The organism is Mesorhizobium sp. M1227 (assembly GCF_040318315.1).
Lineage (GTDB): Bacteria > Pseudomonadota > Alphaproteobacteria > Rhizobiales > Rhizobiaceae > Mesorhizobium.
Map to the genome: position 1 here is coordinate 1 of NZ_JAMYLZ010000037.1, position 56,529 is coordinate 56,529.

52 protein-coding genes and 1 pseudogene are annotated in these 56,529 nt (G+C 63.5%); 16 read left to right on the plus strand and 37 right to left on the minus strand.

The genetic code is table 11. The annotated features are described in order from the left end of the window. Positions 1-327 precede the first annotated feature (327 nt). A complete protein-coding gene (locus NKH28_RS28385) occupies positions 328-2,286 on the plus strand; it encodes a M23 family metallopeptidase (protein WP_352980938.1) in 1,959 nt (652 codons plus the stop codon). Between the two features lie 18 nt (positions 2,287-2,304). On the opposite strand, the gene NKH28_RS28390 is transcribed toward NKH28_RS28385, so the two are convergent. Continuing rightward, on the minus strand, positions 2,305-3,870 hold the full coding sequence (locus tag NKH28_RS28390) for an MFS transporter (RefSeq protein ID WP_352980939.1): 1,566 nt from the start codon (positions 3,868-3,870) through the stop codon (positions 2,305-2,307). Between the two features lie 168 nt (positions 3,871-4,038). Here NKH28_RS28390 and NKH28_RS28395 point away from each other — a divergent pair, with 168 nt between their 5' ends. Beyond that, positions 4,039-4,671, plus strand: a complete 633-nt coding sequence (locus NKH28_RS28395) for a TMEM175 family protein (RefSeq protein ID WP_352980940.1) — start codon at positions 4,039-4,041, stop codon at positions 4,669-4,671. A 21-nt stretch (positions 4,672-4,692) separates the two neighbouring features. On the opposite strand, the gene NKH28_RS28400 is transcribed toward NKH28_RS28395, so the two are convergent. From NKH28_RS28400 to NKH28_RS28445, 10 genes are all read right to left on the minus strand, one after another. Further along, entirely contained in the window at positions 4,693-6,162 is a 1,470-nt protein-coding gene (locus NKH28_RS28400) for a L,D-transpeptidase family protein (RefSeq protein WP_352816560.1), read from the minus strand. A gap of 238 nt (positions 6,163-6,400) precedes the next feature. Next, positions 6,401-6,766 (minus strand): MmcQ/YjbR family DNA-binding protein, encoded by a 366-nt coding sequence (locus NKH28_RS28405; RefSeq protein ID WP_352456638.1) that lies wholly within the window; start codon positions 6,764-6,766, stop codon positions 6,401-6,403. A 147-nt stretch (positions 6,767-6,913) separates the two neighbouring features. Then, positions 6,914-9,520 (minus strand): ATP-dependent chaperone ClpB, encoded by a 2,607-nt coding sequence (gene clpB / locus NKH28_RS28410; protein WP_352980941.1) that lies wholly within the window; start codon positions 9,518-9,520, stop codon positions 6,914-6,916. Positions 9,521-9,758: 238 nt separating this feature from the next. After that, positions 9,759-10,715: a DUF4167 domain-containing protein gene (locus tag NKH28_RS28415; RefSeq protein WP_352980942.1), complete on the minus strand. Its 957-nt coding sequence runs from the start codon at positions 10,713-10,715 to the stop codon at positions 9,759-9,761. Between the two features lie 331 nt (positions 10,716-11,046). Continuing rightward, the gene (gene prmC, locus NKH28_RS28420) at positions 11,047-11,925 is read right to left on the minus strand and encodes a peptide chain release factor N(5)-glutamine methyltransferase (protein WP_352816566.1); all 879 of its coding nucleotides are present in this window, start codon (positions 11,923-11,925) and stop codon (positions 11,047-11,049) included. Beyond that, entirely contained in the window at positions 11,918-12,997 is a 1,080-nt protein-coding gene (gene prfA, locus NKH28_RS28425) for a peptide chain release factor 1 (RefSeq protein WP_352491802.1), read from the minus strand. The genes prmC and prfA overlap by 8 nt, the downstream gene beginning before the upstream one ends. An 8-nt stretch (positions 12,998-13,005) precedes the next feature. Next, positions 13,006-15,276 (minus strand): phosphoenolpyruvate--protein phosphotransferase, encoded by a 2,271-nt coding sequence (gene ptsP, locus NKH28_RS28430; RefSeq protein ID WP_352471315.1) that lies wholly within the window; start codon positions 15,274-15,276, stop codon positions 13,006-13,008. 174 nt (positions 15,277-15,450) lie between these two features. Then, the gene (locus NKH28_RS28435; RefSeq protein ID WP_352471486.1) at positions 15,451-16,704 is read right to left on the minus strand and encodes an aspartate kinase; all 1,254 of its coding nucleotides are present in this window, start codon (positions 16,702-16,704) and stop codon (positions 15,451-15,453) included. 163 nt (positions 16,705-16,867) lie between these two features. Then, positions 16,868-19,099, minus strand: a complete 2,232-nt coding sequence (locus NKH28_RS28440; RefSeq protein ID WP_352471316.1) for a sensor domain-containing diguanylate cyclase — start codon at positions 19,097-19,099, stop codon at positions 16,868-16,870. Between the two features lie 122 nt (positions 19,100-19,221). Continuing rightward, complete coding sequence (locus NKH28_RS28445) at positions 19,222-19,791, minus strand: putative glycolipid-binding domain-containing protein (RefSeq protein WP_352682978.1); 570 nt, start codon at positions 19,789-19,791, stop codon at positions 19,222-19,224. Between the two features lie 214 nt (positions 19,792-20,005). Between NKH28_RS28445 and ubiG the strand changes: the two genes are divergently transcribed. Then, positions 20,006-20,755 carry a bifunctional 2-polyprenyl-6-hydroxyphenol methylase/3-demethylubiquinol 3-O-methyltransferase UbiG gene (gene ubiG / locus NKH28_RS28450; protein ID WP_352980943.1) on the plus strand — a complete coding sequence of 250 codons (750 nt, stop codon included), beginning with the start codon at positions 20,006-20,008 and terminating at the stop codon, positions 20,753-20,755. A gap of 19 nt (positions 20,756-20,774) precedes the next feature. Here ubiG and NKH28_RS28455 read toward each other — a convergent pair whose 3' ends face one another. Further along, positions 20,775-21,668, minus strand: coding sequence for a DMT family transporter (locus NKH28_RS28455; protein WP_352980944.1), 894 nt, complete (start codon positions 21,666-21,668; stop codon positions 20,775-20,777). Between the two features lie 101 nt (positions 21,669-21,769). Between NKH28_RS28455 and NKH28_RS28460 the strand changes: the two genes are divergently transcribed. Both NKH28_RS28460 and NKH28_RS28465 read left to right on the plus strand, forming a co-directional pair. After that, positions 21,770-22,255 (plus strand): MarR family winged helix-turn-helix transcriptional regulator, encoded by a 486-nt coding sequence (locus tag NKH28_RS28460; protein ID WP_352542481.1) that lies wholly within the window; start codon positions 21,770-21,772, stop codon positions 22,253-22,255. 68 nt (positions 22,256-22,323) lie between these two features. Further along, positions 22,324-23,817, plus strand: a complete 1,494-nt coding sequence (locus NKH28_RS28465) for an FAD-dependent monooxygenase (RefSeq protein WP_352980945.1) — start codon at positions 22,324-22,326, stop codon at positions 23,815-23,817. A 54-nt stretch (positions 23,818-23,871) separates the two neighbouring features. Here the strand turns inward: NKH28_RS28465 and NKH28_RS28470 are convergent, their stop codons facing one another. Continuing rightward, positions 23,872-24,525, minus strand: coding sequence for a Vgb family protein (locus NKH28_RS28470; RefSeq protein ID WP_352471321.1), 654 nt, complete (start codon positions 24,523-24,525; stop codon positions 23,872-23,874). 9 nt (positions 24,526-24,534) lie between these two features. Then, a complete protein-coding gene (locus NKH28_RS28475) occupies positions 24,535-25,755 on the minus strand; it encodes a helix-turn-helix domain-containing protein (protein ID WP_352980946.1) in 1,221 nt (406 codons plus the stop codon). A gap of 180 nt (positions 25,756-25,935) precedes the next feature. On the opposite strand from NKH28_RS28475, the gene NKH28_RS28480 reads away from it, so the two are divergent. Then, positions 25,936-26,736 (plus strand): SDR family NAD(P)-dependent oxidoreductase, encoded by an 801-nt coding sequence (locus NKH28_RS28480; RefSeq protein ID WP_352980947.1) that lies wholly within the window; start codon positions 25,936-25,938, stop codon positions 26,734-26,736. 77 nt (positions 26,737-26,813) lie between these two features. Here the strand turns inward: NKH28_RS28480 and NKH28_RS28485 are convergent, their stop codons facing one another. Genes NKH28_RS28485 through NKH28_RS28505 form a run of 5 tightly spaced genes read right to left on the minus strand, consistent with a single transcriptional unit; the run spans position 26,814 to position 29,915 of the window. After that, positions 26,814-27,509: a hypothetical protein gene (locus NKH28_RS28485; protein ID WP_352471324.1), complete on the minus strand. Its 696-nt coding sequence runs from the start codon at positions 27,507-27,509 to the stop codon at positions 26,814-26,816. An 8-nt stretch (positions 27,510-27,517) separates the two neighbouring features. Further along, positions 27,518-27,943: a DUF1178 family protein gene (locus tag NKH28_RS28490; RefSeq protein WP_352471325.1), complete on the minus strand. Its 426-nt coding sequence runs from the start codon at positions 27,941-27,943 to the stop codon at positions 27,518-27,520. Continuing rightward, the gene (locus NKH28_RS28495; RefSeq protein ID WP_352980948.1) at positions 27,940-28,806 is read right to left on the minus strand and encodes a carbon-nitrogen hydrolase family protein; all 867 of its coding nucleotides are present in this window, start codon (positions 28,804-28,806) and stop codon (positions 27,940-27,942) included. The genes NKH28_RS28490 and NKH28_RS28495 overlap by 4 nt, the downstream gene beginning before the upstream one ends. 10 nt (positions 28,807-28,816) lie before the next feature. Beyond that, positions 28,817-29,086: a glutaredoxin 3 gene (gene grxC, locus NKH28_RS28500; RefSeq protein WP_352980949.1), complete on the minus strand. Its 270-nt coding sequence runs from the start codon at positions 29,084-29,086 to the stop codon at positions 28,817-28,819. A 28-nt stretch (positions 29,087-29,114) separates the two neighbouring features. Beyond that, positions 29,115-29,915 (minus strand): ComF family protein, encoded by an 801-nt coding sequence (locus NKH28_RS28505; RefSeq protein WP_352471329.1) that lies wholly within the window; start codon positions 29,913-29,915, stop codon positions 29,115-29,117. A gap of 54 nt (positions 29,916-29,969) precedes the next feature. Between NKH28_RS28505 and NKH28_RS28510 the strand changes: the two genes are divergently transcribed. Next, positions 29,970-30,842, plus strand: a complete 873-nt coding sequence (locus tag NKH28_RS28510) for a methyltransferase domain-containing protein (RefSeq protein WP_352471330.1) — start codon at positions 29,970-29,972, stop codon at positions 30,840-30,842. A 50-nt stretch (positions 30,843-30,892) separates the two neighbouring features. On the opposite strand, the gene NKH28_RS28515 is transcribed toward NKH28_RS28510, so the two are convergent. The 7 genes and pseudogenes from NKH28_RS28515 to argJ form a co-directional block, all read right to left on the minus strand. After that, positions 30,893-31,072 (minus strand): Flp family type IVb pilin, encoded by a 180-nt coding sequence (locus NKH28_RS28515; protein WP_023677981.1) that lies wholly within the window; start codon positions 31,070-31,072, stop codon positions 30,893-30,895. A gap of 144 nt (positions 31,073-31,216) precedes the next feature. Then, positions 31,217-31,531, minus strand: a complete 315-nt coding sequence (locus NKH28_RS28520; protein ID WP_352471331.1) for a DUF6678 family protein — start codon at positions 31,529-31,531, stop codon at positions 31,217-31,219. Between the two features lie 11 nt (positions 31,532-31,542). Further along, a pseudogene (locus tag NKH28_RS28525) lies at positions 31,543-32,294 on the minus strand (IS5 family transposase). 113 nt (positions 32,295-32,407) lie between these two features. Next, the gene (locus NKH28_RS28530; RefSeq protein WP_023677980.1) at positions 32,408-32,713 is read right to left on the minus strand and encodes a hypothetical protein; all 306 of its coding nucleotides are present in this window, start codon (positions 32,711-32,713) and stop codon (positions 32,408-32,410) included. Between the two features lie 127 nt (positions 32,714-32,840). After that, entirely contained in the window at positions 32,841-33,263 is a 423-nt protein-coding gene (locus tag NKH28_RS28535; RefSeq protein WP_023677979.1) for a (deoxy)nucleoside triphosphate pyrophosphohydrolase, read from the minus strand. Continuing rightward, positions 33,260-34,039: a GNAT family N-acetyltransferase gene (locus tag NKH28_RS28540; protein WP_352471332.1), complete on the minus strand. Its 780-nt coding sequence runs from the start codon at positions 34,037-34,039 to the stop codon at positions 33,260-33,262. Before NKH28_RS28540 ends, NKH28_RS28535 begins: the two co-directional genes overlap by 4 nt. Beyond that, on the minus strand, positions 34,039-35,280 hold the full coding sequence (gene argJ / locus NKH28_RS28545; protein ID WP_352980950.1) for a bifunctional glutamate N-acetyltransferase/amino-acid acetyltransferase ArgJ: 1,242 nt from the start codon (positions 35,278-35,280) through the stop codon (positions 34,039-34,041). The genes NKH28_RS28540 and argJ overlap by 1 nt, the downstream gene beginning before the upstream one ends. 179 nt (positions 35,281-35,459) lie before the next feature. Here argJ and NKH28_RS28550 point away from each other — a divergent pair, with 179 nt between their 5' ends. Beyond that, the gene (locus NKH28_RS28550; RefSeq protein WP_352980951.1) at positions 35,460-36,686 is read left to right on the plus strand and encodes a caspase family protein; all 1,227 of its coding nucleotides are present in this window, start codon (positions 35,460-35,462) and stop codon (positions 36,684-36,686) included. Positions 36,687-36,689: 3 nt separating this feature from the next. Here NKH28_RS28550 and NKH28_RS28555 read toward each other — a convergent pair whose 3' ends face one another. Continuing rightward, entirely contained in the window at positions 36,690-36,926 is a 237-nt protein-coding gene (locus tag NKH28_RS28555) for a putative antibiotic biosynthesis monooxygenase (protein ID WP_352691013.1), read from the minus strand. Positions 36,927-37,034: 108 nt separating this feature from the next. Here NKH28_RS28555 and NKH28_RS28560 point away from each other — a divergent pair, with 108 nt between their 5' ends. Further along, a complete protein-coding gene (locus NKH28_RS28560; RefSeq protein WP_352980952.1) occupies positions 37,035-37,691 on the plus strand; it encodes a TetR/AcrR family transcriptional regulator in 657 nt (218 codons plus the stop codon). 43 nt (positions 37,692-37,734) lie between these two features. Here the strand turns inward: NKH28_RS28560 and NKH28_RS28565 are convergent, their stop codons facing one another. Then, positions 37,735-38,652, minus strand: coding sequence for a peptidylprolyl isomerase (locus NKH28_RS28565; RefSeq protein ID WP_352456658.1), 918 nt, complete (start codon positions 38,650-38,652; stop codon positions 37,735-37,737). Between the two features lie 252 nt (positions 38,653-38,904). Here NKH28_RS28565 and secA point away from each other — a divergent pair, with 252 nt between their 5' ends. Next, the gene (gene secA / locus NKH28_RS28570) at positions 38,905-41,637 is read left to right on the plus strand and encodes a preprotein translocase subunit SecA (protein ID WP_352503207.1); all 2,733 of its coding nucleotides are present in this window, start codon (positions 38,905-38,907) and stop codon (positions 41,635-41,637) included. Positions 41,638-41,789: 152 nt separating this feature from the next. Here secA and NKH28_RS28575 read toward each other — a convergent pair whose 3' ends face one another. Then, positions 41,790-44,387 (minus strand): helix-turn-helix transcriptional regulator, encoded by a 2,598-nt coding sequence (locus tag NKH28_RS28575; protein ID WP_352980953.1) that lies wholly within the window; start codon positions 44,385-44,387, stop codon positions 41,790-41,792. A gap of 199 nt (positions 44,388-44,586) precedes the next feature. On the opposite strand from NKH28_RS28575, the gene NKH28_RS28580 reads away from it, so the two are divergent. From NKH28_RS28580 to NKH28_RS28590, 3 genes are all read left to right on the plus strand, one after another. After that, positions 44,587-44,859 carry a DUF4242 domain-containing protein gene (locus NKH28_RS28580; RefSeq protein WP_023677971.1) on the plus strand — a complete coding sequence of 91 codons (273 nt, stop codon included), beginning with the start codon at positions 44,587-44,589 and terminating at the stop codon, positions 44,857-44,859. 67 nt (positions 44,860-44,926) lie between these two features. Beyond that, positions 44,927-45,148, plus strand: coding sequence for a hypothetical protein (locus NKH28_RS28585; protein WP_352832159.1), 222 nt, complete (start codon positions 44,927-44,929; stop codon positions 45,146-45,148). Positions 45,149-45,310: 162 nt separating this feature from the next. Beyond that, positions 45,311-45,811, plus strand: a complete 501-nt coding sequence (locus tag NKH28_RS28590) for a hypothetical protein (protein WP_352619584.1) — start codon at positions 45,311-45,313, stop codon at positions 45,809-45,811. Positions 45,812-46,185: 374 nt separating this feature from the next. On the opposite strand, the gene NKH28_RS28595 is transcribed toward NKH28_RS28590, so the two are convergent. From NKH28_RS28595 to NKH28_RS28610, 4 genes are read right to left on the minus strand one after another with little or no spacing between them, the layout of a single operon-like run. After that, entirely contained in the window at positions 46,186-47,262 is a 1,077-nt protein-coding gene (locus tag NKH28_RS28595) for a helix-turn-helix domain-containing protein (RefSeq protein WP_352743845.1), read from the minus strand. Positions 47,263-47,267: 5 nt separating this feature from the next. Next, complete coding sequence (locus NKH28_RS28600) at positions 47,268-47,894, minus strand: hypothetical protein (protein WP_352980954.1); 627 nt, start codon at positions 47,892-47,894, stop codon at positions 47,268-47,270. Positions 47,895-47,945: 51 nt separating this feature from the next. Then, a complete protein-coding gene (locus tag NKH28_RS28605; RefSeq protein ID WP_352683016.1) occupies positions 47,946-48,161 on the minus strand; it encodes an RNA-binding protein in 216 nt (71 codons plus the stop codon). A gap of 40 nt (positions 48,162-48,201) precedes the next feature. After that, positions 48,202-48,399, minus strand: coding sequence for a hypothetical protein (locus NKH28_RS28610; protein WP_023721050.1), 198 nt, complete (start codon positions 48,397-48,399; stop codon positions 48,202-48,204). A 259-nt stretch (positions 48,400-48,658) separates the two neighbouring features. Here NKH28_RS28610 and NKH28_RS28615 point away from each other — a divergent pair, with 259 nt between their 5' ends. The 3 genes from NKH28_RS28615 (at position 48,659) to NKH28_RS28625 (ending at position 52,158) form a co-directional block, all read left to right on the plus strand. Continuing rightward, the gene (locus NKH28_RS28615) at positions 48,659-50,059 is read left to right on the plus strand and encodes a lipopolysaccharide biosynthesis protein (RefSeq protein ID WP_352980955.1); all 1,401 of its coding nucleotides are present in this window, start codon (positions 48,659-48,661) and stop codon (positions 50,057-50,059) included. After that, positions 50,059-51,339 carry a GNAT family N-acetyltransferase gene (locus NKH28_RS28620; protein WP_352980956.1) on the plus strand — a complete coding sequence of 427 codons (1,281 nt, stop codon included), beginning with the start codon at positions 50,059-50,061 and terminating at the stop codon, positions 51,337-51,339. The genes NKH28_RS28615 and NKH28_RS28620 overlap by 1 nt, the downstream gene beginning before the upstream one ends. A gap of 210 nt (positions 51,340-51,549) precedes the next feature. After that, positions 51,550-52,158 (plus strand): hypothetical protein, encoded by a 609-nt coding sequence (locus NKH28_RS28625; protein ID WP_023677966.1) that lies wholly within the window; start codon positions 51,550-51,552, stop codon positions 52,156-52,158. Between the two features lie 268 nt (positions 52,159-52,426). On the opposite strand, the gene ssuD is transcribed toward NKH28_RS28625, so the two are convergent. From ssuD to tauA, 4 genes are all read right to left on the minus strand, one after another. Beyond that, positions 52,427-53,575, minus strand: coding sequence for an FMNH2-dependent alkanesulfonate monooxygenase (gene ssuD / locus NKH28_RS28630; RefSeq protein ID WP_352980957.1), 1,149 nt, complete (start codon positions 53,573-53,575; stop codon positions 52,427-52,429). Between the two features lie 42 nt (positions 53,576-53,617). Continuing rightward, entirely contained in the window at positions 53,618-54,466 is an 849-nt protein-coding gene (locus tag NKH28_RS28635) for an ABC transporter permease subunit (protein ID WP_352542466.1), read from the minus strand. Then, positions 54,463-55,257 (minus strand): taurine ABC transporter ATP-binding protein, encoded by a 795-nt coding sequence (locus NKH28_RS28640; RefSeq protein ID WP_352471351.1) that lies wholly within the window; start codon positions 55,255-55,257, stop codon positions 54,463-54,465. Before NKH28_RS28640 ends, NKH28_RS28635 begins: the two co-directional genes overlap by 4 nt. Before the next feature lie 69 nt (positions 55,258-55,326). After that, on the minus strand, positions 55,327-56,334 hold the full coding sequence (tauA, locus tag NKH28_RS28645) for a taurine ABC transporter substrate-binding protein (RefSeq protein ID WP_352542464.1): 1,008 nt from the start codon (positions 56,332-56,334) through the stop codon (positions 55,327-55,329). Positions 56,335-56,529 lie beyond the last annotated feature (195 nt).

A 56,529-nucleotide genomic window follows, 5' to 3' on the forward strand; every position in this document is an offset into this window, starting at 1 on the left:
ACCGTCATGTGTCCGCCGCTCCGCTAAACACGGGGGCTGCGCGGCGGACACGCCGATGTCACCGCAATGCCACGCCATTTTGCAGAACTTGACGCACACAACTCCGCGAAAGCGCCACCCGCGCAGGGCCTTCTATAAGAGACCAAACGGCGCCTCCCAGGCGCTTCCTATAAGAGACTAAAGAGAACCCATAGAGACAGACGTGTGATTGGGGATTTCGGCCGGGGCCAGGCGCTTCGTTGACTTCACCCGCCGTGACAGGCAAATGTCATGGCCACAACAAGAACGACAAGCCGTTCCGCCCCGGGGAAGAAGCAGCCTTTCTGGATGCCAGACACGGAAGATGTCATAGCCGACCTCGGCAACGAGCCGCCGCTGATCGCGGACGGCCGCAGCGGCCCTCCCGACCGGCGCGAGGTTTCGGCGCGCTGGCTGTCGGGCACCTTCCTTACCGGCGTGACCTCGAGCGTGCTGATGGGCGTGGCGCTGTTTGCAGCGCTTGACGGCCGCCAGCAGTTGGCGACGCCACCCGAGATCGCCGAACTGATCAGCCTTGCCAGTGGCGACGATTCCGGTGAGATCGCCAAGACGACACGGCTGGTCGCGCCGCGCCAGATCGCCAAGGCCAAGGATCGCCGGCGCATGGAAGTGTCGATGGTGACCAAGGTTGGCGACCGCGACGTCATCCACACCATGCCTTTCGTGCAGATCAAGATGGCGCTTGCCGCCGGTCACACGACCAGCCGGGCCTATCCGCCTTTCGACCCGATGCAGGTGTTTGGCAATGGCGACGACAATGCCGGCCAGCCGGCAGCCGCCGCCGCCAGCCAGATCTATGGCGCCAAGGTCGAAAGCGAGATGAGCTTGAAGACCGTCGATTTCCCGATCGAGACGGCGGCCTTCGACGAAAAGAGCGACCTTTCTGCCGACGAGGTGGAAAAGGTCGTGCGCCAGGCCGGCACCGATCTGAGCGACGGCGCTGTCCAGGTCGCTTCGCTGCATTATGTCGACCCACAGCGATTCGGTGACGGCTTCGCCGAAAGCATGGCCGGCTCCTATGACGTCAAGATCGTCCCGGAAAACGTCTCGGTGTCGCCGCGTGCCGCCATCGACGACCAGGCGCCGGCTTTCGCCGAGGAAATCATCCCCTTCACCAAGGATCTCGACATTGCCGAGGCCTTCGCTGATTCGGGCTATACCGGCGAGGATGCCACCGGAATGGCCGAGGCGATCGCCAAATTGCTGAATGCGACGGCCCTCAAGGCAGGAACCGTGCTGCGCGTTGGGCTTGAGGTCCATGGCGACGCCGCCAAGATCGTTCGCACCAGCGTGTACGACAGGACCCAGCACATCGTCACCATCGCACTCGACGACCACGACCAGTACGTGCCGGCGCAGGAGCCGGAGCCAAATCCCGAATTGCTGACGGCGTTCGACGATTCGCCTGCGCCCGTGGTGCGCGGCAATCTGCCGAACGTCTATGACGGCATCTACCGCACCGCCTATTCCTACGGCATGTCCAAGGCGATGACGCAGCGGCTGATCAAGTTGCTGGCGTCCGGTGTCGACTTCCAGTCGCGCCTCAATCCCACGGATCGTATCGAGGTGCTGTTCTCGCAGCCCGATGGCGACGACCAGGCGTCTGACGAATCCGAGCTGCTTTACGTCTCCGCGACTTTCGGCGGCACGACGCGAAATTTCTACCGTTTCCAGATGCAGGACGGCAGCACCGACTACTTCGACGAAAATGGTAGCAGCGCCGAGCAGTTTCTGCTGCGCAATCCGTTGCCCAATGGCCGATTTACGTCAGGGTTCGGTGCCAGGCGCCACCCCATTTTGGGGTATGTGAAAATGCATACCGGCACCGACTGGGCAGCTCCCGTGGGATCGCCGATCATTGCCGCGGGCAATGGCGTCGTCGAAAAAGCCGGCTGGGCCGGTGGCTATGGCAAGCAGATCATCTTGCGTCACGCCAATGGCTACGAGACGTCCTACAATCACCAGAGCGCCTTTGCCAAAGGCATCGAGCCGGGTGTTCGCGTTCGCCAGGGTCAGGTTATCGGCTATCTCGGCTCAACCGGCCTCTCCACCGGTCCGCATCTTCATTACGAACTGATCGTCAACGGCACAAAGGTCGATTCGATGCGCGTCCGCCTGCCGGTCGGCAAGACGCTCAAGGGCGACGACCTCGTCGCCTTCAAGCGCGAGCGCGAACGCATCGACGACCTGCTCAAGCAGGAAGACAGCAATCAGTTGAAGGTCGCGAGCGCCAAGATCGAAGGCTGAGCCGACGTTTTTTCGTCGTCAGCCGTGCTGATTCGCCGTGTCGCGCGCCCATGGCAGCCGCTCGCCGGAAACCGTCGTCCACGCGGCGATTGCCGAAAGCAGGCAAAGCACCGCGGTCACCGCGGCAACGGCGGCGAATGCCGCGTCGCTGGCGGCAAGTCGTGCCGCATCGAGGCCGGGCGCCAGGCCGGCTGGCGGCGGTTCGCCGAAGCCCGGAATGCCGGAGCCGGCAGCGGTGCCGAGCACGCCAGCATAGACCCAGGCCGCCAGCGATCCCATCGCCGCCACGGCAATCAGGCCGCCGATGCGCGAGACGGCGTTGTTGATGCCCGAGGCCGCACCCGTATCCTTGTCCTCGACCGCCGTCATGACGGCGGTCGCCAGCGGCGATACCACCAGCGCCATGCCGAACCCCATCAGAGCCATCAGCGGGAATACCCCGATCCAGAAATTGTGGATGCCCCAATAGGCCAGCAAGGCAAGTCCGGCAAAGGCAAGAGCCACAACCAGACTGCCGCTGGCGATCGGAAAGCGAGGCCCGATGCGGTCGGACCACTGGCCGACCGGTCCGGACAACACTGCGATCAATGCCGAAAGCGGCAGGAAGATGAAACCGACCTCGGCCGCGCTCAGCCCCCATCCGGCGATCATGAGCATCGGCAGATAGAAAAGATTGGCCGACAGCGCGAAATAAAGGAAGAAGGTCGCCACATTGGCGCCCGCGAACGCGCCGATCCGAAACAACGACAGATCGATCATCGGCTCGCGCCGCCGGCCCTCGAAGACGATGAACACGACGAGCAAAACCGCACCGGCGGCAATACTCGGGCCGGACATCAGCCCCTCCCCGTCGCCACTGATCGAGGTCAGACCGTAAGCGAGAGCTCCGAACGCCGATATGGCGAGTGCAGCGCCGCCGAGATCGAGGCTGCGGTTTTCCACCGGCGCGTCGGCAGGGACCTTGGCCAGCAGAAGATAGACCGAGATAAGGCCGAGCGGCAGATTGATGGCGAAGATCGCCCGCCAGATGCCGTCGCCGAACGCCGACAGCACGAAGCCGCCCAGCACCGGGCCGAGCGCCGTCGTCAGTGCTGATGCTGCGGCCCAGATGCCGATCGCCCGGCCGCGTTCCTTTTTCGGATAGGCTTTGGCGATAATGGCCAGGCTGCCCGGCACCATGATGGCCGCTCCGACACCCTGGATAGCCCGAAACGCAATAAGCACCGCCGGGTTAGGCGCCAGCGCGCAGGCAAGCGAGGCGGCAATGAACAGGACGATGCCGGCGACGAAGGAGTGGCGCAGGCCGAAGCGATCGCCGGCGGCGCCGCCGACGAGAATGAGGGCTGAGAGTGTCAATGCGTAGGCATTGGAAATCCATTGTGCCTCGGCGAGGCTGGCGCCGAGGTCGACGCGGATCGCCGGCGTCGCAATGGCCAGGACCGACCCGTCGATGAAGCCGAGCGCAGAAGCCAGGATCGCGGCGATCAGCACGAACCGCCGCTGCGCCTGCGGACAGAACGTATCGGCGGGAAGTGAGCCGGTCAGGGGAACGGCGCCGCTACCGACTTTGGTTGGCGTGTGCATGCCGCCTTACCTAGATCGCCGGCGCGCCGGCGACAACCGGCCAGCAGACTGTTCTCGTTGAAACCAGGTCCAACCTGGCCACACAGGCAGGATCACGCCGCTCAGGGTGCAAACGGCAAGTGCCGTGCTAAGCTTCTCGCAGCGCTACAGACAAGGGGGAAATACCGTATGAAACGGCCGCTCGAACCCTCGGCGGAAGGACGCGGGCGCGTCGTCGGCATCACCGACGGCGTGTTCGCCATCGCGCTCACCCTGATCGTCCTCGAGATCAGGGTGCCGGCGCATGAAACGGTGCATTCCGAACGCGAGTTGATCACAGCGATCACAGCACTGGCGCCGCGCTTCCTGACCTATGCGCTCAGCTTCCTGACGCTGACCATCTTCTGGTTCGGCCAGCAGGCGCAACACGGGCTGATTGCAAAATCCGACCGGCGGCTTGCCACGCTGAACCTCTGCTTCCTCGGCTTCATCGCCTTGCTGCCGTTCTCGACCGACCTTCTCGCCGACTTCCTCGAATTCAGGACTGCGGTGCTCGCCTACTGGTTCAATCTTTTGATGCTCGGACTGACGCTGCTCACCAGTTGGCGCTACGCGGACAAAAACGGATTTCTGGCCGAAGGTGTCGACGCGGAGACCACCCGAACGGTCTATCTGCGCATCGTCAAGGCACAGATCCTGTGGGCCGTCGGCGCTGCACTTTGCCTGATCAGCCCGTTGCTCAGCGTCGGCTTCATCCTGGTGGTGCAGCTGATCTATGCCGCAGCGCCGCGCGCGCCACTGCTGCGCAAGGTCATCGGGTGATCCGGGCGCGGGCGTTGCGCTTTAATCGACGAACTCCACGATAACGCCGGGCGTCACGATCTTGGCAAGCTCGCGCGCGTCCCAATTGGTCAGCCGCACGCAGCCATGGCTTTCGGTCTTGCCGATCTTGGACGGATCCGGCGTGCCGTGGATGCCGTAGGTCGGCTTGTCCAGCGCAATCCAGACCGAGCCGACCGGGCCGTTCGGCCCCGGCGGGATGGTCAGGATCCTGTCGTTTTCGCCCTGCTTGAAATTGATGTTCGGGTTGTAGGTGTAGTTCGGGTCCAATGCGACACGCGACACCGCATGCGTGCCGGACGGCGACGGCGTGTCGGACGAGCCGATAGTCGCCGGATAGGCTGCGACCAGCTTGCCCGCCGCATCATAGGCGCGGACCTGCTTATTGGACTTGTCGGCGATGATGCGCGCCACCGGCGTCGCCACCAGCCTGCCGAAATTGGCGACCTTGATGATGGTGCCCGGACGATTGAAATTGGCGTCCGGATTGAGCTTGTTCAGATAGGTTTCATCCATATGGAAGCGCTCGGCCAGCGCTTCGGGTACCGACGTGTAGCCCATCCGATCGAGCTGGGCCTTTTGGCTGTAGTCCTCCGGTATCGAGGCGACATAGGGACCGGCCGCATCCTCGGGCGTGATCGTATATGAGGCGAAGGCATCGCCGCCGGATTGCGCCAGGGCCGCCTGGATGCCGATTGCGTCGGTCGATTTCAGATTGCTGCCGGTGATCTCATTATAGGCGGCGAGCGCCTTGTCGACATTCGAGCCGAAGCGTCCGTCGATGACGCCGGGCGATGCACCGGCACGGTCGAGCAGCACCTGCAGTGCCGCCACGTCCTCGCGGGCGCCGAGCGCAAGCGACGGGTCGACCGCCGTCTTGCCGCCAGTGCTTGGCGGCGGGGCTGTATCTGGCGGTAAGGCCGCCTGCTCGTTCGGCCCCGTCGGCTCGACCGGCTCGATCGAGGCCTCGTTGAGCGGCTGGCGCTCGATGGTGCGCGGCTTTGCCTCCGGATAACCATTGCCGTAGCCGTCATCCCGTGGCGCTTCGGGGAAGGCTTCCACCGAATTGTCGCCATTAAGATCGTAGTCGTCGGCCGGCGGCACGATGATCCTGCCCTCGTCTTCCAACTGCCTGCGGCGGTAGCGCGCCATGTCCTGCGGGTCGTCGAGATAATAGCGGTCGTCCTCGACCGGTCCGAGATTGCGCAAGCGCTCGCGGCGCAAGGCACGGCGGTCGAGCCTGGTCTGCGGCGGCTGGATGGCGATAACCTTGCCGGTCTCCGCATCGACGATGACGCGGTTTCCCCTGGCGTCGTAATAGATGTCGAGATTGCCGTTCTGGGCGACAAGAATGCCGCCGCCATTGGCGGCACGAACCACCCGTGGCGCGGTATCCACTATTGGCGAGGCCATCGCATTCGACGCCAGCAGCCCGGCAGCAAGCGCTGAAAGGGTGAAGATGGTGCGCAACATGATGGCCAAATTCTCCGGTCCGTAATTGCCGCCGCCGGCATTGTCTCTTCAAAGCGCCGCGCGTCTTTTTCGACGCGCAAAGGACGCTCTAACGCTTTAAATCTCCGCATCGTGCTTTGCGAAAATCAAAACTCGATTTCGGGCCGATGTGGTAGGCGAACCCCTTCGCCAGCAAATCAGTTGCCAACGATAAGGTTCCAATATGAACCGGGCATGAAGATGGCGGATTTCTGACCGATTAACCGGCAGCGAGTCCCAATTCCTTGCGCGCCTGCTTCGTCAGCTTCAGCACGACAAGACGGTGGCTTTCGCGCAGGTAATCCTTCAGCGCGCCATCATCCATGCTTTCGCCGGTCTGGCGCTGGATCCATTTCATGCCGCGTGAGGCAAGATAGGGCGCGGGCCGAAGGCCCGGCTGCTCCCTCAGCACGTCATAGGCGATGTCGGAGCATTTGAAGGTAACGAACGGCTCCTTGCCCTCACTCCAGCCGCCGATCGCGAAGACCTTGCCGCCGACCTTCCAGACATGGGCGCCGCCCCACTGCACGACATGGGTCGCCGAAGGCAGCGAGGCGCAGAAGCTGTTATAGTCGTCCAGCGTCATCTGCGCCCCGCCAGTGATGTTGGACCATGAACCGAAGGCCGGCGTAACAAAAGGGTATGCCGGTTTTTCGGAAAGGATCATGGTCGAGATTGAAGATAGGAATTCCATCCCGATTCGATCGGGATGGAACAAGCTCTTGGCTTGAGCTCAGGCAGCCGCCTCGGTTGCCACGACCGCGGGCTTCGAGCGGAAGTTCAAGCGGTCGGAGCCGGCGGTGACCTTGACGGTTGAGCCGTCGAGGATCTCGCCGAGCAGGATCTTTTCCGCCAGGGGGTCCTGCAATTCCTTCTGCATCACCCGCTTCAGCGGCCGCGCGCCATACGCCGGGTCGTAACCCTTGGCCGCCAGCCAGTCGATCGCCTCCTGATCGAGCGAAAGCGATATCTTGCGGTCAACAAGCAGGTTTTCCAGCCGCTTGAGCTGGATTTGGACGATCTGGCCCATATCCTGGCGGCGCAGCCGGTGGAACAGGATCACCTCGTCGATGCGGTTGAGGAATTCCGGCCGGAACGAAGCCCTGACGACATTCATCACCTCGTCGCGCACGACGTCGACATCCTGGTCCTCGCCGAGATTGACCAGATATTCGCCGCCGAGATTGGACGTCATGATGATCAGCGTGTTGCGGAAGTCGACCGTGCGGCCCTGCCCGTCGGTCAGCCGGCCGTCGTCCAGCACCTGCAGCAGCACGTTGAAGACATCAGGATGTGCCTTCTCGATCTCGTCGAACAGCACGACCTGATAGGGCCGGCGCCGTATCGCTTCGGTCAGCGCGCCGCCTTCCTCATAGCCGACATAGCCGGGAGGCGCGCCGATCAGCCGGGCGACCGAGTGCTTCTCCATGAACTCCGACATGTCGATGCGCACCATGGCGCTCTCGTCGTCGAACAGGAAGCTGGCCAGCGCCTTGGTCAATTCGGTCTTGCCGACGCCCGTCGGCCCGAGGAACATGAACGAGCCGAGCGGCCGGTTCGGGTCCTGCAGACCCGCGCGGGCCCGGCGCACCGCTTTCGACACTGCCTGCACCGCCTCGCCCTGGCCGACGACGCGCTTGCCGACCTCGTCTTCCATGCGCAACAGCTTGTCGCGCTCGCCTTCCAGCATCTTGTCGACCGGGATCCCCGTCCAGCGCGAGACGATATGGGCGACGTGATCGGGGCCGACCACTTCTTCGACCATGCCGGCCTTGCCATCCCTGGCTTCGGCCTGCTTCAGCTGCTTTTCGAGTTCCGGGATCTTGCCGTAAGCAAGTTCGCCGGCGCGCTGGAATTCACCTTGGCGCTGGGCGATGGCAAGTTCGTTGCGCGCCTCGTCGAGCTGTTTCTTGAGGTCGGCGGCAAGCCCGAGCTTCTGCTTCTCGGCCTGCCATTTCGAGGTCAGCTCGGTCGATTCCTCCTCGAGGTTCGAGAGTTCCTTCTCGAGCCGCGCGAGCCGGTCCTTCGAGGCATCGTCCTTCTCGACCTTCAGCGCCTCGCGCTCGATCTTGAGCTGCATGATGCGGCGGTCGATCTCGTCCAGCGCCTCGGGCTTCGAATCGACCTGCATGCGGAGCCGCGACGCGGCCTCGTCGACCAGGTCGATCGCCTTGTCCGGCAGGAAGCGGTCAGCGATGTAGCGGTTGGACAGGGTTGCGGCCGCGACCAGTGCCGAATCCGAGATGCGCACCTTGTGGTGCTGCTCGTATTTCTCTTTCAGGCCGCGCAGGATCGAGACAGTGTCTTCGACCGTCGGCTCATTGACGAACACCGGCTGGAAGCGGCGGGCAAGGGCCGCATCCTTCTCGACATGCTTGCGGTATTCGTCGAGCGTGGTTGCGCCGACACAATGCAGTTCGCCGCGGGCGAGCGCCGGCTTCAGCAGATTCGACGCGTCCATGGCGCCATCCGCCTTGCCGGCACCGACAAGCGTGTGCATCTCGTCGATGAACAGAATGATGCCGCCGGCGGCAGACGTGACTTCGGAAAGCACCGCCTTCAGCCGCTCCTCGAACTCGCCGCGGTATTTGGCGCCGGCGATCAGCGACCCCATGTCGAGCGCCATCAGCTGCTTGTCCTTGAGCGATTCCGGCACATCGCCATTGACGATGCGCAGCGCCAGCCCTTCGGCGATCGCCGTCTTGCCGACGCCGGGTTCGCCGATCAGCACTGGGTTGTTCTTGGTGCGGCGCGACAGCACCTGGATGGTGCGGCGGATTTCGTCGTCGCGGCCGATGACCGGATCGAGCTTGCCCGCGCGGCCGTCCGCCGTCAGGTCGCGCGCGTATTTCTTCAGCGCGTCGTAGCCCTGCTCGGCGCTCGCCGAATCGGCAGTGCGACCTTTGCGTACGTCGTTGATGACCTGGTTCAGCGCCTGCGGCGTGACACCCGCCTTGGACAGGATGTCGGCGGTCTTGGCCGATTTTTCCATGGCCAGCGCCTGCAATAGCCGTTCGACGGTAACGAAGCTGTCACTGGCCTTCTTGGCCAGTTCCTCGGCGGTCGAAAACACCTTTGCCAGCGGCTGCGCCAGATAGAGCTGGCCATTGCCGCCCTCGACCTTGGGCATTGCCTCCAGTGCCGTTTCGACGCCGAGCTTGACGTCACGGACATTGCCGCCGGCGCGCTCGATCAGCGACGCAGCCAGGCCCTCGTCGTCATCGACAAGGACCTTGAGGATATGCTCGGGGGTGAATTGCTGGTGATTGCGGGAAAGCGCCATGGTTTGTGCGGACTGGATAAAGCCGCGCACGCGCTCGGAATATTTTTCAAGATTCATGCCTGTCTCCTTCCGTCACCGGCCCGCTTCGCGGCACCGGATCAGATTGCGGTGACGGACCCGCCCGTTCGAGCCGGATCCTGTTCACGCAAGATATGGGACGCAAACCACGGACCCTCAAGACGCCTCGACACTGGCGAATGCATAATATTCCGAGCGCGCAAAGCAAAAACGGCGGAGATTTCTCTCCGCCGCCTGGGGTAAAGGATGCGCTAAGATCGACTGAACGTTTTTCCGATCAATTCTCGACGTCTGCGATCACAGCTTGACCGTCGGGGCCTTCAGCCGGCGCTGCATCGACATTGCCAGCGTCGGTATTGCCAGTCTCGGCATTGCTTGTCTCGGCACTGCTTGTCTCGGCACTGCCAGTCTCGGCACTGTCAGGGCCGGCGTTGTCGTTGCCGCCATTTGCCTGTTCGACATCGAGGCGCGGGCGACGCGGACGCCTGGGGCGGCGGGCCGGGCTGTTTTCGGCCGCGGCTTCGTTGAGCTCGGCCTGGGCGGCGAGACCCGCCGGCGAAAGGTTGTCGAATTGCGGTGCGGGCTCGCTCACAAAGACCGGCCCAGCGGCCGGCACGGGCTCCGCCTGCGCCGGCGTCTCGTCGCGCCGTGGCTGTTCGGCGCGCTGGCCACCCTGCTCGCCGCGCGCGCCATACTCGCCGCGCTGGCCGTTCTGGCCGTAACCGCCATTGGGGCGACGGTCGCGGTGGCGTCCGCCATTGTTGTCGCGGCCGCCCCGATTGTCGCGGCTGTTTTCCTGGTTCAGAGCCAGCTCGGCCGGCGTGCCATCGATGACCGGCTGCGGGCCGGCACCGTGATTGGCCGCCGAACCCGACGTCTCGTTGGCATTGTTGTTGCCGGCATTGTCGAACTCGTCGCGATCCTCGTCGCCGTCATCGTCGAAATCATCGCGATTCTGCTGCGCGTTCTGGATCGGCATCTGCGCCTGAGCGGCTGCGATGATGCGGTTATAGTGCTCTGCATGCTGGAGATAGTTTTCCGCCATCACCCGGTCGCCGGAGCTTTGCGCGTCACGGGCAAGGGTTGCGTACTTCTCGGCAATCTGCTGAGCCGATCCGCGGATCTTCACGTCCGGGCCGTTGCTCTCATAGTTACGCGTCAGGGGATTCGGCCCCTTACGATTGTTGTTGTTATTGTTGTTGCCGCCGCCGCCATTGTTGTTGCGACCGCGCATGCGCCTGTTTTGCTGTTGTGGCCTCATTAGACTCTCTTCACTTTGAAATTTTCGAAAAACTCTTCACGAACGGAGGCGCTCATGCAGCCAGCCGTTTCGTTCCTTCACCGGCGTTCGCCCGCATCAATTGCGTTGGCGCCACGTGCCATCCTGTTCCGGTTACTTCACTTGCCGGACGATTCCCGCACGAAGCTTGGGCGTCGTTTGCGCAAGAAGGCAGCTATTTCCAAGGAAAACCGAATCGCTAAGAGCACTGCCTGCTTCGTCTCATCCGGTTAAGGCGACCCTAGCCGCATTCCCCGGTATTGCCAAGCGCTTTTTTCGCACTGCATCACGGCTTCCACCGTTCGAACACAAGAACTCTGTCGTTTCCGCCGAGATCACGAAACACCCCGACCGAACGGTACCCGGCCGCGGAGAATATCTCCGTAACCTGTTGGTGCTGCGTATGGCCGATCTCGACCGCAATCCTGCCTTGGACTTCCAAATACGCTGCCGCTCCCGCGGCGATCTTCCTGTAGGGGCTCAGACCGTCCACACCACCATCGAGGGCCTGGCGTGGATCGAAACCGCGGACCTCGTCCTGCAGATTTCCAATGTCGTCTGAAGGTATATAGGGAGGGTTTGCGACAATTACATGGTACCGGCCAGAAACTTTTTCAAACCAGTCGGATTTGAGCGGCGTGAACCGGTCGGCGAGCCCCAATTCCTCGGCATTACGCATGGCTGTGGCCAGCGCCCCCTGCGAAATGTCGACGCCGGTGGCGGTCGCGGCCGGAACGGCGCTGAGCAGCGCCAGCGCGATGGCACCGGTACCGGTCCCTAGATCGAGGATGCGGCAGTCGCCCTCGCTTGCCGCCATTGCCTTGACGAAGGGCAGTATAGCCTCGACCAGCGTTTCGGTATCCGGCCGCGGCTCCAGCGTTTGCGGCGAAAGCGAAAGGCGCAAGCCGTAGAATTCGCGGTAGCCAAGGATCCGGTGTACCGGCTCGCCGGCGATGCGCCGCCGCAAGGCGGCTTCGATTACCGCCGTCACGTCCGTATCGACAGCGCGCCCGGGATCGGCGATGGCCTGCGTGTGACTGGTGCCGGAAAAATGCTCGACGATCAGCCTGGCATCGAGCGCCGGATCCGCGATCCCGGCTGCGGTGAGCCGGTTTCGCGCTTCCCGCAGCAGCGGCGCCAGCGTGGCGGGCAGGCTGTCAGCCATCGATGCCGATATCGGCGAGCAGCTTCGACTGGTGATCGGCGATCAGCGCGTCGATGATCTCGTCGAGTTCGCCCATCATCACCCGGTCGAGCTTGTAGAGCGTCAGGTTGATGCGATGATCGGTGACGCGACCCTGCGGAAAATTATAGGTGCGGATGCGTTCCGAGCGGTCGCCCGAGCCGACCTGCGACTTGCGCGATTCGGAACGTTCCTCGTCCGCCTTGCTGCGCTCGAGGTCGTAGAGCCTGGCGCGCAGGATCTGCATGGCCTTCGCCCGGTTCTGGTGCTGCGACTTTTCCGCCTGCACCACCATGATGCCGGTCGGCAGATGGGTGATGCGCACGGCCGAATCGGTGGTGTTGACGTGCTGGCCGCCGGAACCCGAGGCGCGCATCGTGTCGATGCGGATGTCTTCGGCCCTGATGTCGATGTCGACTTCTTCGGCTTCCGGCAGCACCGCGACCGTCGCCGCCGAGGTATGAATGCGTCCGCCCGCCTCGGTCGTCGGCACGCGCTGCACCCGGTGCACGCCGGATTCGAACTTCAGATGGGCAAAGACGCCCTTGCCCGAAACGGTGGCGATGATTTCCTTGTAGCCGCCGACCTCACCCTCGCTGGCCGACACCGTCTCGAAACGCCAACCATGCGCCGCGGCATAGCGCTCGTACATGCGAAACAGGTCGCCGGCGAAAAGCGCCGCCTCGTCGCCGCCGGTGCCGGCGCGGATCTCGAGGATGGCGTTCTTGTCGTCGGCGGCATCCTTGGGCAACAGCAGGATTTGGATGTCCTTCTGCAGCGCCTCGATGTGATGCTTGACCCCTGGCAGGTCGGCCTCGGCCAAGGCCCGCATCTCGGCGTCGGTGCCCTTGTCGGCGAGCATCGCCTCCAGATCGCCCTGTTCGTGCTCGGCGGCGCGCAGCGCCCTGATCTTTGCCACCATCTCCTGGATGTCGGCATATTCGGAGGCCATCCTGACATAGGCGTCCGGCGCTGGCCCGGCCGACATCTGCGCTTCGAGCATGTCGAAACGCTTGACGACTTGATCCATACGGTCGCGGGGCAGGTTGATCATGGCGAAGTCTATAGCGGTATAGAGCGGTCGTCGGCAAAGGCTTGCAGCAGCGCCCGCATCGGCAGGCCATGCGCCGGCGCCATCAGATTATCGTCGAAGAACGCTTCCAGTTCGCTGAGCGGCAGTTCCGTCAGCATCGCCTTGACCGGGCCGATCGATGCCGGCGACATCGAGATCGAGCGATAGCCAAGGCCGATCAGCGCCATCGCCGAGATCGGCTTGCCGGCCAGTTCGCCGCACAAGGTCACCGGCGTCTGGTTGCGCGCCCCGGCGTCGGCAATTTGCTTCAAAACACGCAGGAACGGCGTCGACAGCGGGTCGAAGCGGTCGGACAATTGGGTATTGCCACGGTCCACCGCCATGACGAACTGGAACAGGTCGTTCGAGCCGACCGAGACGAAATCGACCGCCTTCATCAGTTCGTCGAGCTGGAACAGCAACGACGGCACCTCCAGCATCGCCCCAAGCTTCAGGCTGGTCGGCAAATGATGGGCAAAGCGCGACAGATGCCGCACCTCGCGATCGATGATCTCGCGCGCCTGCGCGATCTCGCCGAGTTCCGTCACCATTGGCAGCATCAGCTTCAGTTCGCGCCCGCCGCACGCCTTGAGCAGCGCGCGGATCTGGGTGCGCAGCAATCCAGGCCGGTCGAGCGTCAGGCGGATGGCCCGCCAGCCGAGCGCCGGATTTTCCTCCTGGATCGAGCCCTTGAAATAGGGCAGCACCTTGTCGCCGCCAATATCGATGGTGCGGAACGTCACCGGCTTGTCGCGCGCCGCCTCGAGCACGTCACGATAGAGCCGCTCTTGGGCTTCGGCGCGCGGAAAGGTCGAAGCGACCATGAATTGCAGCTCTGTGCGGAACAGGCCGATGCCGGCCGCACCCGCTTCGGCCAGTTGCGGCAGATCGACCGCCAGCCCGGCATTCATCAGAAGATCGACCTGGACCCCGTCCTTGGTCACCGACGGCTTCTTGCGCAGTTCGCGGTAGACCTCCTGCCGCCGCGCCCTGAAGCGCACTTTCTCGGCATAGGCCGCCTCGAGGTCGGGCTGCGGGCGCAGATGGATCGCGCCTTCCTCGCCGTCGACGATGATGGCATCGCCGTTTTCCGCCATGGAAACGGCGCCCTTCATCTGGCCGGCGACCGGTATGCCCATGGCCCGCGCCACGATGACGACATGGCTGGTCGCCGCGCCGTCCTCCAGCACCAGCCCGCGCAGTTTGTCCCTGGGATAATCGAGCAGCTCCGCAGCACCCATCGAGCGGGCGACGATGATGGCGTCCTTGGGCAGCGAGGCCGCGACGTCCTCCGGTCCGCGCCCCATCAGCTGCCGCAGCAGCCGATTGGCGAGATCGTCGAAATCGCTCATCCGTTCGCGCAGATACGGATCGGTCATGTGCAGCATGCGGGCACGCATGTCGCTCTGCACCTTTTCGACCGCCGCTTCGGCCGTCAGGCCGTTGCGGATCGCCTCCTCGAGCCGGCGCACCCAGCCGCGGTCGTTGGCGAACATGCGATAGGCTTCGAGCACCTGGCGATGCTCGCCCTCGAAGGCGACGTCGCGGCGCTCCAGCATGTCGTCGATGGAGAGCCTGAGCGAGCCGAGCGACGCGTCGAGCCGCCTGACCTCTTCCTCGCTGTCCTCGTTGAAAAGATTGGTGACGACGATGCGCGGCTCGTGCAGCACCACATGGCCGAGACCGACGCCTTCGTTGAAGGACAGGCCGGTAAAGCTTACCGGGCGGCGCAGATCGAGCTCGAGGCCGGGCCTTGTCAGCCGCTCCAGATCGCCGGTGGCGATCATCTCGGCGATCACCATCGCCGTTGTTTCCAGCGCCTCGACCTCGTCGTCGCGATAATGGCGCATGGTCTTGTTCTGCACGACCAGGACGCCGAGTGTCCGCCCTGCCCGCAGCACCGGCACGCCGAGGAAGGAATTATAGATTTCTTCCCCTGTCTCCGGCAGGTAGGCGAAGGCAGGATGCTCCTGTGCATTGGAGAGGTTGAGCGGCCGCGCCGAGGCCGCGATCGTGCCGACCAGGCCTTGGCCCAGCCTGAGCTGCGCCAGGTGGACGGCGTTCGGGTTCAGGCCTTCGGTGGCGTAGAGTTCGAGCACCGAATCGGCGCGCAGCACATAGAGCGAGCAGACCTCGGCAACCATGTTGGAGGCGATGTCGCGTACGATTCGGTCAAGCCGCTCCTGCGGCTCCAGCGGCTCTTGCATGAGCTCGCGGAGCCGTTTCAGCAAAACGCGCGGGCCACTGGCCGAATCACGCATCGCGGCTTCTTCCTCCAATAGCATTTCAACCGGTGCAGGTTGCCCTGCACAGCGGCACAAACGCAACAACTCAATTAGAGCGCCGTGCGTCCAATTGGACGCATAAAGGCCGCTCCAAGGCTTTCGATCCGGCCTTCCGAAAATTGCCGCCGATTTTCGGGCCGATGCAGTCTGCTACTGCTTATCCAGACCGTACACGGAATGCAAAGTGCGAACTGCTAGTTCCGTATAGGGACCGTCGATCAGGATCGAAATCTTGATTTCGGACGTCGTGATGGCGCGGATGTTGATCGCGCGGTCGGCCAGCGCCTTGAAGGCGGTAGCGGCGACGCCGGCATGGCTGCGCATGCCGATGCCGATGACTGACACCTTCGACATGCCGGCTTCCGACTGCACCACGTCGTAGCCGATCGTCGCCTTCAGCCGCTCGAGCACGGCGAGCGCCTTGTCGACGTCGCCGGATGGTACGGTGAAGGTCATGTCGGTGAACTTGCCGTCCTCGGAAATGTTCTGGACGATCATGTCGACGTTGATGTTGGCCTCGGCCAGCGGCCCGAAAATGCCGGCGGCGACGCCCGGCCGGTCGCCGACACGGCGCAGCGAAATCTGCGCTTCGTCCTTGGCATAGGCAATTCCGGTGACGACCTGCTGTTCCACGATCTCTTCCTCGTCGCAAATAAGCGTTCCCGGCGGATTGAGCAAATCCCCCATTCCGGGTGCATCGGGATCGTCGAAGGACGACCGCACGAAAGTACGCACCCTGTGCACCATGGCAAGCTCGACCGAGCGCACCTGCAGGACCTTGGCGCCGAGCGAGGCCATTTCGAGCATTTCCTCGAACGAAATCTTGGCCAGCCGCCGCGCCTTCGGCTCGATGCGCGGATCGGTCGTGTAGACCCCGTCGACATCGGTGTAGATATCGCAGCGGTCGGCCTTGACCGCTGCCGCGATGGCGACAGCGCTGGTATCGGAACCGCCGCGGCCGAGCGTTGCGATCCGGTTGTCCGGCCCGATGCCTTGGAAACCGGCGACCACCGCCACCTGGCCTTCGCCGAAGCGCTTGATCAGGAATCCGCCGTCGATATCGAGAATGCGCGCCGCGCCATGCGCGTTGTCGGTCTTGATCGGGATCTGCCAGCCTTGCCAGGAGCGGGCATGCACGCCGATATTCTGCAGCGCGATCGCCAGCAAGCCGGCAGTGACCTGCTCGCCGGACGCGACCACGGCGTCATATTCACGCGCATCGTGCATCGGCGAGGCCTCGCGCGTCCATTGCACGAGCTCGTTGGTCTTGCCGGACATCGCCGAGACCACGACGGCGACCTCATGGCCGGCGTCGACCTCGCGTTTGACATGACGCGCCACATTGCGGATGCGGGCGATGTCGGCGACGGAGGTTCCGCCGAATTTCATCACGATGCGCGCCATAGAAGCGAAATGCCTTTGACTGGATGCCGGACCGGAGGCCGAAAAGCGGAAAAATGCGCCAAGCTGTGGCCGGGCGCTCAATGCGCGGCCTCCTTAGCCAAATGATAGCGGTTTCGCAAGGCGGTGAGGATTCCGTCGCCTTGCCCCGTCCATCAACCAGATTTCAAGCCACGCTCTTGGTGAGTTTTGGCTTTTGCTGCTCGACACGGGCGAGACCCGCTCCGGCGATGACGCGGTCACGGCCCTCAGCCTTTGCCTGATACAAAGCGCGATCCGCGGCATTGACGATCTCCGCCCATGAGGCGCCGAGCTCCGGGAAGGCGGCGACCCCGAACGACGCGGTGATGGTGCCGAGCGTGCGGCCGCGATGCGTGACATGCAGCTGCTTGATCGCCTTTCGCAGAGCTTCGGCGCGATCGGCGCCATCGGCCAGTGACGTTCCCGGCATCATCAAGGCAAATTCCTCGCCGCCGTAGCGCGAAACCACGTCGCTTTCCCTGACATGGTCGACCAGCGTGGCGGCCACCTGCTTGAGGACGAGATCCCCAGCTTCATGGCCGAACGTATCGTTGAACTGCTTGAAATGATCGACGTCGAGCATGATCAACGTCAGCGGCTGCTCGGCACGTTCCAGGCGCCTGAGCTCGCGGCTGCTGGTCTCCTCAAGGTAGCGGCGATTGTAGAGCCCGGTGTTGGGATCCCGGATCGACTGCTGCCGCAACGTCTCGCGCAGGCGCAGATTGGCAAGCGCCAACGCCAGCGTATCGACGACGCCACGCAGTATCTGCTGCCGTTCGGCAAGCCACTCCGGCTTGTCAACGGCATTCGGCTCGCACAGATGCAGGATGCCAAGTGTCTCTCCCTGCGCTGCTAGAGGCATACAGACATAACCGCGGCCGCCATTTTCGGTGATGTGGTTGCAGCGCGGCGTCAGCATGCCTGGACCGGCGACGTGCTCCTGGCCGCGCCGCAGCGCCCAACAATCTTCCGGTCCGAACTGGCCGACGCTCGACCGGATGGTGCCCCAATGCGCCATCTCCTCCACCAGGTTGCGCGACGCACTGGTCAGATGAACGGTTCCGCTCAATCCGCCGAAGAAATCAGGCATGGCGGAGCCGACGACGGAAAATGCCTCGTGAAAAGTGACGCAGGCCTGAAGCAGTTCGCCGAGCTTGACCAGGCGGGTCGTGGCCTCCGATGTCTCTTTCAGTTCACGATTGAGCCTCGCCAGTTCTTCGGCACGATCGTGCACCGCCCGCTCGGCACTGCGCAGGTCGCTGATGTCGCTGAGCGTCAGCACGATGCCGCCATCGGCGCGGTTGAGCGGATTGCAGCTGACGACCACGGGCAAGGAGGTCCCATCCGGCTTTGCCAGCCTCACCTCATTCTGGTGGCGGCGGCCGGTGGTCATGGCCAGTTCGACCGGAGATGTTCCCGACGCGGGCTTGTCTCCCGACGGCCCCCTGATATCCAGGGCCGACTGCCAGTCCTGCCCCACGACCTTGTCGCTGCGCCGCCCGATGATCTCGGCTGCCGCCGGATTGACGGACACGACCTGACCCTTGCCGTCGATGACGGCGATGCCTTCGGCAACGGTCTGGACGATGTCTTCGATGTAGGCCTTCTGATCGACAAGTTGAGCGCGCGAGGCTTCGATTTCGGAGGCCATAGTGTCGAACCCTTGCGCCAACTGTCCGAACTCGTCATCGGAGGTGCGGCCGATACGGGCCCCGGCGTCGCCGCGCGCCAGCGATTCGATGCCGCGGTTGAGACCAGCAAGGCCTTTACTGAAGCCTCGCAACAACAGGAAGGCGGAGGCCGCCGCGATCAGCACGGCTGCCGCGGTACACAGGCCCACAAGCCACAGCATATCGTTCGTGCGCTGCTGCGCGGCACGCAGCAGCGGCGTATATTCGAACAGGACGGCGCCGACGATCTTGCCGGGTGCATCCTCGATCGGCACCGCAACCAGGTCAATCGGATCGGCCACGTCGGCACTGGCCTCGACGAAGTTGCGCGGCACGCCGTCGTCAATCGTCCGGGCGATTTCATTGCCGGGATCGTAGTCGAACGTCGTGCCGATATTTTGCTCTTCTCCCGGAACGTCGGCGAAAATAACCTTGTTTTTGTCTACGATGACGAGATCGCGTTTCGAGCGGCCGTGCTGCAAAGTCACGAATTCGCGGAGCCCATCTGGTCTCTCGAATAATGAACGCGGCGCGTCCGATGCCCTGAAGGCAATAGTTTCGGCCAGCTGCCGTGCGACGCTTGTCGCCTCGGCCAGCGCCACGGATTTGGTCAGCGATATCTGCGAGACGATCGCAACGCCGCCGACCAGGCCGATCAAGGCCACGGCGCTGAACAATGTCGCGACTATCTGGGTTCTTATGCGCACCGGGCTGCCCCTACTCGGACAGCAATCTAAATGCCAAACACTGACCCAACGTTAAGAAACCGCCAATATCGTAAATTTGCCGTTAAGCCACACCGGCCAGCTGCACTCCCAACGCGGGCGGTTCAGCCCGTCCGCACGATGGCCTGCCACAGGCGCGGATAGTCGAGGACGAAACCGAGCGGCGAGACCTCCAGTGTCTCGTGGTAGCCGAACATCGGGGCGGCATAGGCGTAATGTGCAGCATCGACGCGCTGATAGGTTTGCTCGAGGCGAACGAGCCTGAGTTCGGGAAATGTCAGATAGGCTGCCGGCGCGGGCGTCGCCATACCGACATCGAGGGCAAAACGGCGAAGCGCCAAAAGGTTCGTGGCGGGCGTGAAGCCGAGATCGACATCGATGAGACCGTCGACTTCCGCTTGATGCTCGCCGTTCAGCGTCCATTGGCGCTCGGTCAGCCGGTCGATCCTGTAATGCAGCTCTTGCGTGCCGAGAAAGCCGTCGGCGCGCGCCGATCGTGTATGCCAATCGGCGTCGCAGTCCGCCTCGTAGGCGATGCTGCACGGCTCGCCGTCCTGGACGAAAAGCGCGTGTCCCCTGAGCTTCCACCCGGAACTCGCTTCCGACAGAAGGCAAGCGTCGTGGCCTTCCTGGTCAAGCCGGCGCCAAAGAATGGAAGCAACCGCTCGCATCATTGCGCACTCCTCCGAACCCGATGTCTCTGCTTCGTCCGCCAAAGCCTAGGCGTTTCCTTCCGGCACACCATCAACTGACACGTGCTGACACAAATGCAGCCGGCAAAAGGCGGCGCCGGAAGGCATCGCGCCCATCGCACCACCGGCGGTGAATTTCGCGCCTTGACATTCGCAGCCTCGCGCCCGACTTCCTAGCGTCCGAGGAGACCACGCCATGCCAGAGCCCCGACGATCGACGATCGATGCCGGAGAGGTGGAACGCTTTTCCGCCCTTGCCGCCGAATGGTGGAACCCGAACGGCAAGTTCCGCCCGTTGCACAAGTTCAACCCGATCCGGCTTGCCTATATCCGCGACCAGGTGGCGGCCCGCTTCGGCCGCGATCCGCGTGCGGCACGGCCGTTCGAAGGCCTGCGCTTCCTTGACATCGGCTGCGGCGGCGGGCTTTTGTGCGAGCCGATGGCGCGGCTTGGCGCCGAAGTGGTCGGCGCCGATGCCTCCGCCACCAACATCGAAGTGGCCAAGCTGCATGCGGCGGAAGTCGGCGTGAGCGTGGATTATCGCGCCACGACCGCGGAAGACCTGGCCGATGCCGGCGAAAAATTCGACGTCATCCTCAACATGGAAGTGGTCGAGCATGTCGCCAATGTCGATCTGTTCCTGGCCAAATGCGGCGAGATGGTCGAGCCTGGCGGCATTATGTTCGTCGCCACCATCAACCGCACGCTGAAGGCCCTGGGCCTGGCCATCATCGGCGCCGAATATGTGCTGCGTTGGCTGCCACGCGGCACCCACCAGTTCGGCAAGCTGGTGCGCCCCGAGGAACTGGAAAAGGCGCTTGCCGGCGCCGGTCTGACCGTCATCGACCGCACCGGCGTCACCTACAACCCGCTCGCCGACCGCTGGCAGCGCTCGAAGGACATGGACGTCAACTACATGGTGCTGGCGGAGAAGGCATCCGTCTGAAGCTTACGCCTTCTGGCCCCTATGGCCTCTGGCTTTGCGCCTTGGTGGTGATGAACACGCCGGCGGTGATGATGACGGCACCGGCCCAGGTCAGCAGTTGATAGCGCTCGCCGAGGAAGAGGGTCCCGGCAAACAGCCCGACCGCCGCCGCGACATAGCCGATCTGGCTGAGATAGACCGGGCCGCCGACCGCTTGCAGGCGGAAGAAGAAGAAGGCGAACATCGCCGAGGCTGATGCCACCTGTGCCGCTGCGACCAGCGGCACGCCGCCGAGCGAGCCGAATGCATTGCCGCCAAGCAGGACCAGAATGCCGGCAACCAGCATCAAGGCTGCTGCCAGGTGGCTGCCGACGGCGAGCTCGATCGGGCCGGTGCCTTCGGGCCAGTCGACGGTGCGGTAAATGTTGCCGGCGGCGAGGCTGACCGGGATGAGCAGGCCCATCGCAACCCAGAAAAATTCGGCCGGCTGGCCCGCTTCGCCGCGCGTCACCGCCACCATGACTGCGCCGACGAAACCGACGACTATGCCGACGATGCCCAGCATGGTCGGGCGCCTGACGCCGAGCAGCATCGAGAACACCAGCGTGACGACCGGCGACAGCGTGAACATGATGCCGCTGTAGCCGGCGCCCAGATGCGGAATGGCTGAAAACATCAGCAGATTGGGGATTGCATATGAGACGGCCGCGGTGACGAAGAAATAGCGCAGCCTGTGCGGCGTAAGCCGCATGCGCTTCCCGTTGAGCAGCAATGCGCACAAAAGCACGCCGCCGGCACCAAGCGAGATGACGAAGGCCCAGACCATGGCGGCCACGCCGGCCGCCGTCGCGATCTTGCCGAACGGCAGCGTCAGGCCGAGCAGTCCACCGGTGACGACCAGAAGGCCAAGCGCCGAGTCCCAGAGAAATTTCATCGCACCGTCCCGTCGCCCGTTCGCGGCCCTTGGCCTACACCAGAAGCTGAGGTAAGATAAGGTAAAGATTCTTCACGTCAAGATACATAACGGTGAGAGACATGGATCGCGCAGCAAAAGCGATCGGGCAATGGAAAAAGGAACGGCCGGATCTCGATGTCTCGCCGATGGCCGTGCTCGGACGGTTGAACGAAGCCGCCTCGCTGATCGCACGAGAGCGGCTGGCGCCGCTGTTTGCAAGTTACGGGCTGCAATCCGGAGAATTCGATGTGCTGGCGACGCTGCGTCGTTCCGGGCCGCCATACGCGCTGACGCCGACGGCTCTCTACGAGGCGACGATGGTGACGTCGGGCGCGATGACCAACCGCCTCGATCGGCTCGAGAAATCCGGCCTGATCAAGCGCGGGCCGCACCCCGACGATCGCCGCGGCATTGTCGTGCAGCTGACTAAAAAGGGTCTGGCGTTGATTGACGAGGCGGTTACCGCTCACGTCGCCAACGAGCACCAGATACTTTCCGGCCTGATACGCCCGGAGCAGATCATGCTGGCTCGCCTGCTCGAAAAACTGATAGCGAGCCTGAACTAACCCAAACGGTAACCACTGGGACTCTGCGATCATTGATTGGGAGTCGTAACTGCCAGGGGAGTTTGCCGATGACAGAACATGCAGTCGTGATTACCGGAGGAGGTCCGACGGGCCTAACCCTGGCAGGCGAGCTGGCGTTGGCAGGCATCGACGTAGCCATTGTCGAACGCCGCCCGAACCAAGAGCTTGCCGGTTCGCGTGCTGGAGGTCTGAGCTCACGCACTCTCGAAGTTTTCGATCAGCGCGGCATCGCGGACCGGTTCCTCGCGGAAGGACAAATAGCCCAAGTCACGGGATTCGCGGCGATGCGTTTAGACATCAGCGATTTTCCGACCCGCCACAACTACGGGCTGGCGCTGAGACAGAAACACATTGAGCGCATTCTCGCTGGATGGGTCAGCGAGCTGGCAGTGCCGATCTATCGCGCCCGTGAATTAACGTGTTTCGTGCAGGACGACGCCGGCGTCACCATCGAACTGTCCGATGGTGCGTCGCTGCGGGCAAGCTATCTCGTCGGGTGTGATGGAGGCCGCAGTCTGGTCCGCAAAGCTGCTGGCATTGAGTTTCGAGGATGGGATGCGACGACCAGCAGCATCCTCGCCGAGGCCGAGATGGCGGAGGAGCCGCCACTGGGCATTCATCGCACCGCACTTGGCATCCATGCCTTCGGCAGGGAAGAGTACGAAATTCGTGACGGCAAGGTCGTCTTTGCCGATAAAGGTCCCATAGGCGTCATGGTCACTGAAAAGAATGTCGGCGCCACGACCGAGCCCACGCTGCGCGATCTCCGCGAAGCGCTCGTCGCCGCATGCGGAACAGATTACGGAATCCATAGCCCAACCTGGATTTCCAGGTTCACGGACATGTCGCGGCAGGCGGCGGCTTACCGCAAGGGCCGGGTTCTCCTAGCGGGCGATGCCGCCCATGTGCATTCCCCGGTGGGCGGACAAGGCCTCAATATCGGTGTGCAGGATGCGGTGAACCTCGGTTGGAAGTTGGCCCAAGTGGTGAAAGGAACATCGCCTGAACGCTTGCTCGACACTTATCACATCGAGCGGCATCCGGTTGCGGCCCGCGTGTTGCGTACGACAATGGCACAGGTCGCATTGCAACGTACTGATGATCGCACTGAAGCCTTGCGTGAAATCGTATCAGAGCTCCTTGGGATGGAGGAGCCTCGCAAACGGATCGCTGCCGAGATGTCCGGACTTGGTATCCATTACGACCTCGGCCAGGGGCATCCGCTGGTCGGCCGCCGCATGCCCGACCTCGACCTGGCCACGCCTGATGGTCCCATGCGCGTATTTGCGCTCCTCCAAAATGCGCGGCCAGTGCTCTTGAATCTCGACGCGCCGGGCAGCCTCGACATCAAGCCGTGGTCAGACCGCATTAAGTTGGTTTACGCCAAATGCGACGATCCATGGGAGTTGCCTTCGCTAGGTTTGGTCTCCGCTCCAACCGCAGTTTTAATCCGACCCGACGGATATGTTGCTTGGGTAGGCGACAGGACGCAGGATGGTCTTCAAGACGCGATGAACACCTGGTTCGGACCACCGGGCTAAAAACCGCAAAAACCAGTTAGCTCGAATGGTCAAACGGCTACGGACGGCAAAAACTCAGATCCTGGTCGCCGAGCCTCGTTTGGGCCGGCGAACAGCTCTGATCTTGCCGCTGTTTCCGCCGCCACAGAAAAACTGGTCGCCGCCATCGGATTCGAGCCCCGACACGCCTGTTCCCGGCGGCATATCGAGCTTCTCAAGGACCTTTCCCGTTTCAGGATCGATCCGTCTGACATCGCTCTCCTCACCCTCCCAGGTGCCATGCCACAGCTCGCCGTCGACCCAGCTGACGCCGGTGACGACGCGGTTGGAAACGATGGTGCGAAGAATTGCCCCTGTCTCGGGATCGACCTGATGAATCTTTCGGCCCCGATGCTGCCCGACCCAGAGTGTTCCTTCGGCCCAGGCGAGCCCGGAATCACCGCCATTGCCGGGCGCCGGGATCGTCGCCAGCACCTGGCCATTCTTCGGATCGATCTTCTGGATGCGATCCTCGGCGATCTGATAGAGATGCTGGCCGTCGAAGGCCGTTCCGGCGTGTGCCGCGACGTCGATCGAGCGCACCACTTTGCCGCTCGCCGGATCGAAGGCGTTCAATCTGTCGCCTGAGGCAAACCAGACATGCTCACCGTCGAAGGTAACGCCGTCCACGTGGTCGACACCCGGAAAGGGTCCATATTCTCGAAGGATTTCGGCTGCGGATCGTTCCATAATTCCATCCTAGTAGCCCGGCAGTGGGCCGGGGAGTAACAAGATTGTCGGGAAACCCGTCAGCGGCGGGGTCATCCAGCGACGCGCCCGTCCGCGGCCGAACGACTGCACCTTGCCGGCCTGGGCGAGCTGCTCGAGCGCTCGCTGCACGGTACGCGAACTGGCTCCAAGCGCAATCGCCAGGGCCGAACTCGACCAAGACTCGCCGTCGGCGAGGAAGGCGAGCACGGCGGCACGCTCTTCTTCGACGGGTGGCGCCAGCACGACGACCTCACCTGCGCGGCGCGGGGCCAGCGCAAAGCCCCGCTTCGTCGCGCTCACATCCGCCAAGCTCCGAAGCTCCGCGCGAAGCCGCCCGACTTCGACGCGCAATCGTGCGCGATGTGATTCGTCCGCGTCCTTTCCGCGGAAAGCGCGCGCAATGAGCGTCGCTCTTGCCACGTCCCCCGGCCAGGCTTCGGCCAGCGCGCGGGCCAGCGCGAACAGCACCGGGCGGGTCGCCAGCGAGACGACGGTGTCTGCGACACGCACGACATTGCGGCATGCATCCACCACGAGCGCCCCCGACGCCAGGAGCGCTTCGACTTCATCGAGCAGGAGGGGCCGTTCCCCGCCACGCGCGACAAGGCGTGCGGCCGGCGTGTCCAGCACCAGCGATGCGCTCTCCACCTCCGCGATCAGCGCGGGGATGCCGGACGCGCGCGCCGCCCGCGCCGCCAGGCCAAGCGCGGCGCGCGCAGGGCCGGTCCGCAAGCGGCGGATGGCGATGCCGGCGACAGCCAGCTCGTGGGCGGCCCGCGATGCCGGCGGCAGCGGCGAGGGATCGAAGCCGTCCAGCCTGCGCTCGGCTTCGTCGAGATGGCCGATCAGCAGTAGGCGCCGAACGTCGAGGTTGCGCGCATGCGCGGCGTTGACGCGGTCGCCATGCTTTTCAAGCGTCGCCCGTGCGGCGTCGAGTGCCTTGGCCGGCCAGGTAAGGTCGCGCGAGACGAGCGCGATCTCGGCCTCGGCGACGATACACCGCGCGCGGGCCACGGCCTCCCTCGGGCTGAATGCGCGCGCCGCCCTCTTGAGGAGAACCTTCGCCCGAACCAGGTCGCCAAGCTGCGCCATCGCGATACCGCGCAACGCCAGTGCCGGCGCATCGTCGCGCAGCGCAACCCGCTTCAAGGCGCCAAGCGGATCGCCCGTCGCAAGCGCATGCGCCGCGGCCGTGATCAGCGAGTCCATCGGAATCCCGTCACACTTGTCACTCCCATGGCTTCGATGCCCGGCGCTAAGTCCATCTCACCAACCAGTCGTATCGACAACGGCGACTGTAGCCAACCTGAGTTGCGGCGCGCCAACCTTGAGTCGCGGCTAGACTGTGCACTGGGCTCGAACACAACGATAAGCATTAGGAGAGACGCAATGAAGATCGAAGGTACAACCATCCTGGTGACTGGCGCCAATCGGGGCATCGGTCGGGCACTGGTCGAGGAAGCCCTGAGCAGAGGCGTAAAGCGCGTCTATGCCGCAACCCGCCAACCGATGGCTCATCCGGACCGGCGTGTGACGTCCCTGACCATGGATGTGACCAACGCTGCGCAGATCCGGGAGGCCGTCGAGAAGATCGATGCTCTCGATATCCTCATCAACAACGCCGGCGTATCGCCCATCGATGACCTCAGCGACCGTCGTGTGCTCGAACAACAGCTCGCCGCAAACCTCTTCGGCTCGTACGACGTTACCCAGGCTCTGCTGCCGTTGCTCGCCCGGTCGCGGGGAGCCATCGTCAACATTCTGTCGCTGGCCTCGATTGCCGCCGTGCCGTTCAGTCCGGCCTACTCGGTCTCGAAGGCGGCCTCGTTCTCGCTGTCGCAGTCGTTGCGCACCCTTTTGGCCGGACGGGGTGTCAGCGTCCACAGGGTCCTTCCCGGCCCGGTGGACACGGACATGACACGGGGCCTGGACATCGCGAAAGCCTCTCCGGAGTCTGTCGCGCGGGCGATCCTGGACGGCGTGGAGAACGGCGAAGAGGAAATCTTCCCCGATCCCATGTCGGAATCCCTGGCGGAGGGCTGGCGCAGCAGTGCAGTCAAGGCGCTTGAACGCCAGTTTGCAGCCTATGCGGAAGCAACTCCGTCAAGTGAAGCAAGCCCGTCAGGCAGTGGGCATGAAAGAAGCAGCGAAACGATTGCCCGCGAGCCCCATCCTTGCTGCTCGGCCTGAAACTGCGGACGCTTGTGCGAGGGGCGGCGGCATCGCCGCTCTGGGCGGAAGCGAATCCCCACAAGCGAAACGGAGCATCATTTTCGCTTGTCGAAATGCGCTTCAGCTTCTTGTCGCCTAATACGCCTCTGATATCGCCGCCGGGCGAAAAAGACGATCAAGTCTGCCAGCCAACCTGGAGCATTGAGATGGAGCAAGGCATCACGCGCGCTATCAATTTGCCGACCATTCATCGCTACATTGGAAAAATCCGAGGGTTCCGTTTGTCGAGCTTCGACCCATTGACGAATACTCGCCCCGTCCGGCAGTTTCGCCGCAAAAGCCAGTTCACGTCTCATGCAAACCCACTCCACCCGGTGGCGCAATTCCTCCTCATAGCCAATGCCTCGCTGATGGAGACGCGCATGCGTCGCCTCATGCACTATCGCGCTGGCGATCTGGTCGGTCAGCGTGTGCTCGCCTAGAACAAATCGCCGATCAAGCTCGCAAGTCGAAGTCGATTTCACAAATTGCGCAGCGGCACCTAGATTGATTGTAATCCAGATCCGTTTGAGATCGCGGACCAGACGGCTGTATCGAATAGGGTCAAATTCTTGAATCAACCGCAGCGCGGCGGCAACCTTATCTGCATCTTTCCCACCGCTCTCGCCATTATAGAAAACTGGCAACCCATCGATCGTCCTCTTATCGATCGACTTTATAGCCAACCAGCTGAAAACACGGATCACTACCTCTGAACCACGCCGCTTTTCAGTCTTCTCCGGATGGGGCAAGACTTTCCTCAGTTGCGGTCGTCGGGGAAGCTTGGAATAGGCATGAACTCGACGCCGTCTTCGGCGAGGCTCTTGGCCTCGTCCAGCGTCGCCTCGCCATAGATGCCGCGCGGATCGCTCTCGCCGAAATGGATCTTGCGCGCTTCCTCGGCAAATTTGTCGCCGACATAGTCGGCATTCTCGCGCACCTTGTCGGCCAGGGCCTTGAGCTGCGCCAGCGCCTGCTTCTGCGCCTCGCCCATGGCCAGCGCGATGCTTTCGCGCTTGCGCCCGGTCGAGACGGCAGGCGCCATCAGCGCCTTGTCGACCTTGTGCGAGCCGCAGGCCGGGCAATCGACGAAACCGCGCCTCTTCTGGGTGTCGAAATCGTCGTTGCTGCGGAACCAGGCCTCGAACTCGTGCTCGTGCTCGCAGATCAGGGAAAAGCGGATCAAGAGGCGGCACCCCTGAGCGGAATTGCCTCCGCCGAACCGGCGTTTACGGCAAAATCGCGTGCGTTTTTGAGATTCGGTATCTTTTTGCGCGCAGCGACTGACTGCGCCGGGTCGATCTCGGCGACGATCACCGCCGGCTCGTCATGCGCAGCTTCGGCGACGATGCGGCCCCAGGGATCGACGATCAGCGAATGGCCATAGGTTTCGCGGCCGTCCTCGTGCACGCCGCCTTGCGCGGCGGCAACCACATAGGCGCCGTTCTCGATGGCGCGCGCCCTGAGCAGCACGTGCCAATGCGCTTCGCCGGTCTGGCGGGTGAAGGCGGCGGGCACCGAAAGCAGATCGGCGCCGGCCAGCGCCTCGGCACGGAACAGCTGCGGAAAGCGCAGATCGTAGCAGACGGCAAAGCCGACCTTCGCGCCATTGACTTCGGCGACGACGGCCTCGGTGCCAGGCTCATAGGCGGCGGATTCGCGCCAGCTCTCGCCATTGTCGAGATCGACGTCGAACATGTGGATCTTGTCGTAGGTGGCAATCGTGGCGCCGTCCGGCCCGAACAGAAGGGCGCGGTTGGCAAGCTTGCCGTCGGCGCGCAGAATGGCGGTCGAGCCGATATGCAGGAAAATGCCGATCTCCTTGGCCAGCCGCCGCGACGTCGAGACGACGATGTCCTTGTCCTCGGAGGTGAAGGAAGCGGCCCGTGCCTGGCTGTCGCGGATCAGCGCCCCGGTCATTTCCGGCGTCTGGATATAGGTCGCGCCAAGGCCTGCCGCCTCGCGCACCAGCCGTTCCAGATCGACCGCGTTGCGCTCCGGGCTGGTTCCCGAACGCATCTGGATCGCCGCCGCCTTGAAACCACCCATCGTCATGTCCTTATCTGGCCGAGCCGTTGGCGAGCAATTTGTCCAGCCGTCCTTCCGCCTCCAATTCGTGGAGATCGTCAGAGCCGCCGACATGCGTGTCGCCGATGAATATCTGCGGAAAGGTGGAACGGCCGTGAGCGCGGGAGATCATCTCCCGGCGCAGCTCCGGCGAGAAGGAGGCGTCGTGCTCGGTGTAGGTCACACCCTTCCTATCGAGCAGCCGCTTGGCCGCGGTGCAATAGCCGCACATCATCCGCGTGTAGATCGTCACATCGACCATCGGTCAGCAATCCTGCCTCGTTCCTAGGCTATATAGGCGCCGATTCGTCGGCCCGAAAGTCCCCCGGCAGCACACGCGCAAAGGTCAGTACGTCGACCGCGCCGGCGCCGCCCTTCTTCAACGCCTTGGCGACCGCGCGGACGGTGGCGCCGGTGGTGTAGACGTCGTCGATCAGCAGCACCCGGCGGCCGGTGATTTCGATCTCCGCCTCATCAGGCACTTTGAATGCGGCGCGAACATTTTCCTCGCGTTCCCGCCGCTCCAGCCCGACCTGCTGGCGCGTGAGTTTGACGCGCCTGATGGCTGATGGCGCGAAAGGCCGCTCGCCGAGTTGCGCCACCGCCCGCGCCAGTTCCGCCGACTGGTTGAACTGCCGCCTGAAGAAACGCCGCCAGTGCAGCGGCACCGGCACGACCACATCGGCCTCGGCGATGAGCTCGGCACCGGCGCGAAGCATCCAGCGCGCCATCCACGGCGCCAGATCGGTGCGGTCCTGGTATTTCAGCCCTTGCACCATCTGGCGGGCAACGCCGGAATAGGCGACCGCCGCCCGCGCGCGCTCGAACGGCGGCGGGTCGGCTATCGCCTCCGCCGACAGGAAACCCTCACCCATATTGTGGGTGAACGGCGTGCCCATCACCGGGCACCACGGCCGTTCCAGCAGCCTGAGTTTCGGCCAGCAGGCGCCGCACAACACGCCGGGCTGCGAGACATGGCGGCGGCAGCCGGCACAGACGGGCGGGAACAAGAGGCGCGCTGGCCAGCCCAATGCCTTGCGGGCAATGCTCTTGATCGCAATACGCTTGATCTCTGGCATGGGATCGGCCACGTGGTTGGTCCTCCGCATCACTATATCAGAGAGCGAAGCACAAGGACCTGCCCATTGCAGCCTGTAATTGACACCTCGCTCTGGCTGGCGCGCAAGCGCCGGGCACTGGCCCGCCCCATCGCCAGCGCGGATTTCCTCATGCGGCGTGCGGCCGAGGATCTTGCCGACCGGCTCGGCGCAGTCGAACGCAGGTTCGGCAAGGCGGCCTCATTGTTTTGCCAGACGCCGGCAGCAGCAGAGGTGCTCGCCGAAAGCGGCAAGGTGACGGAAAACGTGCGCGTCGAGGCCGACGCCGCTTTCCTGGGTGGCCAGCCAGGACTGTTGGCGCCGTTGGAAACCGTGCCATTCGAGCCGGAAAGCCTCGACCTCGCAGTCTCGCTGCTGTCGCTGCAGGCGATGAACGACATTCCCGGCATGCTGGTGCAGGTCCGCCGGGCGCTGAAGCCGGACGGGCTTTTCCTTGGCGCCTTCGCCGGCACAGGCACGCTCTCCGAACTGCGCGAAAGCCTGCTTGCCGCCGAGACCGAACTCTATGGCGGCGCCAGCCCGCGTGTGATCCCGTTCACCGACGTCCGCGACGCCGGCGCGCTGCTGCAGCGCGCCGGCCTGGCACTGCCAGTTGCCGACGTCGAGACGATCACGGTGCGCTACGATTCGCTATTTGGCCTGGTCGCCGATCTGCGCGCCATGGGCGAGACCAGCGCGCTTGTCGACCGCAGCAGGCGGCCGGGCACGCGAGCGCTGTTCGCGCGCGCCGCCGAAATCTATGCGGAGCGGTTTTCGGATGCCGATGGCCGCGTCAGGGCGAGTTTCTCGGTGGTCTGGATGTCAGGCTGGGCGCCCGATGCCTCTCAGCAAAAGCCGCTGAAGCCGGGCTCCGCAAAAATATCGCTGAAGACAATCCTGGAAAACCCCGGCGGCCCCTGAGCGCATCCTTGCGCAAAAGCTAAGCGTATCCCACGCAAAAGCTAAGCAGGTCACTGTGCAAAAGCGTTGGCAAGCTTGCTGCTGTTGTCGCTGAACAACCACTGGATGGCGCCGGCAGCCTGGCCAATACCAGCGACAATGGCAAGCGACAGAACGGCGACGATCAAACCATATTCGATAGCCGTCGCACCCCTCTCGTCTTCTAAAAATCGTTGCAGCAACATTTTCATGGGCGCCTATCCCTCTTGCCCGAACCTAGCGCCGACCCGTTAAGAAAGGTTAATACGACAGGCTTAACGCGCGGTGAACCAGCTGCATTCTAGGAACCAGCTGCATTCTAGGGTCCAGACTCGATCAGGTCAGCAACGAAGACCTCATATAAACTCGGCGGCCTGACCATCCTGAAGATAACCGAACACGCGAAAGCCGTCAGGCATTTCCTCGCCGGGCACATGCACCTTCTTGAGAGCCGAGCGGACAAGTTCTCGCTGGGCGGGCGTTTCGACCTGAATGTCTAAGTGAAGGATGGATTCGTATCCGCCCTCGCTGAAGTGGTAGAACCACTCGCGGTCGGGCTGTGAGTGGTAGCCGTTTGTGGAAAGCGTGCTCCAAGATGGTGGCGGCGTGAGCGCGTACATTTCTAGCCGAAGCTCATCCCATTTTGTGTTGTTCATCGCCGGATTGAGCATTTCGTCGCCTCTCAGAGCCAGAACGAGATCATGGTAGCCAATGCCACCCCAGACAGGAAGTTGGTGGCGAGTTTGTCGTAGCGGGTGGCGATGCGGCGGAAATCCTTTAGGCGGCAGAAGGCGTTCTCGATCAAGTGTCGTCCACGGTATCGCTCTTGGTCGTAACGGATTGCTCTCTTTCGATTGCGCCGTCCCGGGATTACCGGCGTAGTCTTTCCCTCGCGCAGTGAACGGCGCAGTCGATCCGCATCGTGGCCCTTGTCGCCCAATAGGTAGCGCATCGGGCCAGCGCGTTCGAGTAGGGCTGGCGCTGCCTTCACGTCGCTGACGTTTCCTGCGGTCAACATCAACGCGTAGGGGCGGCCGACGACGTCTGTGAGTGCATGGACCTTAGTTGTCCAACCGCCGCGCGAACGGCTGATGACCTGCGCTTGGCGCCCCCTTTTGCGCCGAATGCCGCCCGCTGGGCTTTGACGTAGGTGCTGTCGATCGCGGTGCTTTTCGTCACTGCGCCGGCCTGAACCAGCGCATCAAGCATCTTCAGCCAGAAGCCTCGTCGCGACCAGCGGTTGAAGCGATTGTAAACCGTGGTCGAGGGACCATAATCGGCAGGACAATCACACCAGCGGCAACCCACCTTCAGCACGTGCAGGATACCCGAAATCACCCGACAATCGTCCACGCGACGCGCACCAGGCTGGTTCTTGGGCAAGTGCGGCTCGATCGTTGCCCATGCTTCGTCCGATAGCCAAAACAAAGCCATACTGCTCCTCCTGATCCACACCCGCTGGTGAATCAGGAAAGCGCCCTCCCTTCAAGGGGCTGATTGGGTTTTGGCCCTAGGAAACAGCCGAATCCTGGAGATCTGTTGAGGAGTCAGCAGTCGCCGCTGCTTCTGCCATCGGCCCGTATAACGCAGACCGAACTGGGCAGCGGCTGCAGCACGCTCTTGCGTAGCGTATAGCTGTCGCGCTGGCCGATCGAGCCGGTGCTCATCGTATCAAGCCCGTCGCGGGCAAACTGCGAGCGGGTCCGGCTGTCGAGGTAGGGCGTCGCGATCAAGGCCAGAGCCACCGCGGCCGAGCCGAACAAGAGAGCGATGCGCAATATTCCCATGCCGGCATTGGCGGCGCCAGGAAGGCGGTCGGGCCAAGGCGAGTCCCAGTCCTTTTCAAGGCTCATGCAAATCGCTCCCCAGCGGTGGAATCGGCGAAACCGCCTAGCGTCAATTTTTCACGGTCAGATAAATCTTTCATTAACGCTGCTGCCGGCGCGTTGCGGCGCTGCCCGATCTACGGCAGGTCGGCCGCTACAGCAGATCGATGAGGAACTGGATCAGCGGGGCATCGGCCGGCGGCATTGGAAAATCGCGCATCTGGCGCGGCCGCACCCATTTCAGCACCTGGCCTTCCTTCGGCTGGGCAATGCCGCGGAACCGACGGCAGACGAACAGCGGCATCAGCAGGTGAAAATCATCGTAAGAATGGCTGGCGAAGGTGAGTGGCGCCAGGCAAGGGATGTCGGTTTCGATGCCGATCTCCTCGTACAATTCGCGGATCAGGCATTGTTCCGGCGTCTCACCGGGCTCGACCTTGCCGCCCGGAAACTCCCACAGGCCGGCGAGTTGCTTGCCTTCGGGCCGCTGCGCCAAAAGCACGCGCCCGTCGGCATCGACCAGCGCGCAGGCCGCGACCAGGAGCAGGCGTTTGCCGATCGTATCCAAGCCGCTCATGCGCCGGGTGGCCGGCGATAGCGATAGCGATAGACTTCGTCGAATCCGAGCGAACGGTAGAGCGCCAGCGCCGGCGCGTTGTCCGCCTCGACCTGCAGCCAGGCTTCCCGCGCCCCGCGCAGCCGCGCCCATTTCAGCGCCGACCGGATGAGATGGCGGCCATGGCCCTGGTTGCGCACCGACCTGTCAGTGGCGATCTCGAACAGGCCGGCAAGATCGCCGTCATGCACGCAGATCAACGTTGCCAGCGGTTCGCTGCCGGCCTCCAGCGCAAACAGCCCGGCCTCCGGCTGGATGGCGCCGATGATCTCCGACAGGCCCGGACGCAGCGACACATCCGAGCCGCTCACCTTGAGCGCCGCGCCGATGAAACGGCTGATGTCCTTCAACGGAATCTGGTCCATGGCATCGTCGAGCGCGGCGTCCGCCAGCGGCAGCCGCATGACCAGCGACTCCGCGAACGTACTCCAGCCTTCGCTGTCGAGGTACTTCGAAAGATCAGGCCCCGACAGCGGTGAGATGCGAAAGGTCAGCGGCCTGCCATACGCGTCGAAGCGGCGGCTGGCGCGACCGATGCGCTCGGCAATGTGCTGGATGTCGCCCGGATCGAGCGGATTGACCGAGTTCAGCCGCTTGGCCGGGTGGCCGGCCGTCAGCCGAACCACCCAGGTGCCGTCATAATGGACGGCGGCCGCCGGCCAGGCGCGAAAGCCGGCCGCCTCATAGCGGCGCACGATCGCCAACACGCTTGCCGGATGTCTGGAAGCCAACGCCATCAGCTCCGATAATCGCCGTTTATGGCGACATATTCCTTGGTGAGATCGCAGGTCCACACCGTCGCCTTGCCGCGGCCGATGCCGATATCGGCGCGGATGCGGATCTCGTCGCGCTTCATATACGCCGAAGTCGCCTCCTCGGAATACGCGGCGTCGCGCTCGCCCTGATAGGCCAGGCGGTTGTCGCCGAACCAGATCGACAGAAGGTCGCGGTCGGCCGGTTCGCCGGCCTTGCCGACAGCCATGACGACGCGGCCCCAATTGGCGTCCTCGCCGGCGACTGCCGTCTTGACCAACGGCGAATTGGCGATCGACAGCGCGATGCGCTTGGCCGAGCGGGCCGATTTGGCTCCGGTGACGGTGACCTCGACCTGCTTGCGGGCGCCCTCGCCGTCGCGCACCACCTGTAGTGCCAGCGATTTCAGCACCTTGCCGAGGGCACGGCGGAACGCGCCGAGGCGCGCATCCTTGGGGTCGGAAATTGCCGGCGCGCCGCGCCTGGCGGCAGCACCCGTGGCGAACATCAGCAGCGTGTCGCTGGTCGAGGTGTCACTGTCGACGGTAACCGCGTTGAAGGTCTTGGCCGTGCCGCGCGACAGGAGGTCCTGCAGCACGGATGCTGCGATCGGCGCATCGGTGGCGATGAAGGAAAGCATCGTCGCCATGTCGGGCGCGATCATCCCGGCACCCTTGGCGATACCGTTGATGGTGACGTCGGCATCGCCGAGCTTGACCGTCGCGGTCGCCAGTTTGGGATAGGTGTCGGTGGTCATAATCGCCTTGGCGGCTTCGGTCCACAATTCCGGCTTGCCGTCCTTGACCAGACCGGCCAGCAGATGGCTGAACTTGCTGGCGTCGAGCGGTTCGCCGATGACGCCGGTCGAGGCCAGGAACACCTCGCCCGCTGTGCAGCCGGCCGCCTTCGCCGCCACCTCGCCCGTGAGTGCCGTCGAGGCGCGGCCCTTCTGGCCGGTAAAGGCATTGGCATTGCCGGAATTGACCACCAGCACGCGTGCCTTGCCAGCCACGAGGTTCTGCCGGCAGAAATCGACCGGCGCCGAAGGGCATTTCGACCTGGTGAACACGCCGGCGACGGTGGTGCCGGCGTCGAACACCATGGCCAGCAAGTCGGTGCGGTTCTTGTATTTTATGCCGGCCTCGGCGGTGGCGATGCGCGCGCCCTCGATCACCGGCATCTTGGGATATTTCTTCGGCGCGAGCGGCGAAACCTGTGTGGACATGGAAGACCCCGGGCGGGAAAAATCGCGAAAGGAACGCCGGTTTGCCCGATAGCACGCGCTGGCGCAAGGCGTTTCACAGCCGTTACGGGTGCCGGAAGCCTGACACCGCCTCATGCAGCAAGCAGGCTGTTGCAAATTTGTTGGCGTCGCTGCGACCGATAGCGCTATGATCCTGCCCCATGGGCAGGCTTGTGGTCTTGGCACTGGCGTTTCTGGGCTTTCTGCTGCTGCGCGCCGATGCGCAGACGGCGCGGCGCGTGGCGCTTGTGGTCGGCAACGGCAGCTACGCCGAAGCCGGCACGCTGGCCAATCCCGTCAACGATGCGCTCGACATCGCCGACAAGCTGCGCGCCATCGGTTTCGAGGTGATCGAAGGCAACGATCTCGGCAAGCGCGAGCTCGAACGCAAGATCGGCGAATTCTCCGATGCGCTGCAGGGTGCCGGTGCCGGGCTGTTCTACTATGCCGGCCACGGCCTGCAGGTCGACGGGCGCAACTTCATCGTGCCGGTCGACGCCCGGCTGGACATGCCGGTCAAGCTGCAGCTCGAGGCGGTGCCGATCGACGAGGTTCTCGACATCATGGAGCAGCAGACCAAGGTCAGCCTGGTCTTCCTCGATGCCTGCCGCAACAACCCGTTTGCCCGAAGTCTCAGCCGCAGCGCCACGACGCGCTCGGCGACGGCTCTCGCCGGTCTTGCCCAGTTCGAGTCGACACGCGGCTCATTCATCGCCTTCTCGACTGCGCCCGGCGCCGTCGCAATGGACGGGACGGGGCGCAACTCGCCCTTTGCGGCGGCACTTTTGCGGCATATGGCCGAGCCCGGACAAAGCATCAACGACATGATGATCGCGGTGCGCCGCGACGTCGTTTCGGCAACGCGCGAGGCGCAGCGTCCCTGGGAGCAGGGGTCGCTGCTCGAGCGTTTCGAATTCGTTCCGGGCGGAGACACTGCCCGGCAACCGAAACCGGCTGTCAGCCCGGCTCCCGCGTCGCAGGTGGCTGCGCTCGAACGCTCCGTCGGCGACGAGGGTGCCATCGAAAAATTCTTGCGCGAAAACTATCTGGCGCCTGATGCCAGGAGAATGCGCGAAACCGTCAAGCGGCTCTACGGTTCGTCGGCCATCATCTACGGCACGCGCTACGACAGCGAGGCGATCGTCAAGGTCAAGACCGACTGGTTCGCGCAATGGGCATCATGGTCGTTCGGTCTCGAGCCCGGCAGCCTTGAGGTGACGCCGCACGGCAAGGACCGTGCCGACGTGGTTTTCGCCATGCGCTACGACTATGTGCCGAAAGACAAATCGGCGCAGCGCCTGACCGGCAAGGCGCGGGTGACGCTGGAACTCGTGCTGGCCGATGGCGCGTGGCGCGTTGCGTCGGAAACGTCGCAAGCGCTGGAATGAACATCAGCGGACCGCTGGGTTGATGAACCCGCGAAACGCCCGCTGCACGCCCGGAATCAGTCCCCAGATCATGATCGAGACCATCAGCGGCGCGATGACCAGCGTACGCTGCCAGATTTGCCATTCCTGCATCAGCGGAAAAACCACATACAGAATGGCAGTGATCAGCGGATACACGCCGAGCAGCACAAGCAGGGCGAAGCGCAGGCGCGAAAAGCGGGTCACGGCGGTCGAGTTCACCAAACTCTCCTTATCGTTACGGAACGTTCCGTTACATATAAAACGGATCGTTCCGTTTCGTCAAGAGTTGTATATGATGGCTGCGAAATCGCGCGTAAGGAAGAAGAGATGGGCGAAATCACCGATCCCGGGCGCAAGTCGGCTGGCGCACGGCGCAGCCCGGAAAGCGCCGATGCCATTCTCGATGCCGCCGAGGCGGTACTGGTCGAAGCTGGCTATTCCGGCTTCTCGATCGAGGCGGTGGCGCGCCGCGCACGCGCCGGAAAACCGACGATCTATCGCTGGTGGCCAAGCAAGGCCGCCTTGCTGCTCGACGTTTATCAACGGCAAAAGCGCGTCGACAATCCCGATACCGGGAACCTTGCGGAGGATCTCGTCGGCTTTCTGAAGAGCTTGTTCGCGCATTGGCGCGACACGTCGTCGGGCAGCGTGTTCAGATCGCTGATTGCCGAGGCGCAGTCGGACGAAAAAGCCGCCGCCGCCCTCGCCGAATACGCAAGAGGGCGTCGTGTCCACACCGGCCAGATGGTCGAACGCGCCAAGGCAAGGGGAGAAATAGCTGCCGACGTCGATGCCACTGTCGTCGCCGACCTGATTGCCTCGTTCGCCTGGACGCATCTTCTGACGAACCGCCTGGACGAGGACGAAGCGACGCTGCGCAGGGCGGTCGGCTATGTCTTGAAAGGCATCGTCGCTGACGATGCCGGCGACGCCACGGCGGTCCGGCGGCGGCGTCGACGCATCATCGCTCGCCCTGCCAAATAGAAGCGACAGGGCGGCAGCGCGCCCTATCGGAGCCCAATCTGGCCTATTTGGCGCTTTCCAGCGCGTCGACCGTCTTCTTCAGGTTCGCATCGGGGATGTCGACCTTGGCGTTGGCGCGCAGCGACTTGACCAGCGCGAAATACTTGTCGCGGATGACCGCCTGGCGCGCCTGGTCCTTGACCTGGTCGAACGCCGGCGGCTGCTTGGTGCGCTTGTCCTCGACCTTGATGACATGCCAGCCGAACTGCGACTGCACCGGCTGGTCGGTATATTTGCCGACCGCCAGCGCAAACACCGCCTTGTCGAATTCCGGCACCATCTGGCCAGGTCCGAACCAGCCGAGATCGCCGCCGCTGGTCTTGCCGCTCGGATCGCTGGTGTGCTCGTTGGCAAGCTTCTGGAAGTCGGCGCCGCCGTCGAGCTGCTTGATGATGGCGTCTGCCTCCTCCTTCGTCTTCACGAGGATGTGACGGGCGTGCACCTCATTGGTGGGCGGCGTGTTGGCGATTTCCTGGTCGTAGCGGGCGCGGACCTCGGCATCGGTAACCTTGTCGACGACGCCCTTCTCGACCATTTCGCCATGCAGCGCGCGCTGCTGCAGGAAGGCCATGCGGCGCTGGAAGTCGGGATCCTTGTCGAGGCCGGTGGTCACCGCCTGAGCCGCCATCACGCGGATTTCGATCGCCGCCGAAAGCGCCGCGGCGCGGCGCTGCTCGGGCGGAAGCTGCGCGAACTGCTGCGACAGCTCGCCCTCGGCAAGCCCAAGGTCTGCCTCGGTCAGCGTCTGGCCGTTGATGGTGGCGACCACGGCGTTCGGATCGACCGGCTTGGCCGCCGGAGCGGGTGCTGCCGGCTGGGCAGGGGCGGCTTCCTGTGCCATCAGCGGCGACAGCGAGAGGGCCGATAGCCCGAATGCCAGACCAAGGCTGGCGAGCGACGCGCGGCGGAACAATACTGACATTACGATTATCTCCAAAGCGGGGTAGCTAGAGCGGAATGGCTTCCAGACCAGCAAGATTGTGGCGGAATTTGGCGCGGTCGACAGGGCGAGCGCGGCGTTGACATCGAATGAGCCCCCTCTTATCTGTCCAACGACTTTGCGTCCAGAACCGTTTTCCGGGCGCTTTTTGCGTTTGTCCGCGTTCACGTTGAGTTGATGGGGCCAGCCGGCGCCCGTCGCAATGACTTGGAATGCTATCGAAAGGGCCATTGGATGGTCAGTCTCGGCGGTCTCGCCCGTAAGGTTTTCGGCTCCTCCAACGATCGTCGGGTCAAATCGACCCGGCCGCGCGTCGAGGCGATCAATGCCATGGAAAACGAGATGCGGGCGCTTTCCGACGCCGAGCTTCAGGCCCGCACGGACAAATTCCGCCAGGACATCGCCAACGGCGCCAGTCTCGACGACCTCCTGGTGCCGGCCTTCGCCACCGTGCGTGAGGCCGCCCGCCGCGTGCTCGGCATGCGGCCGTTCGACGTGCAGCTGATCGGCGGCATGGTGCTGCACAATGGCGGCATCGCCGAGATGCGCACCGGCGAAGGCAAGACGCTGGTGGCGACGTTGCCGGTCTACCTCAACGCGCTCGCCGGCAACGGCGTGCATGTCGTCACCGTCAACGACTATCTGGCCACGCGCGACTCCGAATGGATGGGCCGCGTCTACAAATTCCTCGGCCTCAAGGTCGGCGTCATCGTCCACGGCCTGTCCGACGAGGAGCGCCGCGTCGCCTACGCCGCCGACGTCACCTACGCCACCAACAACGAGCTCGGCTTCGACTATCTGCGCGACAACATGAAATACGAGCGCGCCCAGATGGTGCAGCGCGGTCACAGCTACGCCATCGTCGACGAGGTCGATTCCATCCTGGTCGACGAAGCGCGCACGCCGCTGATCATTTCCGGTCCGCTCGAGGACCGTTCGGAAATGTACAACACCATCGACACCTTCATCATCCAGCTGCAGCCGCAGGACTACGAGATCGACGAGAAGCAGAAGACGTCGATCTTCACCGAGGAAGGCACCGAGAAGCTGGAGAACATGCTGCGCGATGCCGGCCTGCTCAAGGGCGAGTCGCTCTACGACGTCGAGAACGTCGCCATCGTCCACCACGTCAACAACGCGCTGAAGGCGCACCGGCTGTTCCAGCGGGACAAGGACTACATCGTACGCAACGGCGAGATCGTCATCATCGACGAGTTCACCGGCCGCATGATGCCCGGCCGCCGCTATTCGGAGGGCCTGCACCAGGCGCTCGAAGCCAAGGAGCATGTGGCGATCCAGCCGGAGAACCAGACGCTCGCCTCGGTCACCTTCCAGAACTATTTCCGCCTCTACAAGAAGCTCGCCGGCATGACCGGCACGGCGCTGACCGAGGCCGAGGAGTTCGCCAACATCTACAATCTCGACGTCACCGAGATTCCGACCAACCTGCCGGTCATCCGCATTGACGAAGACGACGAGGTCTACCGGACGGTCGAGGAGAAATACAAGGCGATCGTCAAGGAGATCAAGGAAGCCCGCGCCAAGGGCCAGCCGACGCTGGTCGGCACGACTTCCATCGAGAAGTCCGAGCAACTAGCCGAGCGCCTGCGCAAGGAAGGTTTCAAGGATTTCGAGGTGCTGAACGCCCGCCACCATGAGCGCGAGGCGGCGATCGTCGCCCAGGCCGGCAAGCCCGGCGCCATCACCATCGCCACCAACATGGCCGGCCGCGGCACCGATATCCAGCTCGGCGGCAATGCCGACATGCGCATCGCCGAGGAGCTTGGCGACATGCCGGCCGGCCCCGAGCGCGAGGCCAGGGAAAAGGAAATCCGCGACGACATCGCCCGGCTGAAGGAAAAGGCGCTCGCCGCCGGCGGCCTCTACGTGCTCGCCACCGAACGCCATGAATCGCGCCGCATCGACAACCAGTTGCGCGGCCGCTCGGGCCGCCAGGGCGATCCCGGCCGCTCGAAATTCTTCCTGTCGCTGCAGGACGACCTGATGCGCATCTTCGGCTCCGAGCGCATGGACGGCATGCTGCAGAAGCTCGGCCTCAAGGAAGACGAGGCGATCATCCACCCCTGGATCAACAAGGCGCTGGAAAAGGCGCAGAAGAAGGTCGAGGCGCGCAACTTCGACATCCGCAAGAACCTCTTGAAATATGACGACGTCTCCAACGACCAGCGCAAGGTGGTGTTCGAGCAGCGCATCGAGCTGATGGACGGCGAGGGCCTGTCCGAGACCATCACAGAGATGCGCGAAGGCGTCATCGAGGAGATCGTCGCCAAGAACATTCCCGAAAACGCCTATGCCGAGCAGTGGAACGTTGCCGGCCTCAAGGCCGAGATCGCCGAATTCCTCAATCTCGATCTGCCGGTCGAGAACTGGGTCAAGGAAGAAGGCATCGCCGAGGACGACATCCGCGAGCGCATCAGCCAGGCCGCCGAGGCCGCCGCCAAGGAACGCGCCGAGCGCTTCGGCCCCGACGTGATGACCTATGTCGAGCGCTCGGTGGTGCTGCAGACGCTCGACCATCTGTGGCGCGAGCACATCGTCAATCTCGACCATCTGCGCTCGGTCGTCGGCTTCCGCGGCTATGCGCAGCGCGATCCGCTGCAGGAGTACAAGGGCGAGGCGTTCGAGCTGTTCCAGGCGATGCTGGGCAATCTGCGCCAGGCCGTCACCGCGCAATTGATGCGCGTCGAACTGGTTCGCCAGGCGGCCGATGCGCCGCCGCCCGAGGCGCCCGACATGTTCGGCAGCCATATCGACGGCTTCACCGGCGAGGACGATTTCGAAGGCGGCGAGACGGCCGTTCTGGTCCGCCAGGAGACCAACGCCATCGTCGCCCCCGAAGATCGCGACCCGAAGAACCCGGCGACCTGGGGCAAGGTCGGCCGCAACGAGGCTTGCCCCTGTGGGTCGGGCAAGAAATACAAGCATTGCCATGGGGCGTTTGCGTAAGGCACTGCTTTCCTTCGCCCCGTTCACGGGGAGAAGGTGCCCGAAGGGCGGAGCCAGCGTTTGCGATTAGCCAATCTCCCCACCTGAGGGGGAGATGGCCGGCAGGCCAGAGGGGGGCGCGAAGGATCGCCGGCCTTTGATTTATTCGCTTCTCAAATCAACCCCGAATCGCGCGCCGCGGCGGTGGCTTCGCCGCGCGAAACCGCGTCCAGCTTGCCCAGAACCGCCGAGACGTGGTGATCGACCGTCTTCGGCGAGATGGTCAGGTGCTCGGCAATCCGCTTGTTGGAAAAGCCGCGCTCGATCAGTTGCAGCACCTCCATCTGGCGCTGGGTCAGGCCGGCGCGATTGGCGCGCGTGGTTCGGCGCGGCCCCCTTGCGATGCCGTTGACACCGTTGCGGCGCATGATATCGCGCAGGTGAACGGCGACCGGTCTGGCGCCGAGGCTTTCGAAAATCTCCAGCGCCAGGCGCTGCGCGGTCTCGTCGCCCTCTGCCAACGCCAGCCCGCGTTCGTAGGGCGCGTTCATCTCGGCCCATAGTTCTGCCGCCGCCCGCCAGTCGCCGGCGAGCAGCAGCCGGTAAGGCGCAGCCATGCCGACGGTATCGCCTGGATCCATGTCCGGCGCCAGCTTCTGCCGCCACGTCGCCAGCTCGCCGAAAACCGCCCGCGTCGTCGACAAGCTCTCAGCCAGTGCGATCAGGCCGAGCGCCTCATCCTTGTCAGCCTGGCCGAGCCACGCCCGTTCGGCCATCAGCGCCGCATAGGGCGCCAGCCGCTGCAATTCCAATCCCTTGTCCAGGAACTTCGTCATTTCGGCAAAAAGCGGCTCGGCGGACGGGTCGCCGCGCCGTATCCGCAGCTTTGCCAGGGCGACCACGGCGGGATAGCGGACCAGCATCGTCGCCTGGTCGTTGGCGATCACCTCGAGCGCCTCGCCGGCAGCCTCTTCCCATTGCCCCTGGCGCAGCAGCAACTGGGCCAGCACGCCGCGCATATAGTCGCGCCAGGTGACGAGATCGTTTTCGACGCAATAGTTGATGCCGCGATCGAGGAACGACCGCGCCTCAGCGAAGCCGAGCTGGTTCATCTCGCTGCAGGCGCTGTTGGTGAAGGCGCGCGCCGCATGTTCCTGAAAATTCTGCTCCAGCGCGATCTCCAGGCTTCGGGCAAGGTGCAGCCGTCCGTTTGCCAGATCCAGCCACTGCTCGGCGCTGCCGACATTGTTGAGCGCGTGGCAGACGATGTCGGGCCGGTTCAGTTGTTCGGCTAGCGCAATCGCCTTGTTGCCGAGCCGCAGCGTGTCATCGAGCCTTTCGGCCAGCATCGCCAGTTGCGAGAGGTTGGAATAGGCCATGGCCAGCTCCGGCCCGGCCGGCGCGGTCTCCAGCAGCTGAACCGCCTGCTCGCCAAGGGCATCGGCAGCCATGCGGTCGCCAAGCAGGTAAGCAAAGCGCGACAGCCATCTGAGGCAATCCCCTTCCTTCGCCGTATTCCCCTGGGCCTGATGCAGCCGGCGCGCCTGGTCCTGCGCGGCGATGGCCTCGTCGATCTTGCCGATGAGGTGGCACTCGAAGGCATATTTCTCATGGAGCGCCGTGCGCTCCTCCACCGGCAGGCCGTCGGCCTGCCGCAACACGGCTTCATAGAAGCCGGCCGCATCGCGATGGGCGCCGACGCGGGAGGCCTCGCGCGCCGCAACCGGGGCCAGCTCGCGCACCGCCTGCAGATTGTGCGCCTCCACCGCGTGATGCACCAGGCGGCCGGTGGAGACCTCACTGTTTTCGAGCAGGGCGGCCAGGGCGCGCTGGTTGAACTGCCGCCGGTGGCTCGTCGTCAACATCGCCTCGATGGCACGGCGGGCGATCTCGTGCCGGAACGCATAGCCGTCGCCCTGATCCTCCAGCAGGCCGTTGGCGACGCATTCGGCAAGCTGGCCGGCGCTGGCGACGCCGCACAGGCCTTGCAACGCCCAGGCGTCGGCCCGGCGCGGGAACACCGACACCGCGTCGAGCATCGCGCGGGCGCCGGCCGACAGGCGCTCGGCCCGCGCCAGAACCGCGTCGCGCACGCTTGCCGGCAGCGCCGTTTTTTCCTCGCATCCGCTGCACAACAGTTCGGTGACGAAAAAGGCGTTGCCCGCCGTCGCCCGGTAGATGGCGTCGCCATCACGCCCCGCCGCCTCGGCCAGTGACAGCACCGCCGACTCGCTGAGCAGCGGCACGTCGATGCGCGCGACGCTGCCTGCCGGTATCTCGCCGAGCGCGCGGCGCACCCGCATCTGTCCCTCGCTGCGATCGGTGCGCGCCGTCAGCAGCAGCAAGAGATACCTGTTGGCGATGCGCCGACCGAGAAAGCGGACGAAATCGAGCGTCGCATCATCGGCCCAGTGCAAGTCCTCGATCACCAGCAGGGTCGGCTGCGCTTTTGTCTCGAAGATGTCGAGCGCATCCGAAAACAGCGGCAGCCTCTGTCCTTGCCGATAATCGATCGCCTGCGGCAGCGCCCATTGCGCGTCCCGCGCCAGATCGTAAAGCGGCCCGAGCGGATCGGGTATCGACAGATCCTCGCAGGCGCTGCGGAATATGCGCGTGGCTTGCGCAGTCCGGTCGACGAAGGCCTCGACAAGCGCGGTCTTGCCGGCCCCGGCCTCGCCAGCAAGCACCGCGACGCAGCCACGGCCGCGCCCGGCATCGGCCAGCAGCCCGTCGAGTCGCTCCAGCTGTGTCTGCCGTTCCAGAAGCATCATTCGCTCACGCAGATCGAGTTCGCCGAAAAGGCGGACCCGCGATGGACCCGCCAACATATCCCCCGCTCATAACGCTGCCAACATAGGGAATCGTCCCGCCAAAAATGGGGAAAGGCTCCGATGTGCGCTCTTGCCGGGCGTGATCAATGTAGAGCCGCGCTCAAACCGGGCGTGACCCACTGGAGAAAGGAAGGCTTCCATGCCTCGCTATCTGATCGAACGCACATTCCCGGACGGCCTCAACGTGCCGATGAACGAAGCCGGCGCCGACGCGCTGGGCGGTGTCGTCATGCGCAATGCCGAAAAGGGCGTCACCTGGCTGCAGTCCTACGTGTCGCCGGACAAGAAGCGCAGCTTCTGCATCTACGACGCGCCCTCGCCCGAGGCGATCCGCAGCACCGCCCAGAAGAATTCGCTGCCTGTCGACAAGATCACGGAGGTGCGGGTTCTTGACCCCTACTTTTACCGTTGATGGCAGGCAAACCCCAAGTGGCGGACAAAAGGATGAGTATCAAACTGCCATTCGCGGCAATTGCGACATGCCTGATAGCATGCCGGTCGGCGAACCGGCGCCTGTCGTGGGAAACCCCGGCGGTTCCCTGCTTGGCCGTCTATGGCGGATCGCGGCGGCGCTGCCTTCGCGTCTGCTGGGCAGGCGGCGCCGGCTGCCCCCGCAAGACGATTATCTGAGGCAGGACATCGGACTGCCCGAACGCGAGCAGCGGCGCGAATACTGGGAATATTATTGGTGGGACCATTAGGCCGCCGCGCCGTTTGGACGGGCTGAAACAAGCCGTGCAACCGGCCGCGTCATTGCGGCCGACATGAAAACAGGACGAGCGACCTGTTTCGCAAAATTCCAATGGACGCCGCAGCGTTGAGCAGACCCGCTCGGTGCGCGTCCTCAAACAACCGGAGAGAGCATGAACATCAATCTTTGCACCGGGCGTCTTGCCGCCCTGGCCATCCTGTCGATCGCCGCCACCGCGGCCCAGGCAAAGGACGGCAATCCGCTGGCCGACATGGTACGCGCCGCCAACAGCCGCTTCGAGAATGTGGCGGCGGCGACCGCCGAAGGCTATGCGCCGATCCCCTGCGCCAGCGGCATCACCGGCGGCGCCATGGGCATCCATTACGTCAATCCCGGCTACCTCAAGGACGACGCGGTCGATGTCGCCAAGCCCGAAGCTGTGATGTACGAGCCGATGGCCGACGGCACGCTAAAACTGATCGCCGTCGAATACATCACCTCGAAAGGCCCGGCCTCGCTCGATGGGCATCTGTTCAACTTCAACAGCGCCCCCAACCGCTATGGCCTCGGCCCGTTCTACGAGCTGCATGTCTGGGCCTGGAAGGGCAACCCGACCGGCGCCTTCGCCGACATGAACCCGAATGTTTCATGTGATGCGATGAAGGGGATGTAGAGGCGCCCTTTCCTTCTCCCCGTGATACGGGGAGAAGGTGCCCGAAGGGCGGATGAGGGGCAGCGCGGACTTTCGCGATTGGCCAATCTCCCTACCCACCCGAGGGGAAGTGAGAAGCGGTCCGCGCAGCGGACGAAAAGCCAATTGCTTGGCTTTTCGAGCTTCGAACGCCGGCAGGCCAGAGGGGGGCGCTGTCCCGCTGGCGTGACCAGCTAAAATCCCGCGAAGGCGGCTTCGTCCACAGTCATTTCCTCAACCATCTTCACCTGCACGCCGATCTTCTGGTCCTTCAGCAGGTCGCATAGTCCGTCGCCATCGATCAGGGTCGATGGCCGGGAGTTTCGTCGCGCACAGCCTCGCGCCGGGCGCTCACATCATATGATGCGCAGCGGCGCGAGAATATCGTCGCGGTCTGGTCGAACGACCGGTCCTGCCAAACCCCAAATCAATCCCTCTAGTTCGTCTGGCGGCAGATGCAGCAATGCTGCGATCTCATGTTTCGTCATGCGCTCGCTCCAAAGATGAGCGAGAATCTTTCGCCAAACCGCCGACGTTTCGCGCTCGATGCCGTTCGGCTCACCGGTTCGATAGCCACGGCGGCCTAGTTCAATGCAGGCTGATTTGTATTGCCACTCCGTGAGCAGGCTCAATGAATGAAGCCTATACGCCATCGCCATCGCAGATACGCGCCAGCGGGCTTTCGCACGGAGGATAATATCTACGGTAATGAATCGGGGCACACGTGAACGCACGTCGTGTTCCGGCATCAAGAATGCCGAAGCGAATTGGTTTGCCTCGCGTTCGGCAAGACGTGACCGTTGCGCACCAGCGTGCCTGTGCATCACCAGATGACATAGCTCATGGGCAGAATCGAAAATGCTATGCTCTGGCGTCTTGTAATTGTTCAAAAAGATATAAGGCCTCTCGTCGCGCCAGAACGAAAAGGCATCGACAGAGCTAGTTGCTTCCGACAGAGAGAAAACCCTCACGCCGTGGACCTCTAGCAGGCCAAGCATATTGCCGATTGGTTTCTCGCCGAGATTCCAATACCCGCGCAGAGCGCGGGCGGCCACTTCCGGGTCTGTTTCATAGCTTAAGTCGAGAAGGTTGGTGTCGGGCAGGCTGAATTGCTCTTCAAGCCAATCACTAAGTTCCAAACCCAGGCGTCCTGCGTTGATCGCCGCATCCCGTTCCTTCGCGCTCATTTTTGAAAGACTGCGAAAGCTAACGGCTGTCGTATCAAGCTCGTCAGGGTCATCCAGGTGGAAAAAGGTTGCCGGGTAGTCCAGCGCGGTGGCAAGCTTGCCGATGCTCATCTCGTCGGGTTCGTTTTCTCCGTTTTCGATGCGCGAAACGGTAATCGGGGACAACCCCGCAGCTTCAGCGAGTCCTTTACCTGTCATCCGCCGTCGTTTCCGAGCGAGGACGAGCCTTTTCGGATTGAATGCCATGACGATTACTTCTTGCGAGCAACCTTCGGGTCGAAATCATCGGCGACATCATCGCTATCAAACGACAGCTTCGGCTCTGCATCCAGATCACTGCCATCCGAGAGGAAAAGCCGCTCCACAAAATGCGTAAATCGACCGCCCTTCACAACGGGACAACTCAATTCGGCCGCCCCGTCCGGAGCAACCATCAAGTAGTATACAGTCCAGCCTTTCTCGTCGGCTTGATGGACCGGAGCATAGCTAGGCAGGCCACCAAACAGGTCATTGCCCGCGCAAAGGCGCTCCGCGCCAGCTCCCTTGCTGGAACGCGGCTTCGGGTCATGGTGATCGCTGCAGGCGATGTCGACGTTCGCAAAGACGATCTTGATGCGCCTTGCCTCATTCCGGATTGTTTCGACACCATTTGTCCGGTCAAGAACCCAATCGGCTCCGACAAACTCATTCCGAAGCGAGAAGGTGCCATAGTGATAAGAGAACGTCCCGGCTGCATTGGCTGGGAAAAATAGGGTCGCATCAGCCGCCGCGCCGACGGCTATGTTCCGAGCAACGAGAAGCTTGGCCCTTTCAAGCTGCAGGTACTCAAGGCGCGGTAGAACCTCCCATTCTTCCCGGAGAACGCGCGTCGGAATCATTTGGGGCATGTGGATAGCTCCGTGTTAACGAATCTTACCATACCGTATGGTTTAAATTATTAACACGCAAGCGCTATTTCTGATTGCCCAACGCTTTTCCGCAGCCTTTTTGGCGATCTCAGCGCGACGCTCTGGCGTCATATTCTCGGCCGCTTCTTTCCGCTCTGCGCCAAGGGCCTTGGCAGTGGGGTCCTTGCCGTCGTCAATCACATCGTCAGCTTTCTCGCCTGTCGCAATGCGCAGGACGCGGACGGCGTTGCCGATCACGTCGGCGGGGCGCTTCTGGCCTTAGGTCCGGTGGGCACTCCTAGTTCTCCGCATGGCTAAAAACGACAGCGCCGTTGTCCTTACGAACTTCAACGGACACGATTCCATCGTCACCCTTTCGGGTTTGGAACATGGAGGTTGCATGATCTTTCGCGGTCTTCTCGTCGTCGAAGATCACCTTGTCGACGATGCCCTGTCTTCCATACCAGATGACAGTGTAGACCATTGTTGCTGCCATGCTTTCCGCTAAGCATATAGGCGTTTTCGCATATGGGGCAAACGGGATAGGCGCTTCCGCGTATTTCAAACTGAGACACTACCGAGCGGGGTAAAGGGTTGCGCGAATGATGAATATGAGCAGCGCGCCGCCCCTCATCCGCCTGCCGGCACCTTCTCCCCGTATAGAGACGGGGCGAAGGAAAGCTCACCCAACCGTTTCTTAATGTGTCTCCGCTACACCCAGCCCCTGTAAATTGGCGGAAAACGGAGAGTATTGGGTGCGCTTTTCCGCGGCGACGACAGCCGGGCGGTTCCTGCCGCAGCGCCTTGCGCTGCGCATCAGGCCGCTGCTTGGCCTGATCGATGCCGTGCTGTTCAGCGCCGGCGAGCGCGGCGAGGCAGGCCGCATGTCGCTGATCGCCTTTTCAGTCCGCATTATCAGCGCCGTCATCGCCTTCGTCAGCCAGGTTTTGATGGCGCGCTGGATGGGCTCGTTCGAATACGGCATTTTCGTCCTCGTGTGGGTGACGATGGTCATCGTCGGCAATCTCGCCTGCCTCGGCTTCCACACCTCGATCATCCGCTTCATTCCCGAATATCGCGAGCGCGGCATGCTGGCCGAATTGCGCGGCATCGTGCGGGCCAGCCGGCTGTTCGTGCTGGTTGCCTCGACGGTGATCGCCGGCCTCGGCGCGCTCGGCGTCTGGCTGCTGTCGGCCTATATCGAAAACTACTATGTCGTGCCGTTCATCCTCGGCATCATCTGCCTGCCGATGATCGCCATGTCCGACCTTCTGCAAGGGCTGGCGCGGGCCAATTCCTGGGCGCTGTTTGCGCTGTCGCCGACCTTTCTGGTGCGGCCGCTGCTGATCCTGGCGTTCATGGCGCTGATGCTGCTGGCGGGCTATGCGCCCGACGCCAAGACGGCGATCTTCGCCGCGATCGCCGCCACCTATGCCACCACCCTCGGCCAGCTTATCGGCGTGACGTCGCGCATCGACAAAAGAATCCCGGCCGGGCCGATGAAGCTGCATTTCGGCCAATGGTTCATCGTCTCGCTGCCGATCTTCCTGGTCGAGAGCTTTTTCTTCCTGCTCACCAATGCCGACGTGCTGATGGTCGGCGCCTATCTCGATCCCAACGACGTCGCCGTCTATTTCGCCACCGTCAAGACGCTGGCGCTGGTGCATTTCGTCTATTTCGCGGTCAAGGCCGGCGTTGCCCAGCGCTACGCGCAATTCACCCATGGCGAGCCGCAAAAGCTCGCCGCCTTTGCTCGCGAAACCGTGTCGTGGACCTTCTGGCCGTCGCTGGCGATGGCGCTGCTGGTGCTGGCCCTGGGCGAGCCGATGCTGACCCTGTTCGGCCCGGAATTTTCCGCCGGCTATCCGCTGCTGTTCCTGCTGGTGCTCGGCGTCGTCGCGCGGGCCGCCGTCGGCCCTTGCGAAAGCCTGCTCACCATGAGCGGCAACCAGAATATCTGTGCCGCTGTCTATGCCATGACGCTGGCCTTCAACATCGCGCTTAGCGTCGTGCTGATCCCGCTCTTCGGTCTGTGGGGCGCGGCGATGGCCACCGTCTTCGCCATGATCTTCGAGGCCGGCGCGCTGTCCTTTACGGTCTGGCGCAAGCTCGGCATCGTCATGGTCATTTTCGTGCCCGCCAAAGGAGCCGCCTGATGGCTGCCGTCCCCTTGCTCGAGGAAACCAGCGGCGGCCCGGCCGGCGCCATGGTGTCCGGCCTTGCCGGGCTTGCCCGCGAAGCCGACCCCGCCCATGTCGAGATCCTCGCCAACAACCGGCCCGAGCGCAAGCTTGCCATCTATCCGGCCTCCGCCGGCTTCGACCTGGTCGAGGAGCTCGACTATCTCTGTACCCGCACGATCGAGCCCAATGTCTTCTTCAATCCGCGCTTCCTGGCGCCGGCCATGCCCAGGCTGGAGGACCGCGAGGTGCGGCTGGCCGTCATCCGCGACGGCGACCAGTACCGCAACCGGCTGCGCCTGCTGGTGCCGTTCTCGGTCGAGCGGCCGGCGGTGCCGCTCGGGGTTCCAGTCATGCGCACCTGGTCGAGCCCGTTCGGCCCGATCGGCACGCCGCTGGTCGACCGCGACGATCCGATCGGCGTGATCGAGGATTTCTTCTCGATGCTGTCCAGGCCGCATCTCAAGCTGCCAAAGGTCTTCGTGCTGCCCGACATAAGGCTGGATGGCCCGGTGGCGAGCCTGCTCGCCAGCGTCGCCGAAACGCGCGGCCTGACGCTGGTCACCACCGGCAAGGCCGATCGCCCGGTGCTCGAAAGCGAGCTCGACGGCGAGGAGTATCTGAAGGCTTCGCTGCGCGCCCACCATTATCGCGAGTTCCGCCGCCTGAAGCGCCGCCTCGCCGACCTCGGCCGGCTGGAGCATGTCGTGGCGCGCGGGCCGGACGAGATCCGCCATGCCATCGAAAATTTCCTGACGCTGGAGGCTGCCGGCTGGAAAGGCCGCGAGCGCACTGCCATGGCCATCGACCGCTACCGCGCCGCCTTCGCCCGCGAAGCGGTCCACCGGCTGGCCGAGCAGGATCTCTGCCGCATCCATTCGCTGACGCTCGACGGCCGCACCATCGCCTGCCTGGTCGTCTTCGTCGAGGCCGGCGTCGCCTACACCTGGAAGACCGCCTATGACGAGACGCTCGCTGCCTATTCGCCGGGCACGCTGCTGATGATCGAGGTGACCAGGCAGCATCTCGACGACCCCAACATCATGATGACCGATTCCTGCGCCGTGCCCGACCATCCGGTGATGAGCCGGCTGTGGAGCGAACGCAAGCCGATGGGCACGCTGGTGATCGGGCTGACGCCGGACGCCGACCGCCCCGCCCGCCAGGCGGCGTCGCAGCTTCACCTCTATCGCGAGACCCGCAACATGGCGCGCCTGCTGCGCAACCGGATGAAGAGCCTGTTGCGCCGGCGCTAGTGCATGGGGTCCGAAGGGGGCCCGACCGTCCGTCTCTGCACAGTCGGCCCGCTCGGGCCTAGGTCGTCAGGGTTAATTCTCCCGATCAGCGGAAAGGATTAGCATCGACGCAGTCCCAACCGGGATGAGGCGATCAATTACGGCCGCGCGTCCAGCATCACTGCCGCCTCGGTCCTGCACGGCCAGAAGAAAAAAATCCGGGAGGAATGCATGATGAAAACAACTCACCTCAGGCGTGTCGGTATCCTCACCTTGGCAGGTCTCGTTGGCGCGTGTCTGAACGCCGCCACTCCTCGGGCGGCCGAACCCGACAAAGCCGAGATCGATGCCCTGCGTAAATCGCTGTCCAGGTATGAAGACTACAAGGTTGCCATTCGCGAGCTTTATCTATCGACGGTAGGATGCGTCTTCTACAGCGGTGAAAAGGTAGAGGGGGCGATGGACTACCCGAAGGGCGCGATGGGCATCCATTTCGTCAACGTCACGACTGTCGGCCCGACCGCGGATCCGACGCGCCCCAATGTGCTGATCTATGAGCCGGTCGGCGGCGAATTGCGCCTGGTCGGCGCGGAATGGCTCGTGCCCTTGACGCCCGACACCAAGGAGCCGCCGAAGCTCTTCGGCCAGACATTCCAGGGGCCGATGGAGGGGCATTATCCGCTCATCCCGAAGGAGTTCCACCACTACGACCTTCACGCCTGGCTGTTCAAGGACAACCCGCTCGGAATGTTCAGCCCGACGAACCCGGACGTGAAATGCGACAACTATCCGTTTCCGATGCCTGAGCAGCCGACCAAGATGGTGCCGGGGCCGATGTAAGCGACCTCGTTACCGCCTGAGGCTGTCGGAGGGGCCGGCCGCGGCCTCAATAGCAGTTATCCCAGGAGGGCTCCTGGGATAACGCCAGCCGGGCTCGCTTGAGCGGCCGGATATGGCCTATCCTAACTTTTATCCGGCGGTTAGCCAGGACGCTCGTTGCTCTCGGTCGATTCCCGAAAGCCGTGTCATTGGACCTGGCCGCAGCCTCGCTCCGATCGCCGCCGCGAAGCCACATGACATCGCCCTGGCCGACGCTGTCGGCAGGTCGTCACGAAGCGGACGCGGTGACTTTGGGGCGTCCGAACTCGACGTCCCAGCTGCGCTCCTGGGGTGCGGCTTCGCCATTCAGGCCGAGTTTGGGGAAAAGCAATTCAGCGACGTTGAACGCCTCTTCCAGATGCGGATAGCCGGACGCGATGATGGTTTCGATGCCGATCTCCTGATACTCGCGAATGCGCGCGGCAACATTGTCGGGATTGCCGACCAGGGCCGTTCCCGCACCGCCACGCACCAGCCCCGGTCCCGCCCACAGGTTCGGGCCGACGACCAGCCGGTCGCGTCGGCCCTGATGGAGCGCCGACATGCGCTTTTGGCCGACGGATTCCGAAATGTGGACAAATCCCTTCTGGGCTTCGGCGATCAGGTCGTCGGTTACGTGGCTGATCAGCCGGTCGGCCGCCGCCCACGCCTCATCCTCCGTTTCGCGTACGATAAGGTGAATGCGCAGGCCAAAGCGCATCGTGCGGCCTTTCGCTGCCGCTGCCACCCTGACGCGGGCGATCTTTTCGGCAAGCTGGTCCACCGGTTCACCCCAGCTCAGATAGGTGTCCACGTGCTTGGCGGCGATCGCGATGCCGGCATCCGAAGAGCCTCCGAACCAGAGTGGCGGATGCGGCCGCTGAACCGGCGGGAAGGAAATGTCGGTGCCGTGGGCGGAAAGATATTTGCCCTCGAAATCCGCCGGCTCACCCGAAAGGATTCGCCGCCAGATCGTCAGGAACTCGTCGGTCTGTGCATAGCGCTCGTCATGACTGAGCTTGTTGCCGTCGCCGGCGAGATCGGCCGGGTCGGCTCCAGTGACGACATTGAGCAGGACACGACCACCGGAAATGCGGTCCAGAGTGGCTGCATGACGCGCAAACAGCGCCGGTGTACCGCTGCCCGGCCGAAGTGCCACGAGGAACCTCAGCCGTTCGGTGAGCGGGATCAGCCCGGCCGCCACGATCCAGGCGTCTTCGCAACGCGTTCCTGTCGGCAGGAGCACGCCCTTGAAGCCAAGCCGGTCCGCAGCCTGGGCGATCTCCCTGAGATAGCCGAAGGTTGCCGGGCGGTGCCGCTCGTCCGTGCCGAGATACGGTCCATCGCCATGGGTCGGCAGATACCAGTAGAGGTCGAGCGGACGGGTGTTGCTGGACATCGGATTGTTTCCTTCAGCGATTGCGGAATGTCTAGGCAAGCGTCAGATCTTGCCCTTCCAGGGGATGAGGCGATGCTCCAGCCAGCGCATGCCGCTGGTAAAGGCGAAGGCAAGGATGGCGATGACGATGAGGCCGACGAAGACGACGTCGGTGGCGAGGAAATTGGCCGCCGACATGATCATGTAGCCGAGGCCCGACTGGGCCGCGATCAGCTCGGCCGCTACCAGCGTGGACAATCCGGCGCCGATGGCAATCTTCAGGCCGGTCATGATTTCCGGCAACGCGGACGGCAGGATGATGCTGGTGAAAAGTTGCAGCCGGCTCGCACCGAGCGACAGCGCGGCATTGATGCGTTCGGCCGGCACCGACCGGACGCCGGCCTGTGCGGCAAAACAGATCGGGGCGAAGGTCGACAGCGACAGGAGCACGATCTTGGACGTTTCGCCGATGCCCAGCCAGATGATCAGCAGCGGCAGGTAGGCCAGAGGCGGCAGACCCCAGTAGAGATCGATCGGAACGCTGAAGATGCCCTTGACCCAGCGATTGAGTCCCATCAGCAGGCCGAGCGGAATGCCCAGGAAAATGCCGACACCGAGCGCCGCGGCGATGCGGCCGAGGCTGGCGAGTGTGTGCTCGAGGAGCGTACCGTTGGCATAGCCATCGGCCCAGACGGCGCTGAACTGGGTCAGTACCTCGGCGGGCGACGGCAGGAACAGCGGCGACGCCCAGCCGAAGCGCGTGGCCAAAAACCACAAGGCGATGAGCGACGCCAGGGTGACCAGGCTGATGCCGAGCGTGCTTGTCGAAGCGGACCGGCGCGTCTTGGGAGACGGCGCGCGCTGAGCTATCGAAGACGAAAAAGAGGTTCCGGAATTGGCGGCGAGCGTCATTGCAAGGTTCCTGTGCGGGCGCCTTCCGGCTGGTGGATGAGCGAGCGGATTTCCTGCCGCAGTTCGATGAAACGCGGGTGGGACTGGATCGGCCCGATGTCGCCGCTCTCAGCGAAGTCGCGAACGAAGTCGGCGTCGAACCGGGCAACGATGCGGCCTGGTCGAGGCGACATCACAACGATGGTGGTGCCGAGCGTGAGGGCTTCCTCGATCGAATGGGTAATGAACAGGATCTGCTTGCCGGTCTTGGCCCAGACCGAGGCCAGAAGCTGCTGCATCGTCTCGCGCGTCAGGCTGTCGAGGGCGCCGAACGGCTCGTCCATCAGCAGGATCTTCGGATCGGTGGCCAGCGCCCGCGCGATGCCGACGCGCTGGCGCATGCCGCCGGACAGTTCATAGGGCGGCTTTTCGGCGAAATCGGCGAGCCCGACCAGTTCCAGCAGACGCCTCGATCGCTCATGGCGTTCGCCGCGCCGCACGCCCCGGTATTTCAGGCCGAGAGCGACATTGTCCAGCACATTGGCCCAGGGCAGCAAGGTATCTTTCTGGAAGACGACGCCACGATCGCCGCCGGGCGCGACAATTTCTTTTCCGTCCAGTGTGATCGTGCCTTCGGTGAGCGGCAGGAAGCCGGCGATCGCGTTGAGCAATGTCGACTTGCCGCATCCGGAAGCACCAACCGCGACAACGATGGAATCTGGAGCGATATCGAGCGAGACGTGATCAAGCGCGTGTACGTCCTGGCCATCCGAGGCCGGAAAAGTCACGCTGGCATCGCGGATTCGAAGCATGGTGGGCCTCCAAGCAGTCTGGCTGGCGAGAATTCCGCCAGCCAGAACCTGAATGTCGTCAGGTGATTTCTAGTTCGAGGCCTTGGCAGCGTCTGCGTATTCCGGATCGGCGAACGCGGCGTAGCTGTCCTTGATGGCGGTGATCTTGTGCTGGTCCTTCAGGAAGCCCGCAGTGTCCTTGAGGATTTTCGCAACGGCGCTCTTCTCACCACCGCCCAGCCATTTGTCGGACACCTGCTCGTCGAGCGGCGGAACCACTGTTGTCTTCAACTGCTCCGAATTCTCGGCCGCCGTGCCGCCCTGCAATTTGGCGATCAGCTTGGCGCTCTCGGAGTCCGGTCCCCATGCGGCCGGGTTGCTCAGGTAGGCGGTGTTGTAGCCGTCGATCAGCCGGACATACTGGCCGAGGAAGTCGGGATTGGCCTTGGCGAAATCGCCGGTCACGACCAGCGCGCTGAAGGTCGGCGCTCCACGGTCGGCGACCTGGCCGGCTGTGAGCAGAACCTTGCCGTCCTTTTTGAGTTCAGAGAGTGCCGGATCCCAGACGAAGGCCCCGTCAATGTCGCCGCGCTTCCAGGCAGCGACGATTTCGGGCTGCGGAATGGCGATGACCTGGGTTTCCTTCTCCGAAATGCCTTCCTGCTTGAGGACGGCGAGAAGCTGGTAATGATCCGTCGATACCGGCGCGGCCGCGAGCTTCTTGCCCCGCAGGTCGGCCGGCGACTTGATATCGGGCCGCACCACCAGGGCTTCTCCGTCACGGGAGACCGAGGAGATGTAGAAGGCCTTCACGTCGATGCCCCTGCTGACGGCTGCGGCGAACGGGCTTGATCCGACATCGCCGATCTGGACGTCGCCGGATGCGATGGCAGCAAAGATGTCAGCACCGGAATTGAAGCGGCGATATTCGATGTTCCAGCCGGTTTTCTTGGCAAGATCGCCGTTGGCAATACCGAGATTGTAGGGATTGGCACCGGTCTGGTAGGCGATGACGACTTTCTTGTCGTCGGCATGCGCTGCAGCGGATGTGGCCGCTATGGCAAGCCCGACAAGGGCGGCGGAAATAAGTTTTCGCATGGAGCCTTAATCCTTTTGAACAGAGGGCAAACCCCTCGACTGCCCGCCCTATTCAAAGAGCGTTGGATTAAAGTCCACTGATATTATAGACTTAGATAGCAATGGAATTCTTAAAATCAGCTCGCGCTTAAAAAAGAATTCGGATTTAGACGGCACGCTGTCGCCCGCGGGATTATTCAGGCGCAAAATGCGGAG

Excerpts from the sequence above, each read along its gene's own strand:
- NKH28_RS28515 (WP_023677981.1), bottom strand. The coding sequence starts at position 31,072 with ATGAAAATGTTGCTGCAACGATTTTTAGAAGACGAGAGGGGTGCGACG.
- NKH28_RS28405 (WP_352456638.1), bottom strand. The coding sequence starts at position 6,766 with ATGACGCTGGACGACTATAACAGCTTCTGCGCCTCGCTGCCTTCGGCG.
- NKH28_RS28635 (WP_352542466.1), bottom strand. The coding sequence starts at position 54,466 with ATGACGCTCGCCGCCAATTCCGGAACCTCTTTTTCGTCTTCGATAGCT.
- NKH28_RS28520 (WP_352471331.1), bottom strand. The coding sequence starts at position 31,531 with ATGCTCAATCCGGCGATGAACAACACAAAATGGGATGAGCTTCGGCTA.
- NKH28_RS28535 (WP_023677979.1), bottom strand. The coding sequence starts at position 33,263 with ATGAGCGGCTTGGATACGATCGGCAAACGCCTGCTCCTGGTCGCGGCC.
- NKH28_RS28540 (WP_352471332.1), bottom strand. The coding sequence starts at position 34,039 with ATGGCGTTGGCTTCCAGACATCCGGCAAGCGTGTTGGCGATCGTGCGC.
- ubiG (WP_352980943.1), top strand. The coding sequence starts at position 20,006 with ATGCCAGAGCCCCGACGATCGACGATCGATGCCGGAGAGGTGGAACGC.
- NKH28_RS28435 (WP_352471486.1), bottom strand. The coding sequence starts at position 16,704 with ATGGCGCGCATCGTGATGAAATTCGGCGGAACCTCCGTCGCCGACATC.
- NKH28_RS28415 (WP_352980942.1), bottom strand. The coding sequence starts at position 10,715 with ATGCGCGGTCGCAACAACAATGGCGGCGGCGGCAACAACAATAACAAC.
- prfA (WP_352491802.1), bottom strand. The coding sequence starts at position 12,997 with ATGATCAACCTGCCCCGCGACCGTATGGATCAAGTCGTCAAGCGTTTC.
- NKH28_RS28585 (WP_352832159.1), top strand. The coding sequence starts at position 44,927 with ATGCCTGATAGCATGCCGGTCGGCGAACCGGCGCCTGTCGTGGGAAAC.
- prmC (WP_352816566.1), bottom strand. The coding sequence starts at position 11,925 with ATGGCTGACAGCCTGCCCGCCACGCTGGCGCCGCTGCTGCGGGAAGCG.
- NKH28_RS28480 (WP_352980947.1), top strand. The coding sequence starts at position 25,936 with ATGAAGATCGAAGGTACAACCATCCTGGTGACTGGCGCCAATCGGGGC.
- NKH28_RS28600 (WP_352980954.1), bottom strand. The coding sequence starts at position 47,894 with ATGATTCCGACGCGCGTTCTCCGGGAAGAATGGGAGGTTCTACCGCGC.
- NKH28_RS28495 (WP_352980948.1), bottom strand. The coding sequence starts at position 28,806 with ATGGGTGGTTTCAAGGCGGCGGCGATCCAGATGCGTTCGGGAACCAGC.
- tauA (WP_352542464.1), bottom strand. The coding sequence starts at position 56,334 with ATGCGAAAACTTATTTCCGCCGCCCTTGTCGGGCTTGCCATAGCGGCC.
- NKH28_RS28625 (WP_023677966.1), top strand. The coding sequence starts at position 51,550 with ATGATGAAAACAACTCACCTCAGGCGTGTCGGTATCCTCACCTTGGCA.
- NKH28_RS28560 (WP_352980952.1), top strand. The coding sequence starts at position 37,035 with ATGGGCGAAATCACCGATCCCGGGCGCAAGTCGGCTGGCGCACGGCGC.
- NKH28_RS28550 (WP_352980951.1), top strand. The coding sequence starts at position 35,460 with ATGGGCAGGCTTGTGGTCTTGGCACTGGCGTTTCTGGGCTTTCTGCTG.
- NKH28_RS28445 (WP_352682978.1), bottom strand. The coding sequence starts at position 19,791 with ATGATGCGAGCGGTTGCTTCCATTCTTTGGCGCCGGCTTGACCAGGAA.
- NKH28_RS28595 (WP_352743845.1), bottom strand. The coding sequence starts at position 47,262 with ATGGCATTCAATCCGAAAAGGCTCGTCCTCGCTCGGAAACGACGGCGG.
- NKH28_RS28590 (WP_352619584.1), top strand. The coding sequence starts at position 45,311 with ATGAACATCAATCTTTGCACCGGGCGTCTTGCCGCCCTGGCCATCCTG.
- clpB (WP_352980941.1), bottom strand. The coding sequence starts at position 9,520 with ATGAATCTTGAAAAATATTCCGAGCGCGTGCGCGGCTTTATCCAGTCC.
- argJ (WP_352980950.1), bottom strand. The coding sequence starts at position 35,280 with ATGTCCACACAGGTTTCGCCGCTCGCGCCGAAGAAATATCCCAAGATG.
- NKH28_RS28390 (WP_352980939.1), bottom strand. The coding sequence starts at position 3,870 with ATGCACACGCCAACCAAAGTCGGTAGCGGCGCCGTTCCCCTGACCGGC.
- NKH28_RS28475 (WP_352980946.1), bottom strand. The coding sequence starts at position 25,755 with ATGGACTCGCTGATCACGGCCGCGGCGCATGCGCTTGCGACGGGCGAT.
- NKH28_RS28575 (WP_352980953.1), bottom strand. The coding sequence starts at position 44,387 with ATGATGCTTCTGGAACGGCAGACACAGCTGGAGCGACTCGACGGGCTG.
- ptsP (WP_352471315.1), bottom strand. The coding sequence starts at position 15,276 with ATGCGTGATTCGGCCAGTGGCCCGCGCGTTTTGCTGAAACGGCTCCGC.
- NKH28_RS28470 (WP_352471321.1), bottom strand. The coding sequence starts at position 24,525 with ATGGAACGATCCGCAGCCGAAATCCTTCGAGAATATGGACCCTTTCCG.
- NKH28_RS28565 (WP_352456658.1), bottom strand. The coding sequence starts at position 38,652 with ATGTCAGTATTGTTCCGCCGCGCGTCGCTCGCCAGCCTTGGTCTGGCA.
- NKH28_RS28610 (WP_023721050.1), bottom strand. The coding sequence starts at position 48,399 with ATGGCAGCAACAATGGTCTACACTGTCATCTGGTATGGAAGACAGGGC.
- NKH28_RS28620 (WP_352980956.1), top strand. The coding sequence starts at position 50,059 with ATGGCTGCCGTCCCCTTGCTCGAGGAAACCAGCGGCGGCCCGGCCGGC.
- NKH28_RS28385 (WP_352980938.1), top strand. The coding sequence starts at position 328 with ATGCCAGACACGGAAGATGTCATAGCCGACCTCGGCAACGAGCCGCCG.
- NKH28_RS28395 (WP_352980940.1), top strand. The coding sequence starts at position 4,039 with ATGAAACGGCCGCTCGAACCCTCGGCGGAAGGACGCGGGCGCGTCGTC.
- NKH28_RS28400 (WP_352816560.1), bottom strand. The coding sequence starts at position 6,162 with ATGTTGCGCACCATCTTCACCCTTTCAGCGCTTGCTGCCGGGCTGCTG.
- NKH28_RS28460 (WP_352542481.1), top strand. The coding sequence starts at position 21,770 with ATGGATCGCGCAGCAAAAGCGATCGGGCAATGGAAAAAGGAACGGCCG.
- ssuD (WP_352980957.1), bottom strand. The coding sequence starts at position 53,575 with ATGTCCAGCAACACCCGTCCGCTCGACCTCTACTGGTATCTGCCGACC.
- NKH28_RS28455 (WP_352980944.1), bottom strand. The coding sequence starts at position 21,668 with ATGAAATTTCTCTGGGACTCGGCGCTTGGCCTTCTGGTCGTCACCGGT.
- secA (WP_352503207.1), top strand. The coding sequence starts at position 38,905 with ATGGTCAGTCTCGGCGGTCTCGCCCGTAAGGTTTTCGGCTCCTCCAAC.
- NKH28_RS28530 (WP_023677980.1), bottom strand. The coding sequence starts at position 32,713 with ATGAGCCTTGAAAAGGACTGGGACTCGCCTTGGCCCGACCGCCTTCCT.
- grxC (WP_352980949.1), bottom strand. The coding sequence starts at position 29,086 with ATGGTCGATGTGACGATCTACACGCGGATGATGTGCGGCTATTGCACC.
- NKH28_RS28580 (WP_023677971.1), top strand. The coding sequence starts at position 44,587 with ATGCCTCGCTATCTGATCGAACGCACATTCCCGGACGGCCTCAACGTG.
- NKH28_RS28465 (WP_352980945.1), top strand. The coding sequence starts at position 22,324 with ATGACAGAACATGCAGTCGTGATTACCGGAGGAGGTCCGACGGGCCTA.
- NKH28_RS28640 (WP_352471351.1), bottom strand. The coding sequence starts at position 55,257 with ATGCTTCGAATCCGCGATGCCAGCGTGACTTTTCCGGCCTCGGATGGC.